This is a genomic window from uncultured Arthrobacter sp. (genome assembly GCF_947495145.1).
Lineage (GTDB): Bacteria > Actinomycetota > Actinomycetes > Actinomycetales > Micrococcaceae > Arthrobacter_D.
Genome location: NZ_CANLXP010000007.1, coordinates 114854 through 170781, shown reverse-complemented (window position 1 = coordinate 170781; position 55928 = coordinate 114854). Strand labels below are relative to the sequence as shown.

The following is a 55928-nucleotide window of genomic DNA, read 5'->3' as shown; positions in this document are numbered from 1 at the left end:
GGAGCATTGGACCCAGGAGAGACGACACTCTCGGCGGTCACTAGGGAAGTCCGCGAAGAGTTAGGCGTCGATTCATTGGGCGGAGGATCCGTGATCGGTGCCACCGTCGATGAACGTGCCGGCGGATGGTCCTATACGACGTTTCTCTGCCACGTCGCAGAGCCGTTCGCCTACCGGATCGACGGCAGCGAGACTGTCAAGGCGTCGTGGGTAACTCGGAAGAAGCTGGAACAGATGGCGCGAGCTGGTGAACTCGTTGGCCCGTTCGCTGCGAAAGTGCCGGAACTCCTGCGCTTGCGGGAAACGTGGACAGAATCACTGCGGGAGTTGCGCGGGCACACTCTAGCGGGATGGCGGTAGCCCGCACGATTGAAGCCCCTCACCTTTCACAGGCGGGGGCTTCAATCGTTATCGGGCCGGGCGCTCGAAGCTCTAGATCATGTCAGTCATTGATAGGAAAGCCCCACCCGTTCCGCCAATTGTCGTCTTTGTCCCTGTATTTCATGTTCTGAGGGTTCAGGGCTGAAAGCTCTTGCGCGATGGAAAGCAGCGCTGCAACTTCCGCGACCTTGAGGCGCTGATCGGTGGTCAGGTGGTCCTGATCGTCAAAGTACCCGGCGCTCTCACCTTTGGCGGCTCCGATGGTCCGGGTGAGTGAATCCCAGGCTCTGCCGTAGTCGTTGTCATCCATGAACGTTCCCCTCTAGCGTGCGTTGGACCGGAGGATACCGGTGCGATTCACGCTATCGGATGCCCGCTCGCTTATCCTGCTACTGCCGTAGTGGGCAGTACGTGCTTGAGTACGTCCTCTATGACGAGTAGGTGAGCGGCGATCTGCTTGCGGTCACTGTAGAGGCTCAGTGCTTGCTCTAGGTCCGCAGGGGTTATCAGTCTCCGCGCCGCTTCCTTGGTGACCTCGTGCTCAACCTCAGGAGGCTGGGACCGTGTATGTCCCCGCTCGATGTGGATTAGCTCATGGGCCAAGACACTCCTAGCCTCGAAGTCGAGCAGGTCGCGGGCCAAGTAGACGATACTCACGCCGTCTGTGCGCCCCCAGATTCCATCCGGCATGTCGTCCACTAGCCGGATGGAGACGCCGCGTTGCATAGCGTCCATCCACGGGCAATAACGGAAGTTTGGTTCATTCCATCGACGGCACTCGAAGTGGGATTGAAGTTGCCAGCCTGCATCGTGATGGTCGGGGCGAGTAATGGTCTCCATGGCGAGTTACTGGCCGACCTTGCGGACTCGTTCCGCTGCGTCGAGCATGTTCAGGTACTCAGAGGGGGTTACGCCCTCCGAGTGGGCCAGGTCGCCGAGTTCGCGCACGGTTGCAGGGGTCTTGAGAGTGGTTTCCATGGTGGTTCTCCTTGTTGTTTCCGTTGTGGTGATTCTTGCGGTTGGTCTAGTTGAGGGTGAGGCGTGCCCAGTGCCCGGCGTTATCGGCCATGTGCCCTTCGGCGGCATCCCTCACGTCGGCTTCGGTGCCTTCCGTGAAGAACGGGCAGCGCTCGCAGATCGCATCTGCTTCGGCGGTGGTGATGATTCCGAATGTCATAGCGCCTTCCGTTTCCTTGGTAGTGCTATGAACTTATGTGCTAGCGCCTTCGTGGTGCCCACTGTCGCCTCCTGCATCGACCTGGTGGTGCACTGCGTCCGAGAGCGGTCCGGCCAGCGGCGCGTGGCGGAGATCGTTGCGCTCGGGCGCAGGGTGGAAAACGGCGTGATTGAGACCTCAACTGTGTTCAAGCAGATTGAGGGAGAGTTGCGCGTCAGCGCTTCCAACATGCCTGCTGAGGAAAAGTTCGCCGCCGCCGGGTATGCCGTCGCTTCACTTCTTAGCCCGTCATGACCGTTGCAGTCAGCGTTGCCCTTGGAACGGGTCTTTTTCTGATCTGGTGGTCTACCTGGGCAGTGCCGCCACGTCCAGCCAAGCCAAAGCGCCGCGCGGGCAAAGTGGAGGAACTCCTCCTGAGGGCCGGAATTGAGAGGGTATCCGCCAGCGGCTTGCTCGTAGCCAGCGGGGTGGCCGCCCTGTTCGTTTTTCTTCTGGCGTTTATCTTCACCGGAACGCCGGCGATAGCGGCATGCTTCGCACTGTTCGGCGGTCTCGCGCCACTCATGCTCGTGCGCTGGCGGGCGCGAAAGCGGACAGCATCACTCCGGGAGCTGTGGCCGGACGTTGTGGACCACCTCCGCTCCGCCATCCGCGCCGGATTGTCACTGCCCGAAGCGCTGATGCAGCTTGGGGTGAAAGGACCGGAAGAATTGAGGCCTGCTTTCCGCGAGTTCGCAGGCGACTACCGCTCCGGCGGGCAGTTCGATCATTCACTCGATCGATTGAAGGACCGACTGGCAGACCCTGTCGCGGACAGAATCGTCGAAGCTTTGCGCCTCACCCGTGAAGTCGGAGGCACCGATCTCGGCAGGCTGCTGGGCACACTCGCGGAGTTCCTGCGGGACAGTGCCCGTACCCGGAGCGAGCTTGAAGCTCGCCAATCATGGACGGTGAATGCCGCCCGGCTCGCGGTGGCAGCACCCTGGATTGTGCTCGCACTGCTCTCAACCCGCCCGGAAGCCGTGGCGGCCTACAACACCGCAAGCGGTGCGGCAGTGCTCATAGGGGGACTGTTGGTTTCGGCGTTCTGTTACTGGGTGATGCTCCGGATCGGTGCCTTGCCCGACGACGAGCGGGTGCTGGGCTAATGGGATTGGCAATCGCTGCCCTGGTTGGTGCGTGTCTGGGATCCGGTCTGTGGCTTGTCTTCGTCCGGCTTCCGGTTATGCGTCAGCCTCGGTTCGTCGAGCGAATCGCTCCACAACTCAAGTCGGTGGACGTAAGTTCGAGGCTTCTGAACGCCCCGACTGCGACTCCATTCGGTCCGCTGGAACGCATCATCCGCCCGGTCGCCCGCGACGCCGTTACCTGGCTCAACAGGTTCAGCCCAACGTCGTCGGTTCTCGCACGACGGCTTGAGCAGGCGGGGCGGACACAGTCCGTACTCGACTTCCGCGCCGAGCAACTCATTTGGGGCAGTGTCGGTCTTGCGGCGTCCACGACGATTATTCTCACCCTTGCTGCTTCCGGTAGCTTCAACCCGATGCTCGCCGCTCTTATCGTGTTCGGAACCGCAGTAGGTTGTTACCTGCTGCGCGATTACTTGTTGGGAGCGGAGATACGAAAACGGGAGAGCCGCATCCTGGCAGAGTTTCCCAGCCTTGCCGAACTGATGGCACTGGCCGTCAGCGCAGGCGAGAGCGCCACCGGCGCACTCGAGCGGATCTGCAGGACTGGACACGGCGAGTTGACAAAGGAATTCGCCCGCGTTCTCGCCGAAACCCGAGCCGGAACACCGTTGATGCAATCCCTGCAAAACTTCTCCAACCGCACTCAGCTGGCGCCGCTGGTGCGATTTGTCGACGGCATCAGCGTCGCGGTCGAGCGCGGCACCCCACTGGCGGATGTCCTCCGCGCGCAGGCACAGGACGTCAGGGATCTTTCCAAGCGGGAACTGATGGAATCCGCCGGACGCAAGGAGATTGCCATGATGGTTCCGCTGGTATTCGGGGTACTGCCGCTGACCGTTCTCTTTGCCGTCTACCCGGGCATCGCCCTGATCAACCTTGGACTCTGACCCCGATCCGCTTTCACCGAATCCATCAACCCAACCACCTGAACGAACACCACCGAAAGAGAGAAAGCAGCATGCGTAACCGCCTCATCGCAATCTTCCTGTTCACTAGCGCCATTCTGCGAACCCGCCTGCAGTCAGGCTCCACGGACCACCCCGAACGCGGCGACGTCCCCGGCTGGGTAATGATCACCCTCATGTCCGCCGTCCTCGTGGCTGCGCTCCTCGCTGTGGCCGCGCCAGCTCTGGAAGGACTGTTCAACGAGGCGATCAACCGCGTCAGCCCGTAGTCAAGTGCGTTTCCTCCCCAGGCGCTTGGACTCCCGGCACAGGCATACAGCTGAACAAGGCGCCGCTACCGTGGACTTCGCGCTCATCGGCGGTTTGCTCACGATCATCTTCATTGCCATCGTGCAGCTCACCCTGGTGCTCCACGTACGGAATACCCTCATCGACGCCGCCTCCTCCGGTGCGCGCTACGGGACCCTTGCCGACCGGACACCCGCCGACGCCGCCGCCCGCACCAGTTCCCTGATCACCGGTGCAATCAACAGCACCTACGCGCAGGACGTGTCGGTGAGCCGAGTCAATCAGGGCGGTTCTGACGTCCTGCAGATCACTGTCCGCGCTCCGATTCCCGTGATAGGGCTCATCGGCCCGTCCGGCACCATGGAGGTGAGCGGACATGCTGCGCTGCCTTCCTGAGCGCTTTCGCACGGCCGCGCAACAGGACGACGACGGCGGCAGCGCCGTTCTCGAATTCACCTTCCTTGGCCTGCTCCTCCTGGTGCCCGTGGTTTACCTCATCCTGACAGTGGGCGCAGTGCAGGGTGCATCCTTCGCCGTCGTCGGTGCTGCAGACCAGGCAGCGAAGGTATTCGTTGACTCGGAGACTTCCGAAGAGGCGCACGCCCGGGCGCAGCAGGCAGTGGACCTCGCGGTCAACGATTTCGGGTTCCCGCCCGACGATGCTGGGGTCACCATTACCTGCGCGGGCACTTGCCTCGAACCTGGGTCAAGCGTCACCGTCGCCGTCAACCTCAGGGTTCCACTGCCGCTCATTCCCACCATGCCGGGTTTGAATCCGTCAGCAGCGACCGTCGATTCAAGCGCCACCCAACTCGTCGAGCGCTTCGGATGATGCCGTTACACGCTGATCGATATAGAGAGAACAACGAGGACGGTCAGATTTCCGTGCTCATCATCGGGTATATCCTGCTATCGCTTCTGGTGGTTGCCGTCGTGACCGCTGTGTCAGCCGTCTACATTGAACACAAGAAGCTCCTCTCGGTCGCGGACGGAGCAGCGCTGAGCGCAGCCGACACGTTCTCGGTGGCGTCCATCGACACCGGCGGTGGCGCACCCGCTCCTACGCTCGACTCCGAATCCGTATCAAGGGCTGCCGCAGCCTACCTTGAGCGATCAGGCGCTCTTCCGCGGTTCAACAGCCTTGACCTTGACCCTGCCACCGGAGCCCCGGATCCACGAACTGCCCGGGTGGTCCTCAGTGCTGAAGTTCACCCACCCATTGTGAACTTCCTGGTTCCAGCGGGAATTCCGATCACCGCCACTGCTGATGCACGGGCGGATCTGACGCGTTGAACGCGTCCGCAACACCATGACGTAGTCTTGAATCACCATGGCAGACATTGATTTTTCCGCAGAGATCCGCGCCCTCCGAGCAAAATACGACTCCATCGAGGCAGTGACGGACGTCGAAGCGATCCGCGCAGAAATCGCCGATCTCAGCGAGCAGGCAGGCGAACCCAACCTGTGGGATGACACGGTCGCGGCCCAGCAGATCACGTCCAGACTGTCCCACAAACAGACCGAGCTCGACCGGCTCTCGAAGCTCGCTGCGCGCATCGACGACCTGGAGGTTCTCGTCGAACTCGCGCAGGACGAGGACGATGAAGACTCCAGGGTCGAAGCCGTCAAGGAACTCACTTCCCTCAGCAAAGCGCTCGATGACCTCGAAGTTGTCACCCTGCTCGCCGGCGAATGGGACGAGCGGGAGGCCGTCGTCACCATCCGGTCCGGAGCCGGCGGAGTAGACGCCGCCGATTTCGCAGAGATGCTCCTGCGGCTGTACCTGCGCTGGGCTGAACGCCGGGGTTACCCAACACAGGTGCTGGACACCTCCTACGCCGAAGAAGCGGGCCTCAAATCGGCGACTTTCGAGGTCAAAGCCCCATACGCGTTCGGCACGCTTTCCGTGGAAGCGGGAACCCACCGCCTGGTGCGGATCAGCCCGTTCGACAACCAGGGCAGGCGCCAGACCTCCTTCGCCGCAGTCGAAGTCATCCCCCTCATCGAGCAGACAGACTCCGTCGAGATCCCGGACAACGAAATCCGAGTCGATGTCTTCCGCTCCTCCGGCCCGGGCGGCCAGTCGGTCAACACAACCGACTCCGCCGTCCGGCTGACCCACATTCCCACAGGCATCGTCGTCTCCATGCAGAACGAGAAGTCGCAGATCCAGAATCGGGCCGCTGCCCTCAGGGTTCTCCAGTCCCGGCTGCTCCTGCTCAAGAAGGAGCAGGAAGACGCCGAGAAGAAGGCTCACGCAGGCGACGTCAAGGCATCCTGGGGAGACCAGATGCGGTCCTACGTGCTCAACCCTTACCAGATGGTGAAGGACCTGCGCACCGAGCACGAGGTGGGCAACACATCTGCAGTGTTCGACGGCGAGATCGACGACTTCATTGACGCTGGCATCCGCTGGCGCGCCAACAACCGCAATAGCAGCGAGGCTTGATCCCGGGCGGCGACGCCTGACGGCCGCGTACCTTACCGGTGTGTGACACACCACGTGCGCACCTTACGGATGTGCGACACACCGCGCGCATGCCCGCCGTGACGCGGAACTGCTGCCTATAGTCAAGGAGCCGGTGGTCTCCCTTTCCCCACCCATGCCCGTGCACCGGCAGCACGACGAGGGCGCAGAATAGTCATGATCAGATTCGAGCAAGTCACCAAGGTCTACGACCAGAAGTCGAAGCCCGCCCTTGACGGGGTCAGCCTTGACGTCGATCGGGGCGAGTTTGTCTTTCTGGTCGGTGCGTCCGGCTCCGGAAAGTCGACTTTCATCCGCCTGGTGCTCAAGGAAGACCGGGCAACACGCGGCGCGGTGTACGTGGCCGGACAGAACGTAGCCAACATTCCCAGCTGGCGCGTTCCCAAGCTGAGGCGCGGTATCGGCGTCGTCTTCCAGGACTTCCGGCTGCTGCCGAACAAGTCAGTCTTCGCCAACGTCGCTTTCGCGATGCAGGTCATCGGCAAGAGCCGCGCGGTTATCCGCGAGACCGTTCCCGAAGTGTTGAAGACGGTCGGCCTTGAAGGCAAGAACAACCGCATGCCGCATGAACTGTCCGGCGGCGAGCAGCAACGTGTGGCGATTGCCCGCGCGATCGTGAACAAGCCCGGCATCCTGCTCGCTGATGAGCCCACCGGAAACCTGGACCCGACAACGTCCATGGGCATCATGAAAGTGCTCGACAAGATCAACCAGAACGGCACCACAGTGGTGATGGCAACCCACGACGACGACATCGTGAACACTATGCGCAAACGCGTAGTGGAACTTCGGGATGGCTGCGTGGTCCGCGACGATGCGCAGGGCATCTACATCGGAGAAACGACGACGACGGCGGCGGCTGCCGGATGAGATTCGCTTTCGTCCTCGGGGAAATCGCTTCAGGCATGCGTCGAAACCTCGTGATGGTGGTTTCGGTGGTGCTCGTCACTTTCATCTCGCTCACCTTCGTCGGCGCGGCAGGTCTGCTGCAGCTGCAGATCAACCAGATGAAGGGGTACTGGTACGACCGGGTACAGGTGGCCGTTTTCCTTTGCGTCGAGAACTCCACGTCCGAGAGCTGCGCATCCGGACCGGTCACCGACGAGCAGCGCAGTGCGATTGAGGCGAAGTTGAACTCGCCCGAGCTGAGCCCGTACGTGGACACCGTCGAGTATGAGTCCCAGGATCAGGCTTTGGTGCATTTCCGTGAGCAGCTCGCGAACTCACCCATCGTCGAAGCTGTCACCGCCGAACAGCTTCCCGAATCCTTCCGCATCGGACTTGTGGATCCCGAAAAGTATGAGGTCATCAGCGAGGCGTTCTCCTCTGAACCCGGAGTGGATATTGTCAGCGACCAGCGCGAATACCTCGAAGAGATCTTCGGCTATATCAATATCGCCTCGCTCGTCGCACTCGGTATTGCCGTCGTCATGAGCGTCGGGGCTATTCTGCTGGTCGCAACCACCATCCGTCTCTCCGCATTCAGCCGTCGGAGGGAAACCGGTATCATGCGGCTGGTCGGTGCAAGCAAGGCAATAATCCAGCTGCCCTTTGTCCTGGAAGGGGTTATCGCCGCCATCCTCGGCGCGGCAATCGCTTCCTGCACCCTGTGGGCAGTTCTGCGCTATGGCGGCGAATGGTTGTCCAGGGAATACCCACAAATGGGCTTCATCTCCACCCAGGAACTGTTGCTGGTGATTCCCGCGCTCTTCCTCCTGGGCGCGCTGCTCGCCGGCGCATCATCCCTGCTAACCCTCAGACGCTACTTGAAGGTTTAGGGTAGATACTTGTGAGAATTGAGACTGAATGCGCCGATTGACCTCCTGCCAGCTCCGTTTGGCACGCCGTCCAGGAGCTGTGAAGACGCTTACCGCCCTGTCGCTGGCGACCGTGGCAACGCTTACGTTGACGTTGAGTGGCCCCGTTTATGCTGATCAGCTTGAGGACCGCAAGTCCGAGCTTGAGCAGCAAATCGCCGAGGTTCAGCAGTCGATTGAGTATCTGGACGAAGACATCACGGAGACGATTGCCCAGCTGAAGGTTTACCAGGGGCAGTTGCCGGGAGCCCAGCAGTCACTCGCCGATGCCCAGGGGCGGGTGGAAGCGGCGACTGCCGAGGTCAACGCCCTTGCCCAGCGCGTTCAGCTGGCACAGGAAACCAAGAACAAAATCACCGAACAGCTGAAGCAGGACGAGGCCGAAATGGCTGAGACCCGAAAGGTGATCGGCCAGATTGCAACGCAGGCCTACAAAAGCGGGGGAGTGCCCACGGGGCTCTCCCTCATGCTCGGAAGTGACGGCTCGGATGGCTTTGCGTCCATGGAACTGGTGGAGCAGGCCCTCCGCAACCAAAATTCAGCCCTCGAGCGGATGGCGCAGCAGAATGCGACCAACGTGAACTCACAGGCGCGTCTGATCGCAGTCGAAGAGGAAATCGTTGACCTGAAAGCCAAGGCAGAGGCAGCGCTCGCGGCCGAGCAGGTCGCCCGCGATGAAGCGGCAGCCGAAAAAGCGAAGGTCGACAAGCTGATCTCGGATACCTCGACGCTCTCCGAGAAGCTGCAAAAGCAGAAGCCCGTCATCGAGGCGAAACTCGCAGAAGTCGAAGAAGCACACGAGCAGGTTGTTGTCGACATCGCCGAACGTCAACGAAAGCTGATCGAAGAGGCACGCAAGCGGGAAGAGGCAAGGCTCAAGGCGGAGGCCGAGGAGCGTGCCCGGATCGAAAATGAGCGCCGCGCAGCCGCCGCCGCAGAAGCTAATCGCCGCGCGGCCGCAGAAGCGGCCGAGGCCAACAGGCGCGCCGCGGAAGCTGCTGCCGCAGCTAACCGTCCGAAGCCGCCGCCCGTCGTCGTGCCGGCCCCGATCGTCCCCGAACCGGTGGCTCCCGTAATTGTTCCGCCGCCGGCATCAAGTCCGTCAGCCTTCGGATTGCGCCCTCCCGTGAGCGGACCGATCAGTTCCGGTTACGGTTGGCGCCCGACGCCGTTGGGAACCATCGACTTCAACGGCACCGGCGGCTACACCCATACCGGGATCGATTATGGGGTGGCCTGCGGAACAGCGCTCTATGCTCCGGCAGCCGGTGAGGTCTGGTACGCAGATTCGAATGTGCTTCCCGGTGCAGGCAACCGGATTGTGCTGAATCACGGCGTTGTCGGCGGCAACGCGCTGGCCACCAACTTCTACCACCTTTCAAGCTTTCTGGTTGGTCCCGGTCAGCGCGTAAGTGCAGGCCAGCTGATTGGTTACACCGGCACCACGGGCAACTCCACCGGCTGCCACCTGCACTTCGAAACCGTGCTGAACGGCAGCTTGGTCGATCCAATGGGGCTCCTCTAGAGCCCGACGGATCTGAACGGTCCAGACCGCTGTGGATAAGAGAACCCTGGACGGCCCGACGCCGTAGACTGGGATGCGTTGTCCGCATTCAGTTTCGAAGCGCACCGCACTAGTGAAGGAGTTGGACCGTGCCCAAGGAAAGTGGCCGTCAGGTAGTGGCCACCAATCGGAAGGCCCGGCATGACTACCAGGTGCTGGACACCTACGAGGCGGGGATCGCACTTCAGGGAACCGAGGTGAAGTCCCTCCGGGCCGGTCGGGCGTCCCTCGTTGATGGATTCGCGATCTTCTACAATGACGAGCTCTGGCTCGAAGGAATTCATATTCCCGAGTACACGCAGGGCAGTTGGACCAACCACGCCGCGCGCCGCCGTCGTAAGCTGCTTCTGCACCGCGAAGAGCTCACCAAGATCTCCCACAAGATTCGCGAGAGCGGTTTCACTATCGTTCCGCTGCAGCTTTATTTCCTCAACGGCCGGGCGAAAGTGGAGATCGGAATTGCGCGCGGTAAGCGTGAATATGACAAGCGCCAGACGCTGCGTGAGCAGCAGGACAGCCGTGAAGCGCACCGTGCCATGCGAGAGCGGAATCTTGGCGCATGAGCGACGTCTTCTGGGATGCGCAGGAACCGGACGACGTCGAGGAAGAGTCCGAGCTCAGGTACAAGCGCCCCTGGTGGGTGACGGTAGGCGCTATCGTCAACCTGCTATTGCTGTTCGCAGTAGTTCCAGCCGGATTCCTGTCGCTGATCCCCTTCTTTTTCCTGATCTATGTGTACTTCGCGCAGATCCTCGTCTGGATCTCTCCGGTTCTGGTTCTCCTCAACGTCGCCATGTTCTGGTGGAGCTTCCGCCGCAAGCAGGCTGCGACGACGGCGCTTGCGGCCCTGGGCCTGGCGTTCGTGGCCGTCTCCTTCGTTGTGCTGATGCTATGGCAGGCCCAGATCGTCATCCTGGGAATGAGGCTCTAGCCAAGCCCAGAAGCTGGGGAAGGAATGATTCCGGCAGTAGGTGCGTTAGAATGGGTAGTCCGGAGCAATCCGGGATGGCAGGGTCGATCAGAACACTTGATTGATAACGCTGATTGATAACTGCATATGGGGATGACAGGTTTCGACGATGTTAGTCGCGACAGGTGAAGCGGGCCGAGGATACAGAGTTATCTCGTAAACGCTCTCTGTAAAACAATAAGTGCCGAACAAAAGCGCACTGACTTCGCTCTCGCTGCCTAAGCAGCAGAGCTAGTCCGTCAGCCCGGGTATGCTCTCGACCCGGTTCCTGGCGTCATTTAGAGGGCCACTGCTCTTGGTTCTCGTTGCAGGAACCAAGGGGACTCTTATGCAACTGAGCTTGGCAGCCACTTGTTTGCATGATGGCTGGAGCTGAGAAAAACCGACGCAAACTGCGCCCGGAGAAGCCCTGACTACACTGCATCGGACGCGGGTTCAATTCCCGCCATCTCCACTGACAAAGCCCCGGTTCGCCGGGGCTTTTTCTGTGTCAACCCCAGGCTCGCCTGTTGCCCGTTCGCCGGCCGTACTGCAGGGATCGGCGAACCGTAGACTGTCCGTGTGAACTCGATCAATGACCGTCCGTCGTGGTTGCCGCCGCTTCCGCCTCCGCATCGTGGCCGTGCCCTGATTGCGATCGGTCTCCTGCTCGTCGTCGCGACCTTCATTTACATTTTTGTCATGAGTTACGTGGGCGGCACACACACGCTATACACGCTGCTTCCACTGGCAATTGGGCTGGTTTGCCTGATCGTCGGGCTGACCAGGCGGAACGAGGGCCGTTAGCTTAGCGGGCTACCCCCAGTATCGAGCGTTGGATAGCCACGGCAGCAGCGCCGCGCGCCCACTGACCGAAGTCGGTTGGTTCACGCGCGAGCCGCACCGGCGCAGCTTCCGGATCCCGGTGTTCAAGTATGGCGGCCGTGATCTCTTCGGAAGCGACGTCCGCCAGTGCCACGCCTTCTCCGGACAGAACCACCAGGTTCACCATGGTGAGATTGGCGACGGCGGCAACGAGGGTGCCGAGGGCAGCGCCAGCGTTCTTCACCACCAGTGAGGCGATCCTGTCCCCGTTGCGCGCCCGATCGAGGACTTCCTCGTAGCTGCATTCCTCTTCGGTCGCCACCCGAAACTGGCCGCGAATGGCCGCCATGGTGAGTACTGCGCCTGCGCAGCCCCGGTGTCCCTCCTGGCACAGCGGCCCTGCCGAATCGACAGGGTAGTGCCCAACCAGGCCCAGCCCCGCATCAACAGGAGCAATGACGCGGTCATTGATCACCAGACCGTAGCCGACGCCGGCCCCCACCGTGAGTACCGCGAAGTTGCTGATTCCCCTGCCTGCCCCAAACCATTGCTCACCCACGGTGAGCGCAACGACGTCGTTTTCCACCGTGACCGGGATACCGGTCCGTTCATGCAGGAGGCGGCCGAGCGGAACATCCCGCCAGTGCAGGAAGGGCGCGCGCAGCACCGTTCCGTCGTCACTGACCTTGCCGCCGATGCTGATGCCGATGCCGTCCACCGCGTTCCCGTCGTCGAGCCGGTCGATCACCGAGACGATAGCCGATACGACGTCTGCAGCTGCTTCACTGACCAGCGGCTCCTGTGCGGTGCCGATCGTTTGGCACCGCAGATCCGTCGTAACACCGGACGCGGCATCGCCGGTCAACTTGATTCCGATGAACCGGTGGGTCCCGCCCGGGACCTCAAGGGGTCTGGTTGGCCGGCCGACACCGCCTTCGAGGATCTCGTTGCCCTCCTGCAGGATTCCTGCTTCGATCAACGGCTTGCTCAGGCGGGTAAGGCTTGCGACAGACAGGCCGAGACGCCGTGACAGCTCACCCCGCGACAAGGGGCCGCCGATGAGAACTTCCCTGGCGAGAAGGCGGGAAGGGCTGTCAGGAGGGAAGGACGCGACCACGTTCATTAGCGTACCTTCCACCCCGGAATAGTTTTCATAGTAGAAATATTAACCAGGATCAGAGCCGTTAGTCATTACGAAAAGGAAGCCGGATGTGACAATTGACACCTACTTAGTTCTACGGTAAAAATTATTGCATGCACATGTCAGGCACCCTCCACATCACGCGCGGCGGTACGAGCGTCGTCGTTGACACCTCGACCGCGGGTCTCCCTACCATTCTGTACTGGGGGCCGGCACTCGGGGACACATCGTCCGCCGATCTGGACGCCCTCGCCGCAGCCTCTATTCCGCAGCGGGTATCCGGCAGTATCGACACTCCGGCTCGGCTGACGCTGGTTCCCCTGGAGTCCCACGGTTGGCAGGGCACTCCTGCGTTCACCGGGCATCGCGGCGGCGGCTCGCGGACGCCCGCTTTCCAGGTGACGGAGCTGAAGACCGATGACGCGCAGTTGACCGTTACAGCCAACGACGACGACGCCGGTCTGGCGCTGACCGCGCAGCTCACGCTCACCGCGGCCGGACTCCTTCGCCAGCGGCTTGCGGTGACGAACACCGGCGCCGATGAGTACGAGGTGCGCTCTCTGCTGGCCTTTTTCCCCCTTCCAGCCGGCGCGCAGGAGATCCTCGACCACACCGGCAGGCACCTGCGGGAGCGCTCGCCGCAACGCCACAACCTCACTGCCGGCTCCTACCACCGTGAAAGCCGGCGGGGCCGCCCCGGCGCTGATGCAACTGTGCTCCTGGCTGCCGGGGAGCCGGCGTTCGGCTTTGAACGCGGCCTGGTGCATGCCGTGCACACTGCCTGGAGCGGGAACCACCAGTACATTGTGGAGCAGACCCCGTCCGGCGAGAAGTTCCTCGCCGCTGGCGAACTGCTGCTGCCCCAGGAAATGACTCTCGCTCCCGGGTCCACCTATACCGCGCCCGATGCCTTCGGATCCTGGGGCGAGGGCCTGAACGAGCTGGCATCCCGTTTCCACAGCGAGTTCCGCGGCCGGCCCGAACACCCGGTGCGGCCGCGGCCGGTTACCCTGAACACCTGGGAAGCCGTCTACTTCGACCACAGCCTGGATACCCTGAAGTCGCTCGCGGACAGGGCCGCCCGGGCCGGCATCGAGCGCTATGTGCTCGATGACGGCTGGTTCAGCGGCCGCCGCGATGACACCGCCGGCCTGGGGGACTGGTTCGTCGACGAGTCGGTCTGGCCGAACGGCCTCACCCCGCTCATCGATCACGTGCGCTCCCTCGGGATGGAGTTCGGCCTCTGGTTCGAACCGGAAATGGTGAACCCGGACTCCAAGCTTGCCCGCAACCATCCCGAGTGGATCATCCAGACGCCTGGCCGCGTGCCCGTCGCCGCCCGGCAGCAGCAGGTGCTCAACCTTGCCATCCCCGATGCATACAACTACATCCTTACCTGCATCGACGACATCCTCACAGCGAATGACATTGCCTACATCAAGTGGGACCACAACCGCGACCTCCTGGAGGCAAGCAACGCAACGAGCGGTGCCGCCGTCGTGCACTCCAACGTCGAAGCGGTCTACCGTCTCATGGCTGAACTGAAGGAGCGCCATCCCGGCCTGGAAATCGAGTCCTGCGCCTCAGGAGGCGCGCGGGTCGACATGGGAATCCTGCGCCATACGGACCGCATCTGGACCAGCGACTGCATCGATCCCATCGAACGGCTGGTCAACCAGAAGCACACCGGGCTGCTGGTCCCGCCGGAGCTGATGGGCATGCACGTGGGCGGTCCGCGCTCCCACTCAACCGGGCGCACGCACGCGCTGTCGTTCCGTGCGGCTACGGCGATCTTTGGCCATTTCGGCGTCGAATGGGATATCTCCGGCCTGTCCGACGAGGAACTCGCGCGGCTTGGGAACTGGATTGAACTGCACAAACAGTGGCGGGACGTTCTTCATGCCGGCACCACCGTGCACGCCGATCTCCCAGACCCATCGATGGACCTGCGCGGTGTCGTCGCACAGGATCGGCGCAGTGCTCTGTACGGCTACTCACTCACCGGATCCAGCGCCTCCTACCCACCAGGCAGGATCACCTTCCCGGGCCTGGACCCTACGACCACCTACACGATCACTCCGGCCTCCTTCGACTACACGGACCAGGGTCAATCCGGCCTGGCCTGGGCGGAAGCTGCACGCAACGGCACACCCCTGGCCATGAGCGGCCGGCTTCTGGGCGCACTGGGCGTCCACGCGCCGGTACTTTTCCCCGAGCAGTCCGTTCTCATCGAGGTCCGGGCGCAATCAACGCAAGGCAACACCACACACAAAGGAGAAAATTCGTGAAGCAATTCGCTGCACGAAGGAAACTGGCGGCGGCCTCGTCTGCCGCGGCGCTGGCGGCGCTGACGCTGTCCGGCTGCACTGCCGCCAGTGGGAACGACGACGTCGTCACCCTTGATTTCTTTCAGTTCAAACCTGAGGCGGTGGGCAACTTCGAGGAAATCATCGCTGATTTCGAAGCTGCCAACCCCGGCATCGACGTGGTTCAGAACCACGTTCCGGACGCCGACACGGCGATCCGCACCCTGCTCGTCAAGAACAAGACCCCCGACGTGCTCACGCTCAACGCGAACGGCAACTACGGATTGCTCGCCGAAGCGTGTGTGTTTGCCGACCTTACGGACCTGCCCTCAACGCAGGCGGTTCTTCCAGCGGTACAGGACATCGTGCAGGAACTCGGAAGCTGCAACGGCTCGGAAATCAACGCGCTGCCCTTTGCCAACAACGCGAGCGGAATCATCTACAACAAGGACATCTTCGAGGAGTATGACGCCGAGGTGCCCGGCACCTGGGATGAGCTGATTGCACTCGCCGACATGTTCGAGGCGAACGGCGTTACTCCGTTCTACACGACATTGAAGGACGGCTGGACCGTCAGCCCCGCCTTCGTCAACCTCGGCGGAGCCCTCCAGCCGGAGGGTTTCTATGACGCTCTGCAGCAGGAGGAAACCTCCTTCTCCGCGGAGTACGACGAGGCTATGGAGAAGGTTGCCGAACTGTTCTCCTACGGGCAGGAAAATTCCGCGAGCCGCGACTACAACGCGGGAAACGCCGCATTCGCCAACGGTGAATCGGCCATGTACCTGCAGGGCAGCTACGCCATACCTCCCATTCGTGCAGCGAACCCGGAGGCCAACATCGGCACGTTCCCCTATCCGGCTACCAATGATCCAGAGGATACCGTCGTGGTCTCAGGAGTCGACGTCGGAATCTCGATTGGACGGGACACCGAGCACGCGGAAGAAGCGCGCCGCTTCGTTGAATTCATGATGTCGCCCGAAATCGTCGAACGGTATTCGGAAGCCCAGAGCACCTTCTCACCGCTCGCCGAAAGTCCTTCCAACACCGACCCGGCACTGGAAGGACTGGCTCCCTACTTTGAGTCGGGCCGCATCATCGGATTCATCGACCACCAGATCCCGCCCAGCCTTCCCCTGCCGGCCTACCTCCAGGAATTCGTCCTCAGTGGGAACACCGAGAACTTCCTCGCGAAGATGGACAACGAATGGGACAAGATCGCCGAGCGCACCATCACCCGTGAGGAGGCGCGCTCATGAGCGTTCCCACCCTGGCCCGACCAGCCAAAAAGCTGCCCCGCGCGTTCTACATCATGGTGCTGCCGGCCTTCGTGCTGTTCCTCGTCTTTCACACCGTTCCGGTGCTGACCGGCATCTACTACAGCTTCACCAACTACGCCGGTTACGGTGAGTGGTCATTCATCGGCCTCAGCAACTACATCAATCTGTTCCGTGACGAACGGATCCTGAACGCCTATGGGTTCACCTTCCTGTTCGCAATCGTCTCCACCATCGCGGTCAACATCATCGCGTTGTCGGTAGCCATGGCCCTGAACAGCCGGATCAAGTTCAAGACCGGCTTCCGCGGAATTTTCTTCATCCCGAACATCCTCTCGATCCTGATTGTCGGGTATGTCTTCAACTACCTTTTCTCCAACTCTGTGCCGGCCATTGCCGAGGCCCTCGGTATCAATGCGCTGACCAGCAGCATCCTCGCGAGCGGCGACACGGCGTGGATCGGCGTGGTCATCCTCTCGGTCTGGCAGGCGGCGGCCTTCAATATCATCATCTACCTGGCCGGTCTGCAGACCATCCCGGGTGAGCTCTACGAGGCGGCGTCGCTGGACGGCGCCTCTGCCTGGAAACAGTTCAGCACCATTACCTTCCCGCTTATCGGAGCGTTCTTCACCATCAACATGGTCCTGTCGCTGAAGAATTTCCTTCAGGTCTTCGACCAGATCATTTCCCTCACCGGAGGCGGCCCCGGCACCTCCACCGAGTCGATTTCGGTACTGATCTACCGCGGTGGTTTCCAGGGTGGCGAATACGGTTACCAGACCGCCAACGCAGTGATCTACCTGTTCGTCATCATTGCAATCTCGTTCATCCAGCTGCGCATCCTGCAGCGCAGGGAGGCCTCGTTCTAATGACTGCTACTGCATACTCCGCCGAGCGAAGCGCCCTCAAGAACGACGGACGCGACCGAAGCGCCCATCGCCCCGACCGGCGCCAGATCAACTGGTGGCTAACCGCCCTGGTGGCCGTGCTGTCACTGACGGTGTTCATACCGCTCTACTTCACCGTGGTGACCGCGCTGAAGACTCCGGATCAGCTGGGCGGATCCGGCTTCGGCCTCCCAACCGACCCGGCATGGGGCAACTTCGCCGAAGCCTGGAACCTGACCGACTTCCCGAGGGCGCTTATGAACAGCGCGCTGATCACCGTGGGAGCTGTGCTGCTGACGCTGCTAACCAACTCCATGGTGGCCTATGCGATCGCCCGCAACATGCACCGCAAGCTGTTCAAGGGCCTGTACTTCTACTTCATCGCAGCGCTTTTTGTGCCATTCCCGATCATCATGCTTCCGGTGGTGAAAGAGACCGCACTCTTTGGCCTGGACAACCAGCTCGGTCTGATCCTGCTCTACACCGTGTATGGGCTCTCCTTCAACATCTTCGTGTACGTCGCGTACATCCGTTCCATCCCGATGGAGCTGGAAGAGGCAGCCATTACCGACGGCGCCAGCACCTGGACAGTGTTCTGGAAGGTCATCTTCCCGCTCCTTGGCCCAATGAACGCCACCGTCGGAATCCTCACGTGCCTGTGGGCCTGGAACGATTTCATGCTGCCGCTGGTCATCCTGTCCGACCCGTCGGCGCAGACCCTCCCGCTGGCACAGTTCATCTTCCAGGGCCAGTTCAACACCAACTATTCCGTGGCCTTTGCGTCCTACCTGATGGCCATGGCGCCCCTGCTCCTGGTGTACCTATTCGCTCAGCGATGGGTCATCTCCGGTGTGATGAGAGGATCGACCAAATGAGCACCACCAACCGTCCTGAAACCGAACCCGCCTGGTGGACCGGCGCCGTCGTCTATCAGGTGTACCCCCGCAGCTTCGCGGACTCCAACGGTGACGGGATCGGGGACCTCGGCGGCATCATCAGCAAACTGGACCACCTCGAGGACCTCGGCGTGGACGTGGTGTGGCTTTCCCCGATCTACTCCTCGCCGCAGCACGACAACGGGTATGACATCTCGGATTACCGCCAAATCGACCCAACCTTCGGCACCCTTGAGCAGTTCGACGAGCTCCTTGAGGGGGTACACCGCCGCGGCATGAAGCTGGTGATGGACCTCGTGGTCAACCACACCTCCAGCGAACATCCATGGTTCGTCGAATCCGCGTCGTCGGCCGATAACCCCAAGCGGGACTGGTACTGGTGGCGGGACGCACGCGAGGGCTTCGAACCCGGCGAGAAGGGCGCCGAGCCAAGCAACTGGGGCTCGGCCTTCAGCGGTCCCAGCTGGACACTGGACCCCAGCACCAACCAGTACTACCTGCACCTCTTCGCGCCCGAGCAGCCGGACCTGAACTGGGAGAACGCCCAGGTGCGCCGGGCCGTTTACGACATGATGAACTGGTGGCTCGACCGTGGAGTTGACGGCTTCCGTATGGACGTCATCAACTTCATCTCCAAGGACCCGGCGCTGCCGGACGGTCCCGTGCAGCCAGGGAAGCTCTGGGGAGACGGCTCGCAATACTACGTATCCGGACCGCGGATCCACGACTACCTGCAGGAAATGCACCGCGAGGTGTTTGAAGGCCGGGAAGCCGAGCTCATCACGGTCGGCGAAATGCCCGGAGTCACCATCTATGAAGCGAAGCTTTTCACCGATCCGACCCGCAGGGAAGTCGACATGGTCTTCCAATTCGAGCATGTCGGTCTCGACCACGGACCGGGCGGCAAATGGGACTACAAGGGACTCGACCTGCGCGACCTCAAGACCTCGTGGAACCGCTGGCAGAAAGGTTTGGCCTCGACGGGGTGGAACAGCCTGTACCTGAACAACCACGATCAGCCGCGCCTCGTTTCCAGGTTCGGCAATGACGGCGCCTTCCGGTACGAGTCCGCCACCTGCTGGGCAGCCCTGCTTCATCTGCACCGCGGAACGCCCTACGTCTATCAGGGTGAGGAGATCGGGATGACCAACGCCCCGTTTGAAAGCGTCGAAGATTTCCGGGACATCGAGTCGATCAATCACTTCTACGAGGCAACAGGGCCGCTGGGCCATGAGTCAGACGAGGTGCTGAAGAACCTGCGCATCATGAGCCGGGACAACGCCCGCACACCGGTGCAGTGGACGGCCGGAGAGCAGGCAGGTTTTACGAGCGGAACACCGTGGATCGGCGTTAATCCGAACTATCCAACGGTCAACGCGGACACGGACCGTGCGGCAGGAAAATCTGTGTTTGGCTTTTACCGGCAGCTCATTGAGCTTCGGCACAAGGATGAAACGGTCCGTCTGGGCGACTTCACGATGCTTGCGGAGGACCACCCCACGCTGTACGCATTCACCCGGGCCTATAACGGCGCGTCACTCCTGGTTGTCGGCAACGTCTCCGGCGACACGCTGACCCTGCCGGATGACCCGCACCTGACGGCGTCCGCACGCACCGACGCGCTGGTCCTGGGAAACTATGACGGCCCGTTGACCGCGGATCTCCGACCCTGGGAAGTGCGTATCCTTCGGACTTCCTGACTTCATTTGGCAGGACACGCCCCGAATGCGATGACATAAGGGGTGTGTCCTGCCAACTCAACGCGCGAAAGGCGGAGGGTCAGCGTTCGGCGATCAGGGTTTCCGTGTAGAGGTCGATCAGCCCGGTTACACCGCTGCTGTCCATAGCGCGGCGTTGACGGTCGGCGCCCGTGCCCCGTTCCCAGACGGTCTTCAGGCCGATATTGATCCAGTGGGTATCGCCCGCGTCATCAAGTGCAGTGCCGACGTACTCCAGCAGTCGGTCCATCTGTTCCCGGGCGGGCACCAGCTTTCCGGACAACGGATTGACGACGACGTCTCCCAGGCCCTGGCGCGCTGCCTGCCACTGCGCCGCATCCAGCAGCTCCGCATCCGGGTCGGCGTACGGCAGGCCATTCTGCGCTTCGTTGACCGCAGTGGTGACAAGGCCACGTACCAGGCCGGCGATCAGCACGGAGTCCTGCGCTTCCAGTTGCGCATCCGCGGTGCGCACTTCAAGGGTGGGGTAGCGGTCTGAGAGCCGCGCAACCCAGGTCAGAACCCCCCGGTCGATGATGACTCCGGTGTCCACCAAGCGCTCGATACGGCGTTCGTATTCCGCAGCGTCCGCGAAAATGGGCGGAATGCCCTGGACCGGCCAGCGGCGGTAATGCACGGTACGCCAGCTTGCGAATCCGCTGTCGCGGTCAAGCCAGAACGGAGAGTTGGCGCTCAGTGCAGTGATGACCGGAAGCCAGGGACGGATCCGGTTGAGCGCCTGCACGCCGGTTTCCTTGTCCGGGATCGAGACGTGCACATGAAGCCCGTTGACGAACTGGTCCGCCACAATACCGGGGGCGCTCGACTTCAGTTCGTGGTACCGCTGCTTGTCGGTGAGCTCCGGATAGCCTTCTTCGATGCGCGGAGCCGTTGCTGATCCGCTTGCCCGGACGCCCGACTTCCGCGCAGCCGCTGATAACTGACGGCGAAAGTTCAGGAGCGATTCCTCGGCCTCCGTGAGCGTCTGGCAGACCGGCGTCGCCGTCTCGATCTGGCAGCTCAACAGTTCGCGCTGGATGTCTTCGTTCTTGACTGTGCCACCGGTTTCCAGCAGTGCCTGGACATCGGCGGCGTTGAAGACGGGCAACCCCGATTCGGGATGGAGCAGAAGGTACTCTTCTTCAATTCCCAGCGTGGTCATAGAGCCTCTTTCGATGCGTCGATGGATTGCCCCCAGTGTAGGCAGAGACTTTGGTGCCCCGGCACCGCGGCGTCACACAGCGCCGGTGGCAAGAAGACCCAGCCAGGCTGCTGCCAGACCGCAGCTCACATTCGCGACGACGTGCACGACGGCGGCAATCTTCCTCCTGCCTGCCCACAGTGAGACAGCGGCGACGGTGAACGTGCTGAAAGTGGTCAGCCCACCTGCCAGCCCGGCGGCCAACACCTCATACCAGTGGGCTTCCAGTGCTGAGTTCAGGAGCAAGCCCCAAAGAACACCGATTGTGCCTGATCCCACGGTGTTGACCATTAGCGTTCCGCTGGGAAAGGGGGCCTTGGGCGGCACTGGATGCCGTCGTCGTGCGCGCAGCGTCTCAAACGCGCTGTCGACGGCGAAGCGCAACAGTGCGCCGACCATGCCACCGATACCTACCAGGGCTGCAGTGATCATGCCGTCCGCCTCTGCCCCAGCGCGGTTCCGGCGGCGGCGGACGCCAGGCCAAGCACGAGGGACAGTGCGAGGTACTGAGCCAGGAGGGCAGGTTCGGTCACCGAAACAAGCGAGACGGCCGAAAAGGTGGTGAATGAGCCTAGGAGGCCCGGTCCCAGTCCGGCCTGCACCCACCGGGGCATGTGCGAGTTCGCTGACCAACGTGCTGCCAGCCAGCCGAGCAGGAAACTTCCGCCGATATTGATTGCCAGCGTAGTGAAGGGGAAGATCCCAGCGGATTCCGGAAACAGCACACCGAGCAGGTAACGCGCCTCCGTTCCTCCAAAACCTCCAATAGCGACGGCGGCCCAGATCCTCCAGTCGCTACGTGCGGACAGGCTGTGCGGCTGAGCAGTCATGGCACCAAGCTACAGCCGGCATGTTCTCCCACCGATTCCACCCAGATGGACCGCGCGAGTTCGTCGCCGAAGCTGAAGTCCCGGGGGCCGGCCCCGGTGTCGATGCGCGTCTGCAGGGGACCTCCGAATGGAATGCGTGCCAGCACAGTCACCACCGAACCAAGACCGATGTCTTCGGCCGCCAGGAACCTCAGCAGCTGCGGATCTTCGTCGCTGATCCGGGTAACCCGTCCTGCATGCCCGTCGTCGAAGCTGTCCAAAGGGCGCGCATCCGGGAGGGTGATCGCACCCTCCGGGGTAGGGATCGGATCTCCGTGCGGGTCGGCCGAGGGGAAACCCAGCCGGGCATCCAGTCGGTCAATGAAGGTGTCGGAGACAGTGTGCTCGAGGACCTCGGCCTCGTCGTGAACCTCATCCCAGCGGTAACCCAGGTCCTGGACCAGGAACGTCTCGAGCAACCGGTGCCGCCTCACCATGGCCAGGGCAAGACGTCGGCCTTCAGCGGTGAGCTCAACCGGCCGATAGGGTTTATGGGCGACCAGCCCGAGCTCGGCCAGCTTCCGGATCATTTCGGAGACCGAGGAGTTGGCAACCGACAGCCGCGCTGCCAACCGCGACGATGTCACGGGCTCGGTGCGCCATTCCGAAAGCGAATAAATTGTTTTCACGTAGTCCTGGACGCTGGAGGAATCGCTGCCAGGAGGGTGTGTTCTTGCAGCCATGTCAGGCAGCCTGCCCAACAGGGGAAGCGCCCCGTCGTCGTCGTTTTCGCAGCTGAGCTACGAGGCCGGTTCGCGGAGCCGCGACGTACGCAACGGCGAAGGCGAGCGCCTGGGCAAGCACCACTGATGCTCCGGTAGAGATGTCGAGGTAGTAACTCGCGTAGATGCCGGAGACAGCAGCGGTCGATGTGATCAGGACAGCGAGCACCAGCATGCGGTCGAAACTGCGGGTCAGCAGGAAAGCGGTTGCGCCTGGTGTGATGAGCATTGCCACCACGAGGATGATGCCGACCGCCTGCAGCCCCACCACCACGCTGAGGGCGAGCAATCCCAACAGAAGCGCACCCAGCGCCCTGGTGTTCAACCCGATGACATGCGCATGCGTGCGGTCGAAGGCGAGCAACGTAAGGTCCCGCCTCTTGATCAGCAGGATCACGAGTGTCAGCGTCCCAAGGATCAAGACCTGCCAGAGTTCACCGTCCGTCACCCCGAGGACGTACCGAAGAGGATGTGCATCAGGTCAACCTGTGATGGCGTTCTTGAGATGATTGCCAGGCCCACCGCGAAGAGTGCTGTGAACACCACGCCGATCACCGTGTCGGACTTCAGCTTGGTTGTCGACTTCACGGCACCGATCAGTGCCACGGCTCCCGCTCCGAAGATGAAAGCGCCGATCGAGAACGGGACACCGACGATGTAGGCGATCGCCACCCCGGGCAGTACTGCGTGTGAGACGGCGTCACCCATCAGCGACCAGCCCATCAGAATGAGCCAGCAGGACAATACCGAAGCCACGACGGCGGCCGCCAGGGTAACCAGCAGCGCTCGGGTCAGGAAACCGTACTGCAGCGGCTCGAGGAGAAATGTGACGGGGTCCACTATGCGCCCGGTTCTGTCGAAGTGGCGGCAGCGGTCCCTGCCGGCCCAAACGCCCGCGCCAGGTTGGCATGGGTCAGCACATCATCGGGCGTTCCTTCGGCAAGGATGCGCTGGTGCAGCAGGATCGCCCGGTCACACAGCTGGGGGAGGCCCGCGAGATCGTGGGTGGACACCAGAATGGTTCGCCCTTCATCTTTCAGATCGTGAAGGAGTTCGACGATTGTGGCCTCGCTGGTCTTGTCCACTCCAGCGAACGGCTCATCAAGTAGAAGGAGCTGGGCGTTCTGGGCAATTCCCCGCGCAACGAAAGCACGTTTTCTCTGGCCGCCGGAAAGTTCCCCTACCTGCCTGTTCCGCAGTTGCGTGAGGCCCACCCGTTCCAGCGCCTCATCCACCGCGGCACGATCCGCACGCGTTGGGTGCCGCAGTGGACCCATATGCGCGTACCGACCCATCATGACGACATCTCCAACAGACACCGGGAAGTTCCAGTCCACGTCTTCGGACTGCGGCACATACGCCACGAGCTTGCCCTTCCGGGCCGCCGTGGACGTCAGGCCGAAGAGCGAGAGGGATCCCTGCTGGGCGGTGACGAGCCCCATCAGGCACTTGAACAGTGTTGATTTACCTGAGCCGTTCACGCCGATCAGACCGCACACCTGCGCACGGTGCAGCCTGAAGCTCACATCGTCGACGGCGGTAACCTCCCCGTAGGAAACGCTTAAACCCTCGACGGCGATTGCCGGTTCAGTAGTGGTGGTCAGGGTCATGAGGCCAGTCCTTCGACGATGATGTTGATGTCATGCCGCAGCAGGTCGAGGAACGTGGGAACCGGTCCGGCCGTTTCCGATAGCGAGTCCACGTAGAGTGGGCCGGCCAACTCGGCGCCTGTGCTGCGTGCAACCTGCTGCTGGGCAGAGGGATTCACTGTGGATTCGCAGAAGACAGTCGGCACATCGTGTTTCTCGACGAACGCGATGACGTCCTTGATCTGCCGCGGGGTGCCTTCGCTGTCTGAGTTGACCGGCCAGATGAACGCCTCTTCCAGACCAGCGTCCCGCGCGAGATAGGAGAACGCTCCTTCACAGGTGACAAGAGCGGGCGTTGCCGAGCTCGCTCCGAACGCAGCCTGCAGCTCGGTCAGGAGAATCTGGAGTTCCTGCTTCAACGCGGCGCCGTTCGCTGCGTACTCACGGGAGTTGGCCGGATCCAAATCCGAGAGCGCTGCGCTGATGTTGTCGACATAGATTTGCGCGGCCTTGGGGGACATCCATGCATGGGGGTTGGGCAGGCCCTGGTAATCGCCGGAGCGGATGTCAACCGGCTCAACGCCCTCGGAAAGAACCACGTGCGGCGCGTCGACGGACAGCACGAAACGCTCAAACCAGCGCTCCAGGCCGAGACCGTTGTCGAGGATCAGGTCAGCATCCTGCGCCCTGACAAGATCGGAGGGCGTCGGCTCATAGCCGTGAATTTCGGTTCCCACCTTGGTGATAGATTCGACCCGGATATGGTCACCGGCGACTGTCCTGGTGAGGTCCGCGAGGACCGAGAATGTTGTCAGCACGACGGGGCGGGGATCCGCGTGAGCTGCGGTGCGTGCAGTCGATGGTATGCCGCATCCGGAGATCACTGTCAGGCAAAGAATGAGGCACGCCGCAATCCAGAATTTCGGCATACCTAAATTTACCGCAGCAGCGATGGGACCGCCAGCAATGCGCTCGGAGCCTGCCCGTCACCCTCGACAGCGACGCGCCCCACGGTGCATGGTGGCAACATGGCTTACTACGTTGAATACACCGTGCCGGCTACTGATGATGAACGGATCGAGATTCCGGTCAGCGACCAGGAATCCGGCTATACGGTTCCGCTCAGTGAAACTGATGCACCCGTGGTGCATGCGAAGGACCTTCCGATCCGAAGCGGCGTTTTCGGCTCCTCCTTTGATGAGGCCCGAAGAGCGGCCGAGGAAATCATCGGGCACAGCAAAGCCTCCCGGGCGAAGCTGTATGAAGATGGCGACAACTCCAATCGGGTCGGTGCCGGCAAACTCATCGCGGAATACACGGAAGGCGATGGCTGGAGCGGGCATTAAGCCGCAAGAGGCATGCAGGATCAGCAATCGGAAAGGTGCCGGAGATGACCGAAGAATCACAGTACGAGGAAGAGCCGCGGGAGCATACCGAGCAACCGGCGGAAGGGGACCGGTCCAGGAACCCTGCGGACACCGGAATCCACTCCCAGGACCCGGCGGAGGGCGCCGATTCCGGGCCTGACACGTCCGGGAACTCCGGGCAGGACTAAGAGCGGGCAGAACTAAAGGCGGGTGGCCCGCCAGCAGTAGGTCAGGTACGGCAATTGGATCACGGCGCCTGATTCGTGCCCGAGGTAGTCGTGGAGGTACCAGAGCAGGTTCGCCTCGACTTTGGCGCGGACGCTTGCGGATGCGTTCTGATAGTAGCTGCGGGACCGGGCGAGTTCCACGATGTCCGCAACCGGAAGGGACTGCGTCCAGGCGACTACCTTCGGCTCCGGCTTCGAGAACCACGATCCGAGCGAGGGCCGATAGTCCGGCCGGAAAACGTCACCCGCATGCATGATGCGTGAGAGCCGGTGTACCCACGGCGAACTTACGTCCAGCTGGTTCCAGACAAGGCCTAAAACCCCTCCGGAAACGAGGATGCGCGCTGCTTCCGCGCTCGTCTCGGCAGGATCACACCAGTGCCATGCCTGGGCAAGAGTGACGAGGTCAAAGCTGGCAGTTGGGAGTCCGGAGGCTTCCGCTGTACCAAGGACACAGTCAACTCCCGGAAGGTGCTCCGTGAGCACCGAGAGCATGTCCTGGGACGGGTCCACCGCCGTGACCTGCGGGCAGCGCTGGACGAGCTCACGGGTGAACTTCCCGGTGCCGGCGCCGACGTCGGCTGCCCGCCGTGCCCGGGGCGGGATCAGCCACTCCACGCACTCGAGCGGGTACCCCGGACGGACGCGCTCATAGCGCTCGCCGTCCTGCAGGTAGCCTCGCGCCAATTCACGACGGCGATGCTCCGCGAGGCGTGGACCTCCAGTGCCCATGGCGGCAGCTCCTGATGAGTTGGGTAGGGGACCCATCAATTAGATCATCCCGGCTGGTGGCATCCCGGTCAGGAGCCGCTCTCGGCATGCTCAGGGAGCATGCATTGTCAGTCGGTTGTGCAGGGAGCTGCGCCGGCCGTTCCAGGAGTGTGCGGAGCCCAGTCAGGGAAGGCACGGGTTTCGACGGCGGGTACCCAGCGCCCGGTATCAACCACATAGTCGGCGCCCAGGCCATCGCGAAGGAGCGAGGTGAGGCCGGTCAGCAGCCGGTCGACGTCATCCTGCCTCGAACCGAGCCCGAAACTTGCCCTCAGCGATCCCGAAGGCAAGCCAAGGCGCTTCAGCAGCGGATGGGCGCAGAACTTCCCATCACGTAAGCCCACGCCGTGCTCGGCGGACAGGTAGGCGGCGACAAGACCGGCGTCGTAACCGTGAACTGAGAAATTCACTACGCCGATTGCGTCGGCGCTGTCCGAGAAGATGCGGTGAACGGTGATGCCGGGAAGATGCGAAAGTCCCGCCACAAGCGCCTGCCGCAGATCGGACTCGTGCCTCAGCCAGTCCTCCCCGTCCAGGCCTGCGATGACCTCCGTTGCGTGCGCCAACGCCGCTGCACCAAGGACATTCGGGGAACCGCCCTCGTGACGGGCAGGTCCGGTTGTCCACACGACCGAATCCACCTTCACCGCTTTCACCGCGCCGCCGCCGGCAAGGTGCGGAACTCCCGCGTCGAGCCAGTCGGTCCTGCCCACAAGGGCACCTGCTCCGAATGGCGCATACAGCTTGTGGCCGGAGAACGCTACGTAGTCAATGCCGTCACGCACCAGGTTGATCCGTCGGTGGGGTGCGAGCTGCGCTGCATCAACGGCAATTCGCGCGCCGTGGGCGTGCGCGGCAGCCGCTAACCGGGCAACCGGCAGCACCTCTCCGGTCACGTTCGAGGCACCGGTGACAGCGAGAAGGCTGATCGTGCCGGAGGACAGTTCCTCCTCCACAGCAGCGAGCGTTGCCTCAATCGTGTCACAGGCGACGATTCCGCGATGCGGGCGCCGCAGCCAGGGCAGGAGGTTGGCGTGGTGTTCAAGATCGAGGTACAGGACCTCGCCGTCCTCCGGTAGGCAGCCGGCCAGCAGGTTCAGCGCATCGGTGGTGTTGCGGGTGAAAATAACTGCATCATCTTCCCGCCCCCCGACGAACGTCCGCACCGTTGTGCGCGCATTCTCGTAGAGGGACGTCGAAATCTGTGACGCGTACCCTGCGCCCCGATGCACGCTGGCGTAGTAGGGCAACACGCCTTGCACGTAGTCATTGACCTGCTGCAGCGCCGGCGTTGATGCCGCGTAGTCCAGGTTCACGTAACGGGCCGTGGTGCCATCAATCAGCGGTGCCTGCAGTTCAGCGCCAAGTACGGCAGCCAGCGGCGCAGCGGACAGTTCCAGGTGATCAAGAATCGCATTGCTCAAGGGAAACCCCACAGTGGTCTTTTGGGACCCGCCGAGGGAGGTCCCGCGCTTGCCGAACCACATCCGGTCCGGCCTGGTCGTCACCCGGGGCACCCCACCGCGGAAGGAGGGTTGCCGGCCAGCAAACCGGGGTTTAGCGCTGGCACTCGTGACCTAGGAGTCCAGAATAGGACAGCCCGGACTTATCCGCCTGCTTTGTTACGCAACAGTCCTCAGGTTCCCGTTCCTTCCTGCAGCAAGTCGTCAAGTGACGGGTTGAGCATCTTCAGAACGTCGTTGTGCAGTGTGCTGTTGGTTGCCAGGGCGTTGCCGCCGAACGGCCCATCTGCCCCTTCGAGAGAGGTGAACCGGCCTCCGGCCTCCGTGACTATCGGTACCAGCGCTGCCATGTCGTACAGATTGAGCTCCGGTTCGCAAGCGATGTCCACGGCACCCTCAGCAACAAGGCAGTAGGACCAGAAATCGCCGTAGGCTCGTGTGCGCCAAACGGAGTCGGTGAGGGACACGAACTCATCGAGGTTGCCGCGTTCCTTCCACCCGGACAGGCTGGAGTAGGAGAGGGATGCATCTTCGAGGCGGGACACGCTCGAAACGCGCAGCCGGGTTGCGGCGGCCAGTGATTTGCCGGTGAACGCACCCGTTCCGGTAGCGGCCCACCAGCGTTTCCCCAGGGCGGGTGCGCTGACGACCCCGACGACGGGGCGCCCCTCATCCACGAGCGCAATGAGCGTGGCCCACACGGGTACGCCGCGCACGAAGTTCTTCGTGCCGTCGATCGGGTCGATGATCCACCGCCGGGAGCCGGCGCCGCTGCTTCCGAATTCTTCACCGAGCACGGCATCGCGCGGACGAGCGCGCGAGAGCTGCCCGCGGATTGCCTCTTCAGCTGACTTGTCGGCATCGGTCACGGGTGTGAAGTCAGGCTTGGTTTCAACCGCCAGATCCAGCGCCTTGAACCTGGACATGGTCTGGTCGTCCACGGAGTCGGCCATTACATGGGCAAGGCGGAGGTCATCGTTGTAGCTCTGGAGGTTCATACCCTTCAACCTATCTCGTCAGGACGGGCAGATGCGGGAGGCCTGGGAGGGGACGCGCTCGGCGTCAAATGAGACCGATCGGCGCAAGCTGGATCCTTAAACACAAGAAGGGACATCGGCGTTGAGCCGATGTCCCTTCTCTGTAAGCGCTAAGGCTTAAAGACTTGAGACTTAGAGAACGGAGATGTTCTCAGCCTGGGGGCCCTTGGGGCCCTGGGTGGTCTCGAAGCTGACCTTCTGGTTCTCCTCGAGCGAGCGGAAGCCGCCGGAGTTGATTGCGGAGAAGTGAGCGAAGACGTCAGCGCCACCGTCGTCAGGAGCGATGAATCCAAAGCCCTTTTCAGCGTTGAACCACTTGACTGTACCTGTTGCCATTTTTTTATTCCTTGAGTGTGAGGATCCCCCCGTACTTCGGGGTTCCCGTCGCGGTGTTCATTTCGCCTGCAAAAAAAGCTTTCGAACTCCGGAGAGAAATCAAGGCTTAACATTCGTGCGCAACACAACAACTACGTCCACTCTAGCAGGCAATCGGCGGTAAGTCGCATCCGCTATTGCAGACCCAGTTCCTTCCCGCTCTGCGCCGGCTCGATTCCCGCATCCAGAAGCCGGCGAAGGGACGCAAGACGCACGGGCCCTGACTCGCCGGCGGCTCCGGCCGCAACCCAGCCGTCCAGCCCGCAGTTGACGGCCGCGCCGTCGTGCCGGCACCCGCGTGCGCATTCGTCGGTTCCGGGTGCGAGGTCCGGGAAGGCAGCGAGGATGCGGTCGGCGTCGACATGGGCAAGGCCAAAGGAACGGATGCCGGGCGTGTCGATAATCCAGGTACCCGGTGCTGAGTCTGCAGCTTTCAGCGCATAGGCGGACGACGACGTATGCCGTCCGCGTCCAGTCACGGCGTTCACGCCGCCCGTGGCGCGATTGGCACCAGTGAGTGCGTTCACCAGCGTCGACTTGCCCACTCCGGAGTGACCGAGCAGAACGCTTACCTGACCATCCAAAAGAGCTTTCAGCTGAGCGACCGCACCGGGGGCAAGGAGGGCGGATGCTCCGCTGTCGGAGGTCGTTTCCACCGCGTCCGGCGTGGATGCGGTCTGGCTCGTGATGATGTGCAGGTCGAGGTGCTCATAGTTGGCCAACAGCTCTGACGGGCTTTTCAGGTCAGCCTTGGTGACGCAGAGCAGCGGCTGGATGCCGGCGTCGTACGCGGCCACCAGTGCGCGGTCAATGAATCCGGTACGGGGCTCCGGGTTCGCCGCCGCCACGACGATTACCAGCTGGTCCGCGTTGGCGACCACCGCACGCTCCACCGGATCAGTGTCATCAGCGCTCCGGCGCAGGAGGGTATGCCGTTCCTGGATGCGGACCAGCCGCGCTAGCGTATCCGGTTCCCCGCTCACGTCGCCCACCAGGGCCACGAGGTCTCCGGCCACGACGGGGGAGCGACGCAGCTCACGTGCGCGGGCGGCAATGACAACGCGTTCGGCGTCGGTGTCCTCATCCACCACGGCGGTATACCGTCCGCGGTCGACCGTGATGATACGGCCGGTCACGGCGTCTTCGTGGGCCGGGCGGTCCTTCGTACGGGGACGGGAACCCTTCTTGTTCGGTCGGATCCGGACGTCCGACTCGTCCCAGGAGGAGGTTCCACGCCGTGATCCGGCCGGCGTCACCGCGAACCGCTTGGCTTAGCGGTGGCTGCCATCGCCTCCCACAACTGGGGAAACTGGGGCATGGTCTTGCCGGTTGTCGCGATGTTCTCAACGTCCACGCCGTCAACTGCCAGGCCGAGAATCGCCCCCGCTGTGGCCATGCGGTGGTCCTCGTACGTATGGAACGGGCCGCCGTGCAACGCGGCAGGGCGGATGATTATTCCGTCGTCGGTCTCTTCGGCATCCCCGCCCAGGCGCGTGATCTCTGCGACGAGTGCAGCGAGCCGGTCCGTTTCGTGTCCGCGCAGATGTCCGATTCCTGTCAGCACGGACGCCGTCCGTGCCAGAGCGCACAGCGCAGCAACGGTCGGGGCGAGCTCGCTGGTGTCCGCCAGTTCTGCGCCCGTGATTGTTCCGGTTCCGCGCACAACCAGCGTGGAATCCTCTGTGAGTGCAACGTCGGCGCCCAACTGGGGCAGGATGGTGCGCCACTTCTGACCCACCTGGGTGGTTTCCGCGGGCCAGTGCGGTATGCGGACCGTACCGCCGGTCGCCAGTGCCGCTGCCAGGAAAGGCCCGGCGTTGGACAAATCCGGCTCGATGCGCACGTCGAAAGCGCTGATTCTTCCGGGTGCCACCCGCCAGTGGTTCGGCACCGAATCGTCAACCTCGACGCCCACGTCCCGTAGTACGCGAACCGTCATGGCGATGTGGTCCAGGCTCGGAACCGGCTTGCCGACATGTTCCAGGTGCAGCCCGTCGGTGAACCGCGCACCCACGAGCAGCAGCGCGGACACGAACTGGGACGAAGCGCTTGCGTCAATGACAAGCCGGCCGCCCCTGACTACGCTGCCACCGGCGACTGTGAAAGGCAGGGCACCTTGGCCGCTGTCGTCACTGTCATCCTGGACTTTCACGCCGAGGCCCCGCAGTGCACGGATGACAGCACCCATCGGACGCCGGCGGGCGTGCGGATCGCCATCGAAGGAGGTTCGCCCTGACCGGAGCGCGGCCAGAGGCGGAACGAAGCGCATGACCGTGCCCGCCAGTCCGCAGTCCACGCTCGCATCACCCGACGCGCCCGCCGGAATGGGAGTAACGAGGAGATCGGGCCCGAACGTGCCGTCGCCGTCGACCTCCTCCACCCGCGCGCCGAGAGATTCCAGCGCGTCCACCATGAGCTGCGCGTCCCTTGAATGCAACGGACCGCGAAGCCTGCTCGGCCCGTCGGCGAGGGCAGCCAGGATGAGGTACCGGTTGGTCAGCGACTTCGACGCAGGCACTTCGACCGTTGCATCCACGGGTCCCTGTGGATGTGGTGCGCGCCAGAAGGACGTTGAGGAGGGTGCGGGGGACAGCGCGCTCATGCTCCTTAGCTACCCGTGACTTCCGACGCCGTCTTGCGGACAGCCTTTTCCGCCTTCTTGATGCTCTTGCGGGTGTCATGGCTCAGGGCCAGTGCATTACGGCGCGCGTCCTCGGCGAAGTGCTCTGCCCGCCAGGCCCAGCTCGGGCGTCCGTTGGTGTCCACGGCCGCAAGCAGTACGGCGCCGATCAGGGAGAGGTTCTTCAAAAGCTGATTACGCCGGTCCTTTCGTGCCTTGGACGTGGACGAGTCCGCGTTGTTGAACTCGACGACGGCGTTCAAGGTCGATGTGCCGACCAGAACGGCCGCGGAAAGCCGCGAGAAGCGGCCGATTCCCAGCAGGACGGCAGCACAGAGATGCGCGGCGCCAAGAACCCTCGCAACACGCTGTTCGTTGCTGGTCGCCGATGCTGCTGCCGGCACTGCCTTGCTGATGCGGTCAAGGGTAGGACGAAGGGCGGTAGCAGCGGCGTCGGTGTTCCGAAGCCGGTCAACGCCCGTAAGGACGAAGCTGCTGGCAAGCAATGGGCGGGCGAGTACGCGAACAAGGGTCACAATGCCTCCTGGCTTCCAGCACCGTTGGGGCACCGGATCTACTTATGCGAACAAAGTCAGTTACAACCGTGGATGGATGTGTCTAGTTTTGCACCTTTGACGCACCTAGGCGATCCGGCCTCGGCCCTGGCGCCGGAATATCCGCTTCTTCCCGATGGTTGTGGATAGTTGACATGCACTAAACGGATACGAGGAGCAGATGGGTACAGCAACATCGGTACGAAGCCGCACGCCGAGCATTCGCCTCGACCCACCGGTCGGTCCCAAGCAGCGCCGCCAGACCCGCGGACGCGTAGACTTTGCAGCAATGAATACCACAGCCGCGGCGGGGTCCACCCCGGCCGAAGATGAGGAACTGGACCTGTCCACCGAGTCCGTTGCAGAGCGGACGGCGCGGTTCGAACGGGACGCCATGCAGTATGTGGACCAGCTGTATTCGGCCGCGATGCGAATGGCGCGTAATCCTGCCGACGCGGAAGACCTCGTGCAGGAGGCTTACACCAAAGCATTCTCCGCCTTCCACCAGTACAAGCCGGGAACCAATCTGAAGGCCTGGCTGTACCGGATCCTCACCAACACCTACATCAACCTGTACCGAAAGCGGCAGCGGGAGCCCCTGCAGTCACACTCGGACACCATCGAGGACTGGCAGCTCGCCAAGGCAGCGGAACATACCTCCCTGGGTTTGCGGTCAGCTGAGGTTGAAGCGCTCGATCACCTGCCCGACTCCGATGTGAAGCAGGCGTTGCAAGCCATTCCGGAGGAGTTCCGGCTGGCGGTCTACTTCTCGGACGTCGAGGGCTTCGCATACAAGGAAATCTCGGAAATCATGAACACCCCCATCGGCACCGTGATGTCGCGGCTGCACCGCGGACGCAAGCTGCTGCGCGAGCTGCTGTCCGAGTACGCGCATGAGCGCGGCATGGGTAGTTCGGCACGCGCCTCCGCCGTTGACGGTGGAACTACACAGGAGAACGGAAAATGAGCGACTGCCATAGCCTTGGCAACTGCGACGACACGCGCATCGAGCGGCTGTATGAGTACCTCGACGGCGCCCTTTCGCATGCCGATCTGGTCGAGATCAAGGATCACCTTGAGGATTGCCCGGAATGCGCCCAGGAGCATGACCTGGAGTGCCTGATCCGTTCGGTGGTGAAGCGCTCATGCACAGAGGTCGCACCGGCGAAGCTGAAGGCGAACATCCTCGATCGCATCAGCCAGATAAAGACAGTGGATCATTAGGCTCGTTCACCGGATCCAGTGATGAAAACAGGAGAACCCCCGTACATGTACGGGGGTTCTCCTGTTTGCTTTGACCGAGATGTCAGGTGTTGGGGCGCTTACCGTGGTTAGCGCCGCCGCGCTTGCGATCACGGCGCTTGCGTGCACGCTTGCTCATGGCTGCCTCCTTACGTTGCCTGTTGTGGCTCTTGCCGATTGACCACATGGGTCCGGACTGCCCTCCAGTCTCCCATACGCAAGGGGCGCCAGCCTAACGGGCGGCAGGCCGGGTACGCCATGCCCTTGACGAACCCGTGCCTAGGATGGAGCGAAAGCACCCACACTTACCATCGAGCGAAGGAGCGCGGTATGCGCGCAGTGTACGCGGAGTCGATGTCCCCTCAATCAGCGCTGGACGGTTTGCGGGTGGGCGACCTTCCCGAGCCCGATGCTCCGGCGGGTTTTCGCCGGGTCCGGGTACGCGCTTCAGCCCTGAACCACCACGATCTGTGGTCGCTGCGCGGGGTTGGCCTGAGCCGAGACAAACTGCCCATGATCCTCGGTTGTGACGGCGCCGGTGTGGACGACGACGGCAACGAGGTCCTCGTGCACAGTGTGGTTTCCTCGCCGCGCTGGGAGGGGGATGAAACCCTGGATCCCCGCCGCTCACTGCTTTCGGAACACTATCCGGGCACGATGGCTGACTACGTATGGGTGCCGGAGCGGAATCTCGTGCCCAAGCCGGCAGGCCTCAGTTTCGAGGAAGCAGCCTGCCTGCCGACCTCCTGGCTGACTGCTTACCGGATGCTTTTCACCACCTCGCCTGCGGCTCCGGGCTCCACCGTCCTTGTCCAGGGAGCCGGGGGAGGCGTCTCCACCGCACTCATCCGGCTTGCCAGCGCGGCCGGATACCGGGTATGGGTGACGAGCCGCAGCGAGGAAAAGCGCCAGCAGGCTAGAGAATTAGGAGCGCAGGAAGCGTTCGACGCCGGTGCCCGGCTTACGGAGCGGGTGGACGTCGTTTTCGATTCAGTTGGCGAAGCGACCTGGGCGCACTCGCTGAAGGCGCTCAAGCCGGGGGGAGCTGTTGTGACCTGCGGCGCGACCAGCGGCCCCGCTCCGTCAGCCGACTTGAACCGTGTCTTTTTCCTGCAGTTGAAGGTGCTCGGTTCCACCATGGGGACCCGGGACGAGTTGCAGCGTCTGGCGCAGTTCCTGTCCGTCACCGGCGTGCGCCCGAAGATCGACTCGGTGCATCGGCTCGAGAATGCGAGGACCGGGTTCGAACGAATGGCCGATGGGGCGGTGTTCGGCAAGGTGGTCTTCGATCACGGCCACTGATTCGATCAGGAGGTACATGACCGGACGCGCCGCCTGTATCAGGTGCGGGCGGCGCGTCCAACCGGTTCGGCTGGGTTCGGGATACCGCTAGCCGGCGGCGCCGGCTCCGAGAAGCGCAAGGCGCTGGTTCCGCCGGATTGCTTGTTCGTCCGGATCCGGCACCGGTGCAGCAGCGAGCAGCTTGCGCGTGTAGGCCGCCTGGGGGTGCAGGAGAACCTGCTCGGTCGATCCCTGTTCAACCATATGGCCCTCGCGGAGGACGGCGATATGGCTTGCCAACAGTTCCACAACGGCAAGGTCATGGCTGACGAACAGGCAGGCGAAGCCCTGCTCCCGCTGCAGCTCCTGCAGCAGGGCAAGAACCTTTGACTGAACCGATACGTCCAGAGCCGACGTCGGCTCATCCGCCACCAGCAGTGATGGCCGCAGGGAAAGCGCTCTTGCGATGCCGACTCTTTGCCTTTGGCCTCCGCTCAACTCATGGGGATACCGGTTGCGGAAATGCACCGGAAGGTGAACGTCCTCGAGTAGCGCTTCAACCCGCTTGTTCAGAGCAGTCCGTGAAAGTTTTTCGTGCAGGTAGAGGGGCTCGCCGATGCTGTCTCCGATGGATAGCCGCGGGTTCAACGAGGCCGCTGGATCCTGGAAGACGATAGCGAATTTCTTGCGGAGGGGGAGCAGCTGCCGCGTTGTGAGGCGCGTGATGTCAGTGCCCGCAATACTGACCCGGCCGGCGCTTGTCTTCAGCAGGCCGGTCACCGCGCGCGCAATGGTCGATTTGCCGGAACCGGATTCACCGACCAGTCCCATCACCTCGCCCGGGTTGATGGTGAAGGAGACGTCGTGCACCACCTTCGTCGGCGGATGCCGGAAACGGCCGGGGTAAGCGATGTCCACGTTGGCAAGCTCCAGGGCAGGAACGGTGCCGGCATCATGGTGCTCCTGCCTGCGCAGGCGGTCTGTCTCGGCGTAGCGTTCGTGGATCTGCAGTGCACCGTCCACAACTTCCACGTCGACCAGGACCCCGCCTACCCTGGAGCCAAGGTGCGGCACCGCGTCCAACAATCTCCGCGTGTACGGCTCGCGAGGTGAGGCGAACAGCGCCTTGGCGGGCGCTGTTTCGACGATCTTCCCCTGCTCCATCACCACAACCCTGTCCGCAAGGTCCGCCACCACTCCCATGTCGTGGGTGATCAGCAGGACTGCGCTATTGAGTCGCCTGTTCAGTTTGCGCAGCAGCTCGAGAACCTCCGCCTGGACGGTCACGTCCAGGGCTGTGGTTGGCTCGTCGGCGATCAACAGGATCGGATCATTGGCGAGGGCGATGGCTATCATCGCGCGCTGGCGTTGTCCGCCCGAGAACTGGTGCGGGAAGGATTCGTAACGTTGTTCCGGATCCGGGATTTCCACCATGCGCAGCAGTTCGACGGCACGTTCTTTTGCCCGCGCGGGGGATGCCTCTGTGTGCTGCTCGATCACTTCCTTGATCTGTTCACCGACCGTCAGCACCGGATTCAACGCCGTCATCGGCTCCTGGAAAATCATCGCGATGTCGTTGCCCCGGATTTTCCGAAGCTTCGACTGGGAGGCACCGATCAGTTCCTGTCCGAGAAGCCTGGCGCTACCCGTGGAACGTCCGTTCCGGGGGAGCAGGCCGAGCAGGGCCATGGAAGACATGGACTTACCCGAGCCCGACTCGCCCACAATCGCGAGAATTTCTCCGGGGTGGATGTCATAGGAAACGCCCTCGGCAGCCATCATCCATGTGTTCTCGACATTGAAATCAACGCCGAGGTCCTTCACCGTGAGGATCGGTTCGTCAGCCAGGCGGGTTTCGTCGGTGAACGTCTGGGGGTACTTGTTCATAGTCATTGCTTCACCCTTGTCTGTTTGGGATCGAAGGCATCGCGCAGCCCGTCGCCGATGAAGTTCACGGCGAGGGCGATGGCCACGATGAAGACTCCCGGCCACAGGAAAAGCCAGGGCCTGGTGGTCAACGCAGACCGGTTGTCATTGATGGCCTTGCCCAGGGAGGTGTCCGGAGCCTTCACTCCCAGACCAAGGAAGCTCAGGGCCGTCTCGAGGAGAATGGCACCGGAGATGGCCAGGGTCGCGGAAACGATGATGACTCCGACAGTGTTCGGCAGAATGTGCCGCACAATGATCCTCGCGGATTTCGCTCCCACGGATTTGGCCGATTCCACGAATTCCTTCTCCCGGAGGGAGAGGAACTCACCGCGTACGATGCGCGCAAGTCCGGTCCAACTGATTAGTCCGAGGAACACGGCGAAAGGGATGATCCCGCTTCTTGCGACGATCCCTGCCATGACCGCTGCGATCACGAGAGTGGGGATGGTAATGACGACGTCGGTGAAACGCATCAGGACAGCTTCGGTCCAGCCCCGGAAGTATCCGGCCACTGCGCCGATCAGGGTACCGATGGCGGTGCCGACCATTCCCACGATGAAAGCGATGATCAGCGAGGTTTGGATGCCGCGCATGGTCAGCGCGAAGTAATCCCGCCCGAGGACGTCCTGCCCGAAGGGGTGCTCGCCCAGGCTGAACGGCCAGAGGGACAGGGTGGGTTTGCCCTCGTTGAACCGGTCGGCGAGGACGTCGTACTCCTTGTCCCACCAGCCAGGTATGCCGGCGAACCCAATCGATGAGAACGCGAGGATGATGATCAGCGCAAGCAACGCCATCCCGGCGAGAGCGCCGCGATGATGGAAGAAGCGCTCACGGATCAGCCGTCCCTGGCTTTTGGCCTCGGTGTTTCTGGGGGCACTGCCGGCACCCGAATTTCTGGCTTGATCGACTTGGTCCAGGGTGGGACCGGAGGTGGAGATCTCCGTGTCCTGGGTCTGCAGGTTGCGTTCCGCCAGTTCGAGCCTGGCCCGCGAGTCAGAGTTTGTGTGCTTGTCCATGAAGTGTCCTAGCTCAGCGTGATGCGTGGGTCGAGGAAGGCATACGCGATATCTGCCAGCATGTTGAACAGCACCGCGGCGGATCCCACAACAATGAAGAAGGCCATGACGGGTGCAGGGTCCACGTTGCCGATCGCATCGACGAACATCTTCCCCATCCCGTTCCACCCGAACACCGTTTCCGTAATGACCGCGCCGCCCAGCACACCCGCGAAGTCAAAGGCCATCAGAGTGGTGATGGGGATCATGGCGTTTCGGAATGCGTGCTTGACCAGCACGGTGCGCTCGCTCAAGCCCTTCGCCCGGGCCGTGCGGATGTAGTCCTGATTCATCACATCCAACTGGCTTGCCCGTGTGTACCGGGTGTAGGTCGCGAAGGAGATCAGCGTCAGTGCCATGGTGGGCAGCAGCAGGTGCAGTGCGTAGTCCAGGTTGATGACCCAGAAATTGCCCGCCAGATTGACCGACTCGGATCCGGTGGTGGGAATCGGTCTGCCCCCTGCCTTGGCGGACAGGGTTGGATAAGCCTGCAGCATCCGGTCTGCGACAACCAGCAATCCGATGCTCACGCCCACGACGACGGAGATTCGGCGCGCCTGCCCGGCATACGGGCCGCCTACTATCGTGCCCACAGCAAGCGACACCAGGATGGTGGTGACCAGCAAGGCTAAAACGATTAGCCAGTTCGGGTCTGTCATCAGCGGTGCAGTGGCAAGGTAGCCGACGTACCCGGCTGCCGCCGTCGCAAGCGCGGCATAGGTGATCCGCCGTCGTCGGAAACCGGCAAGAAGAGCCACCCAGCCCAGCGCTACCGCCGCTGAGGCGACCAGGATACCGATGGGTCCAAGGGCGGGATTGATGAACCAGTCGGTGACGAGCAGCACGAACAGGGTCACCGACGTAGCGATCGCGGCAGTGCCGAAGACCGTCAGCCGGCGACGGCGGTCGCCGCCGATGACCACCGACCAGATCAACCCCGCTACCAGCCCAAAGCCGGCGATGGCCAGATAGGACAACTGCGGATTCGCCAACCAGGTGTTCAGGTCAATCGCGACGTATTGTTTCAGCAGCGTGGAAAGCCAGAACAGTGGCAGTGAGAACAGCACAAAGGCGATGAAGGTGACGGAGTAGTCGAACGTGCTGTACTGGCGCAACGCTGTGACGATGCCGACAAGCACTCCGAGGAACAGCGCCACCACGGTGGCAACGATCACCAGACGGAACGTTGAACCGATCGCATTCTCCAGTTGCGGAAGAACGGCATTGCCGACGCGGTCCGTGCCGAGGGTGCACTGCACTCCTCCCGGCACAATGCAGTAACCAACCTCCTGCAGCCAGAGCAGGTAGCGCATCAACGGCGGCTGGTCGAGGTTCAGTGCGGCCGTGCGGGCGGCAACAATAGCGGCCTTCTCCGGTCCGCTGGTCTCTCCAAGGTCTTCAAAGGGATCCCCGGAGGAAATAGTGAGGAAGTACATCAGCGTGGTCGCTGCAAACATGATGAAGAACGAGATCACCGTTCTTTTGGCAATGAAGTAGAACACCTGGGCTCCTAGAAAGCGAGACTGTACGAACGCCACAGTTCAGCGGAGGGACGGGCGGCGCCACACGGTTCCGCACGTCCCTCCGCCGAGTATCGCGATCAGTACTTATGGACCTGTCAGAGTTGCTTGGTCCACTCGTAGGCGTTCCAGGAGATGCCCGTCTGCGTCGGGTTGATTACTACCCCTTCCACCTTCGAGCTGTGTGCAATCAGCCCCGGGTTGGCGTAGAGCACCTGGTTGTAGACAGTTGCTGCGAGACGCTCCTCAAGCTGCGTCTTGAGCTCGACAACCTTTTCCGGGTCGGTGTTGGTGACGATCTGCTTCCACAGGGAATCGACTTCCTCGTCGGAGTAACCGCCGAAGTTCTGCTCTCCGCCGGTAACGTAGATTGATTCGCCGGAAGCTACCAGTCCGGATCCAGCCCAACCGAAGATGACGGCATCCCAGGCGCCGGGCTCGGACAGCTTGGCGCTCCACTCAGGATCAGACAGTGCAGTAATTTCGAAGCCTGCTTGATCACAGGAGTTCTTGATCAGCGCTACCTGGTCGGCCCTCAGCTGGCTGGTGGAAGCGTGCATGAGGCGAACGGCTACCGGCTCGGTCTTGCCGGCTTCCTCGAGCAGTGCCTTGGCGCCCTCGATGTCGACTTCATCGTTCATGCTGGCGGACGGAGCGCCATCGAGAACCGTTTGGTATTCCTCCTGGGACGGCTGGTATTCGCGCAGGTTCAGCACCTGGCCGTCAGGTTCGATCGGTGTCACGAACTTGTCGACCATTTCGGCGCGGGGCATGCACTTCGCAAAGGCCTGCCGCACCTTGATGTCCTCGAAGACAGCGCCTTCGCGCTGGTCAAGATCTACGTGGGAGAAGGTCATCGTGGTTCCGGTTTCGATCGTGACATCGTCACCGATCTGTTCCAGGGATGCCTTCGTGTCAACCGTCGGGCTCGACGGATCAACGACATCGACGTCCCCGTTCTGGAGGGCCTGCACCACTTCGGTATCCTCGACCGTCTTGTAGACGATCGTCTCGGTCTTTCCTGCGCGTTCCTCACCCCAGTACTGTTCATTTTTGGTGAGTGTCAGCGTGCCGTTGGAAGCGTTATCCAGCTTGTAGGGACCCGACGACGGGATGATTGCTGTGTCGGGGAGGCTGGGAAGATCAGTCTCGTAGTTCCACCCGGTGTTCCAGAATTCAGCCACAGGCGTCAGTGCATCGACGTCTTCTGACTGGATGGCTTCAACCAGTTCAGCACCTTCGCCGTCGGGGGAGAGGCCACCCTGCTCGGCTGCCACGTGAGCCGGCATGAACCCGCCCACCAGCGCCTCCCAGTCCGCGTACGGTTCGGTGTAAACCAGTTCGAACTCTTTGGCACCCGGATCGCCGACGGGCATCTCGATCTGGCTCCAGCCGTTCGTTGACGAAGGCTGGAAGATGTTTTCATCCTCGCCTGCCGTGACCTGCCCGGAGAATGCGGCCCACGTCAGCAGCACATCATCGAAGTCGATTGCGGTTCCGTCGGACCATACTGCATCTTCGTTGATGGTGTACTTGACGGTCAGAGGATCATCGCTCGTCTTCTCGTAGCTGCCGAACTCTTCATTGCGTTCCCAGCCTTCCGGGCTGAAGGCGCCGAAGCCGCTATGGATCAGGTTGTCGACGTACGTGTTGTAGACACTGTTGGCGTTGGCAGTATTGCCGTTGTAGGAATCGGGGGTCTGACTGATTGCGAGCGTGATGCTTGGCGCGATTTCGCCGGTTGCTTCCGACTCGTTATCCGCCGTTCCGCCGGCGGAGCCGCAGGCACTGAGCATGAGCGTTCCGACGGAAAGTGCCGCGAGCGCGGCGGTGCGCTTGTTACGCATAGATTTTCCTTACTGCTGATTCGGAGACCTATGGGGATCGAAGACCATCTCCCCATAAGGTGATCGGTCCAGAAGGTGATCCCGATCACACGCAGATCAGTATGCCACATCGTTCGCTTATGCAACGTTCAGCCGTGCGGACAACTTCGGGGGCGCATCTGTATGGCTCCGAATGGCTTTAGTAGCCAGACAGGGATGCCCGGATAGACGCCTGCGCCTGGCGAAGAACGGTGAGCACCGTCTCCGCTGCGGTGTCGCTGATTCCTCCCTGCATTCCGGCGGCGTGACGCCGGAGATCCATACGCACCTCGTCGCGGAATCTGTTGATGACGACTTCAAGCTCCTTCACTGAACGGCGGCTGTCAGCTGGACTGGTACCCGGGTGTGATTGCCGGGCCGAGCCGCGGGCTGCCTCGGCGGACGCGGCGAGATCCGCCCGGAGCCCGCGCATGTTCGCACGCAGCTCCTCCCGGACCCCGTCGGCTAGTTTGCGCACCGAAGCCGAGATGTCCACTTCGATGTCCGATAGTTCACCACCCCGCTCCCCAACCTCGGCCGATCCGTTTGCGGTGATGGAGTAGGTGGTGCGCCTGCCATGGGTTTCCGTAGATACAAGCCCTTCCGCCTCCAGTTTCGCCAAACGGGGGTAAATGGTTCCGGCGCTGGGGGAGTATGTTCCCCCGAAGCGGTCCTCCAGGGCCCGGATTATCTCGTATCCGTGTTTGGGTCCGTCCTCAAGTAGCGCCAGCAGGTAGAGACGCAGCGCTCCGTGCGCGAAAACAGCCGGCACTAGTGCCCTCCGTCCTTCGCTCCAGCGGATGCGGGCTCAGCAGATGTCTCAGGGTGACGGTGAAACAGTGCGACGTCACCGGACACTGAACTTGCGCGCACCGTCAGTGTGGAGGCGGTGGAGCCGCGTTCGAAATATTCATTCTTCCCATGCCCGGTGAACTTGCGATCGTTGACGGTCAGGGATCCCGAAACGGACGATGCAGACACATCGATGCCGACCATGGCGGGCAGTCTCACGGTGAGGTCTCCGGACACCGTCCTGGCTTCCAGCTCGCGCGGTTCACCCAGAAGATCGAGCGTGATTTCCCCGCTGACGCTATTGGTGCGGATATCGTCACAGAAGCCCGACGCTGTGATCTCTCCCGAGACGGTCTTGACCACCAGTCGGCCGAAATGGTGGCGCACGATAGCCTCTCCACTGACCGTGTTGACTTTCAGGGTTCCCGACGTGTCGTCCGCCAGGATGGATCCGGACACGGTTTCCAGCGAGGTGTCATGCGTACCGCACGCGAGCGCGTCTCCGTTCACCGTTCGGAGAGACGCGGAGGTTTCTTCGGGAACCGAGACGGTGATTACGGCACTTTCTCTCGGTTTGGCGCCGATCAGCTGCCCGGCGAATCCCGCCCAACCGTGGCTGATACCACTCGCGTGGGTGATCTCCAACTGTCCATCGTTCAGACGGATGTTCATCGGTCTTCCCTCAAGCTCGGATACTTCAAGTCGGGTGATCGGTTCCTCATGAACCAGTACATCCACCCGCCCGCCGATGATGCTGGCCCTGATGGACTGGACCTCATCGAATTCGAGCGTTTGCGGTGATTCGACCTGCCATTCATTCTGCATCGTGATGCTGCCTTTCGGTGGCTCCGCGAATACACGATATATCGCGTGTATGGACACGATATATCGTGTTTTTGGGAACGACAAGAGGCAATCAGCCCTCCGTCACGATCAGACGGGAGCGGGGATCTCCAACCACTGGAACCACCCTCGGTGAAGCACCAGCCAGGCCATCAGACCGTATCCGGCCTGGCCCGGACGGCCACCGTTGGCTGCGAGGTCGGAGCGCCACTGCTCGTGAGCGTGCAGGGGAGTGAAAGTGTCCACGTAGACATGCTTCCGTCGCGTTGTCACATCGGCGAAGGCTGCGGAGAGGTCCGCCAGCCTGCGGTTGCGCTCCGCATCCAACCCGGGCGGAGGCCCAACCACGAGCACCTTGATGCTCATCTGTGCCGCCCCGTCGAGGATGTTCGCAAGATTGAGACGGCTGCGCGCCGTGGAGAGATCGAGGTCGAGGTCCCGATCTGAGAGCGCGATGAGCAGTCTGTTCTCGGTGGTGTCCGCAAATCTGCGGCCGGCCTCCTCCAGCCAGCGTGCTGCCAGTGCTTCCGTGCCCTCTCCGGGAACAGCCAAACTGAATGCTTCGAGAGTTGCATTATCCGGTGTGGTCCGTGCCAGGACCCTGCCCAGCCAACCGAGCGCCCGGGGATCGCCCAGCCCTGCGAGCAGTTCGTCTCCCACTGCGGCAAGCCTTATTCTGCGCTGTTCCACTTTTCCCCTCTGGTTGGTTGTCGGGTCTGATGCTGGGGTACCGGCACAATGACGCCGGATCCTGGCGGGAAACGCCAATGGGCAGGGCCCCAACAGACCCTGCCCATTGTATGTTCGGGCAACAGCTCGCTAGTTACGGTCGAAAGCCTTCTTGACAAGGATTTCCTGCTCCACCGCATGGTGCTTGGCCGATCCGGTTGCCGTCGAGGCTGAGGCAGGACGCGAAGCTAGGCGAAGCTCGCGGTCCAGATGCTGCGGCAGGTTCAACCCGATGAAGGGCCATGGCCCCTGGTTGGCAGGCTCATCCTGAGCCCACACCAGGTCCGCATTCGGGTATGCGGCAATCGCGGACTTGATCTCCTCGACCGGAAGGGGCGCAAGCTGCTCAACCCGAAGGATGGCGGTTGAGGTGTCGTCAGTCTTCTGACGGGCAGCTGCCAGATCATAGTAGAGCCGCCCCGAAACCAGCAGGACCCGCGTCACGTCGGCCGGGTTGAGCCCGGCGCTGTCTTCGATGACCGGCTCGAAGCTGCCCTGGGTGAAGTCCTCGACGCTGCTGGCTGCTGCCTTCAGGCGCAGCAACTGCTTCGGGGTGAAGATCACGAGCGGCTTGCGGGGGCGGCTGTAGGCCTGACGCCGCAGCAGGTGGAAGTGCGATGCGGCAGTAGTCGGGTTGGCGACGACCATGTTGTCTTCAGCGCACATCTGCAGGAAACGTTCGATACGCGCCGACGAGTGGTCAGGACCCTGTCCTTCGTAACCGTGCGGAAGCATGAGCACCAGCGAAGAACGCTGGCCCCACTTCTGTTCGGCGGAGGAGATGAATTCGTCGATGATGGTCTGGGCACCGTTCACGAAGTCGCCGAACTGCGCTTCCCAGAGCACCAGTGCGTCCGGACGTTCCACCGAGTAGCCGTACTCGAAACCCATGGCCGCATACTCCGAGAGCAGGGAGTCATAGATCCAGAACTTGGCCTGCCCCTCACTGAGCTCACCGAGCGGAAGCCACTCGTTGCCGTTGGCGCGGTCATGGAAGACGGCGTGCCGCTGCACGAAGGTGCCGCGGCGGGAGTCCTGTCCCGCCAAACGCACAGGCACACCCTCCATCAGCAGTGAGCCGAAGGCAGCGATCTCGCCGAAGCCCCAGTCGATGCCGCCTTCGCGCGACATCTGCTCCCGCTTTTCGAGCAGGGCCTTGAGCTTCGGGTGGACAGTAAAGCCGTCCGGGAAGGCAAGGTGCGCCTTGCCGATGTGCGCGAGGGTTTCCGCGGTGATGGCCGTGCTTGCCGGGACTCCCACGCCGTTGTCACCACGCTGGGCGAGGGGGCGTTCAATGTCGGAGACGGCTGCGGCGTCCTTGGTGACCACCGGGATGGGGGAGGTCTGAGCTGCATGGGTCTCCGCAAAGACACGCTCAAGCCGCTCCTGGTAGTCACGCAGGGCCTGCTCGGCTTCCTCCTGGCTGATGTCGCCTCGACCGATCAGAGCTTCGGTGTACAGCTTGCGCACTGAGCGCTTCGCCTCAATCAGGTTGTACATCATCGGCTGGGTCATCGAGGGGTCGTCGCCCTCGTTGTGGCCGCGCCTGCGGTAGCACACCATGTCGATGACGACGTCCTTGTTGAACCGCTGGCGGAACTGGTATGCGAGCTCGGCTACGCGGACCACGGCCTCAGGATCATCACCGTTCACATGGAAGATCGGAGCCTGGACCATCTTTGCCACGTCGGTGGAGTACACCGAGGACCGGGATGCAGTCGGCGAAGTAGTGAAGCCGACCTGGTTGTTCACGATGATGTGGATGGTTCCACCTGTGCGGTACCCGCGCAGCTGGGAAAGGTTCAGCGTCTCCGCCACCACACCCTGGCCGGCGAACGCAGCGTCACCGTGAACCAGGATCGGCAGGACAGGGAAGGTGTCTCCCTGGTCCAGGCGGTCCTGCTTGGCACGGACAATTCCCTCGAGCACGGAGTCGACGGCTTCGAGGTGCGATGGGTTGGCAGCCAGATACACCTTGGTTTCATTGCCGCTGTCCGAGGTGTAGGTGCCCTCCGTGCCCAGGTGGTACTTCACGTCTCCGGAACCCTGGACGGAGCGTGGGTCCTGGGTGCCCTCGAACTCGCGGAAAACCTGGGCATAGGTCTTGCCTGCGATATTGGTGAGCACATTCAGGCGACCCCGGTGTGCCATGCCGATGGCAACCTCATCTAGGCCGTCGTCGGCTGCGTCCGAAAGGATGGCGTCAAGCAGCGGAATGAGCGATTCGCCGCCTTCGAGTGAGAACCGCTTCTGGCCCACGAACTTGGTCTGCAGGAAAGTCTCGAAGGCCTCGGCAGCATTGAGGCGGTGCAGGATCCGCAGCTGCTCCTCGCGGCTCGGCTTCGAATACGGGTGCTCAAGCTCGTCCTGGAACCATTGGCGTTCCTCGGGATCCTGGATGTGCATGTACTCGATGCCGGTGGTCCTGCAGTAGGCGTCCCGAAGCACACCGAGGATGGTGCGGAATTTCAGGGCGGGCTTCCCGCCGAAACCCCCGGTAGGCCATTCACGGTCAAGATCCCACAGCGTCAGCCCATGTGTGCGTACGTCGAGGTCTGCGTGCTTGCGCTGCACGTACTCCAGCGGGTTGGTGTCCGCCATGAGATGGCCGCGCACGCGGTAGGCATGGATCAGCTGCTGGATCCGTGCGACTTTGTTGATCTCATCCATTGGATCAACCTGGATGTCCGCGCTCCAGCGCACGGGCTCGTACGGGATCCGCAGCGCTTCGAAGATTTCGTCGTAGAAGTTCTGCTCGCCCAAAAGGAGCTGGTGCACGATCCGGAGGAACTCACCGCTGCCTGCGCCCTGAATGACCCGGTGATCGTAGGTGGAGGTCAGGGTGATGGTCTTGCTGATGGCGTGTTGCGCTAGGGTCTTCTCGCTGGCGCCCTGAAAGGCCGCCGGGTACTCCAGCGCGCCGGCTCCGATGATGCAGGCCTGACCCTTGGAGAGCCTCGGAACAGAGTGGACGGTGCCGATGCCGCCCGGGTTGGTGAGGGAGACGGTGGTGCCGGCGTAGTCATCGGCTCCGAGCTTGCCGGCGCGTGCGCGCTTGACGAGGTCTTCGTAGGAATGCCAGAACTCGGAGAAGTTGAGGGTCTCCGCCTTCTTGATGTTCGGTACGACCAGCAGGCGGGAGCCGTCCGGCCGGGGCATGTCGATGGCGAGGCCGAAATTCACATGCGCAGGCTGCACCGCCGCGGGCTTGCCGTCGACGATGTCGTAGTACACGTTCTGCGACGGGAACTGGGAGAGCGCCCGGATGATGGCGTAACCGATGATGTGCGTGAACGAGACCTTGCCGCCCCGTGCACGCTCCAGGTGGTTGTTGATGACGACGCGGTTGTCGATGAGCAGTTTGGCCGGAATGGCGCGGACACTGGTGGCGGTGGGAACCGTCAGGCTGGCGTCCATGTTGGTCGCGATGGCCTTTGCCGGCCCACGAAGCACGGTAACGGAGTCCTCGTCCATGTCGGGGTTCAGGTCCGACTTCGGGAGCTGCGCGGGGATGGGAGCCTTTTCTGCCTTTGCCTCTGCTTTCGGCTCGGCCTTGGCTGCAGGCTTTGCATCCGGAGCCGGCTTCGACGCTGCAGCCGGCTTGTCTGCACTTGGTTTCTTCGGTTCTTCCTTGCGGACCGGTGGTGTTCCGGACTCCTGGCTGGCAGCGGGTGACTCGCCCGATGCCTTCGGGGCGTTCTGCTCCGTCCGGACGACGGGCAGTTCGCGGGTGGGAGGGTTGGGGTCTGAGCCGGCTGACCGCTCAGCCGCATGGCGCCCGTTGTCCGAACCGCTGTTCTCGGCCTCGAAGGATTCGAAAAGGCTCCACCACTTCTTGTCTACCGAATTCCGGTCTTGTTGGAATCGCTCATAGAGCTCATCCACAAGCCATTCGTTTCCGCCGAACTCTTCCGGTAGACGATGGTTGGGTTGTTGTGGCACTTGTTATACGCCCTCTTCCATGAGTTGCCCTTGGCCCAAAAAGATCCGCAAAGGGTGAATCGGCGCTCGCCTGACCCTGTTGACCTGCCCTTCAGTCTAATGACAGTTTCAGGTAACAAGCCAATCTCGGCGGCTCGCCCGCGCGGAGGTATTCCGATTGCGCCATGCATACCCGAACGGGCCCCGAATTGGACATACACTCGCTTGTGTAACCGACCGCAGGAGCACCCCGTGCGTTTCATCAACACGCCCTCAACTGACCTCACCTACTCGGACGTTTTCCTCGTACCGTCGTCTTCCGAAGTGATCTCACGGTTTGACGTCGACCTCGCGAGTGACGACGGAACCGGTACGACGATCCCGCTCGTCGTCGCCAATATGACGGCAGTCACCGGGCGCCGGATGGTGGAAACCGTAGCTCGCCGGGGCGGACTGGCAGTATTGCCGCAGGACGTCCCCACGAAGGTGATCAGCGAGGTCACCGGTTGGGTCAAGCAGCGCGACCTCATCTTTGAAACACCCCTGAAGCTGCAGCCCGGCAACACCGTGATCGATGCACTGCATCTGATCAACAAGCGCGCCCATGGCGCCGTGATGATTGTCGACGACGACAACCGCTGTGTCGGCGTGGTCCGCGCAGCAGACTGCGAGGGTGTGGACCGTTTCGCCTCTCTCGAGTCGGTGATGCGGGCCGCACTCACGCTTGATGCCGCGCGCTTCTCCCAGGACCGGGACGAAGCCCTCCAGCAGGCCTTCGAGGAACTCGATGCGGCCGGTGCATCCCTCGCTGCGATCGCGCAGGACGGGCAGCTCGCGGGTGTCATCACGAGGAAGGGCGCACTGCGCTCGACCATCTATCAGCCCGCAACGGACGGCAAGGGCCGGCTGCGGGTGGCAGCCGCCGTCGGAATCAATGGGGACGTCGCATCCAAGGCGGCTGAACTGCTCGAAGCCGGCGTAGACGTCCTCGTGGTCGACACCGCCCACGGCCACCAGCGCAAGATGCTCGACGCTCTGAAAGCCGTCACTTCCCTCGATCCCTCGGTACCCATCGTTGCCGGAAACGTCGTCAGCGCCGACGGCGTGCGCGACCTGGTGGAGGCAGGCGCTTCAATCATCAAGGTGGGTGTGGGCCCGGGAGCCATGTGCACCACCCGCATGATGACGGCGGTCGGCCGTCCGCAGTTCTCCGCCGTTCACGAATGTGCGCAGGCTGCGGCAGAGCTTGGCGCCCATGTGTGGGCCGACGGCGGTGTCCGGTATCCGCGCGACGTCGCCCTTGCGCTCGCGGCAGGTGCCAGCCAGGTCATGATCGGGTCCTGGTTCGCCGGCACCTACGAAAGCCCCGGGGACCTGCAGACCGACAGCCAGGGCCGCCAGTACAAGGAGAGCTTCGGGATGGCATCGGCCCGCGCTGTCCAGAACCGGACCCAGCGAGAGGACGTATTTGCCCGGGCGCGCAAGGGATTGTTCGAGGAAGGCATTTCCACCTCGACGATGTACCTCGATCCGGCCCGCCCGGGCGTCGAGGACCTGCTCGACATGATCACTGCGGGTGTGCGGAGTTCGATGACCTACGCTGGGGCGCGCTCGCTCGCGGAGTTTCGTGAACGCGCCATCGTGGGCGTGCAGTCGGCGGCAGGCTATGAGGAAGGCCGTCCGCTTCAGCAGAGCTGGTAGGGGCACGACGCCGGTGCTGAAGGTTCGTGCGAGAGCCAGAGCCGGAGCCAGTGCCAGTCACTGTGCTGTTGCTGTAAACTAAAAACCTTATGGACAGTTCCTCTAGGGGCCGGCCCATGGCGCGCACGCAGCGACAGGCAGCATCGATCCGATGTGCAGCGCAGCCATCCAGAGCCGGCAACCCCCGTTCACATGCCCATCATTCACTCTCTTCGGCGCGGCCCGCTTCAGCCGGACCATCCGCGTTGGGAATTCTCTGCGCGGATGCCGCCGGGTCCGGGGACGTCGTTTCCGGCAGCGCTGCCTCCGGGGAGCACTCCCAGCCGGACGAGCCCTCTCAACCGACGGAGCCTGAGAAACCCGGTGCGCCGGGTGAAACCGGCGCACGGCCGTCAGTACCGGCGGTGATCAGGTAATGGAGTGGTTCTACCTGCTCGCCGGCCTGCTGCTGATCCTTGGCACCGGCTTCTTCGTCGCCGTTGAGTTTGCCCTGGTTGCTCTTGACCAGACCTACGTCCAGCGGGCGGTGGATGACGGTGACAAACGAGCCGAGCCGCTGCTCCGCTGCCTCAAGTCGCTTTCTACCCAGCTCTCCAGCTGTCAGCTCGGCATCACGCTGACCACGCTGTTAACCGGTTACGTCATGGAACCGTCGGTGGGCCGTCTGCTCGAGACACCGCTGGGCGCCCTCGGTATCCCGGATACCGCCCGGGCATCAATCTCGCTCATTCTCGCCATGGTCCTGGCGACGCTGCTCTCGATGCTGATCGGCGAGTTGGTGCCCAAGAACATGGCCATAGCCCTGCCCTTCAAAGTCGGCAAGACCCTCGCACGCCCGCAACTCATTTTTACGGCAATCTTCAAACCGGCGATCGTTGTCCTCAACGGTTTCTCCAACCGAATCCTGCACCTTTTCGGCCTGGAGGCAAAAGAGGAAATTTCGGGAGCGCGGACGCCGTCTGAGTTGTCCTCACTGGTACGCCGGTCCGCTGAACTGGGAACTTTGAACCAGGGAACCGCGAACTTCCTCGCCCGCACCTTCAGCTTTTCGGAGCGCACGGCAGCCGACGTCATGACTCCGCGTATCCGGATGGCAACCATCGAATCCGACGAGACTGTGGCTGACGTCGTGGACCTGGCACGGAGGACGGGTTACTCGAGGTTTCCGCTCATCGGGGACTCACCCGACGACATCCGCGGCGTGGTCCACGTCAAGAAGGCAGTCGCCGTGCCGCGTTCCAGGCGTGCCGAGCTTCCGGCCGGCACCATTATGACTGACGTGCTCCGGATTCCCGAGACGGTGCACCTTGACTCCCTGCTCAGCGAGCTCCGGGAGGCCAACCTGCAGCTCGCTGTGGTTCTCGACGAATACGGCGGAACCGCCGGAGTTGTCACGCTTGAAGACCTGGTCGAGGAAATTGTGGGTGAGGTGGCTGACGAACACGACAAGCTCAAACCCGGTGTTCTGCAAAGTGCAGCCGGAAACTGGTTCTTCCCGGGCATCATGCGTCCGGACGAGGTCAGCGACCAGATCCCGCACCTGTCAGTGCCCGATGAAGCGGGTTATGAGACAGTCGGCGGGTTCATGATGTCCGTCCTGGGCCGGATTGCCGAGGTCGGCGATCGCGTGCAAGTGCCCGACGGAACCCTTGAGGTGGAACGCATGGATGGACGCCGGATCGATCGCATCAGTTTCATCCCGATGGAGTCCGAAGAGACCGGGCAGCCGGGCCCGGGAACCTCGGCCGTAGGAGGTTCCCGATGAACGACTGGGCAGGAATTCTCTGGCTGGTCGTTCTGCTGATCGGCAATGCGTTCTTCGTCGGTGCGGAGTTCGCGATCATGAGCGCACGGCGAAGCCAGATCGAACCGCTCGCGGAGGAAGGCTCCAAGCGAGCGCGCACTACCCTCTGGGCGATGGAACACGTCTCTCTCATGCTCGCCTGTGCGCAGCTGGGCATCACGGTATGCTCGCTGCTGATCCTTCAGGTGGCTGAGCCCGCTATCCATCACCTGATGGTGGTCCCGCTTGAGGCGATCGGTCTGCCGGAAGGGCTGGCGGACGGCATTGCCTTCGGTATCGCGCTTGCGCTCGTGACCTTCCTGCACGTGACGTTCGGTGAGATGGTCCCGAAGAATATCTCTGTATCGGTGGCCGACAAAGCCGCACTGCTCCTCGCGCCGCCGCTTGTGATGGTCGCGAAGATCGTGCACCCAGTGATTTCCACCCTGAACTGGACCGCGAACCACATCCTGCGCGCCATGCGCATCGAGCCGAAGGATGAGGTGACCTCGTCCTTCACGCTGGAAGAGGTGCAGTCCATTGTGCAGGAGTCGACGCGCCACGGACTGGTGGACGACGACGCCGGGCTGATCAGCAGTGCGCTGGAGTTTTCGGGCCAGACCGCGGGGACCGTCATGGTCCCGCTGGATGAACTCGTCACCCTCGGCACCGACTCAACACCCGAGGAGTTCGAGAGAGCGGTCGGCCGCACCGGGTTTTCCCGTTTCGTGCTGGTCGATGAGCTGGGCAACCTCACCGGCTATCTGCACCTGAAGGACGTTATGTCCATGCCGGAACAGGCGTACGCGCGGCCCATCACAGAAAACAAGGTCCGCGCCCTGGCCAACCTGAGCGCGGACGACGAGATCGAGGAAGCGCTTGCCACCATGCAGCGCACCGGATCCCATCTGGCCCGCGTGATGACGCGGGATGGACAGGCCAGGGGCGTGCTCTTCCTCGAGGACGTCATCGAGCAGCTGATCGGCGAAATCCGTGATGCCACGCAGAACCAGGGGCTTCGGAGAACCGGGGAATCACTGCAGGAAGGTCAACAGATGGGCGTCTCAGACGTACGGACGAGCCGAACCTCCTGATTGACCACCACGGCGGGCCGCTCCACCCGGAGGGCCTCGCCGTGGTGAGAGGTCGAATCAGTCCCAGCCCTCCTGTGGCGTGGCACAGCTGTTCCGGAACACGTACTGGGAAGGCCGCTTCCGCTGCCTGCTTGACCAGTCGATGGCTGGGCGGCGTTGCTTCTCCGGCAGGTAGCCGAGCCGGTAAACCGCCATCAGCTCCAGCTCGTCCGGAACCCGGAGAATCGACTCCACACGCTTCCAGTTCGCGGGCACTTCCATCGGGAAGGAAACGAACTGGATTCCCATGCCCAACTCAACGGTTGTCAGCCAGAGGTTTTCCATCGCGGCCCCCATGCTGAACACCGAATAGAAGCCGGACAGTTCACCGGGCCGGTACTCGGTCCTGTCCAGCATCACGCCCAGCAGCAGGGGCGAGCCGGCGACGAGCTTCCGGTTCTCCTCGCCTAGTGTCTGCGGAACGCGAAGCTTGTTCATCAGAGTTTGTCCGGATGGGGTGAATACCCTTTTTGTGAAAGGGCGAAGCAGCGCGGGAAGCTGGTCGAAGAGCATGCCGTCCCGCCGTTGCTCCATTTCGGCCTCGCTGAACCGGAAGTAGCGCTTGTAGCGCTCGAAGAACGTTCCCTCGGCCATCACCTGGGTCATGCTCTCGCCGCTGATTGCCGCAATCTGACCGATGGTCTTCCGGTCCTCAACAACAACGAAGCGCCAGGGCTGGCTATTCAACTGTGACGGCGCGGCGCCCGCGACCTGCATCAGGAGCTGCTGATGGTCCTGGCTGACAGGGTCGGGCAGGAAGGGCCCGTTGGTGGTCTTGCGGTTGAAAACGACGTCGAGGAATTCCACGGGTGTCCTAGGGTCAACGGTTCAGGAAGTGAGTGCCACTATGAGGCTCAGGATATAGAACGGCAGCGGAACCAGCGCGGCGTAAACGTGCCGGCGCGGGTGGCGGCGCGCAGAACCGACGTAGGGCAGCGCTGCCAGGGCAAGCACCGCGGGTATCAGGTACCAGCCCGCCTGGTTTGGACTCCACCACATCGAGCTTGCGGCAAGGAGAGCCAGCACGAAGGTTGCTAGATACAGGCCGTGATGTAGCCACCGGAACCCGCTCGAATCGACGATCCCGGCTCGTACAGAGACACCGAAGAACGCGTTGAGGATGTAGGTTCCGCTCGCCAGCACGAACAGGAGTTCAATCCCCGTCACGGGAAGGCGGGCTTCGGTTCAAGGTGGCTCGACACACGACCATTTTCGCATTCAACTCGTGCGCGGTCAGAATGCGAATGATTCGCGTTTAGGTTAGAGTTGAGCGAGCCTCCCAAGGCGTCCACAGCCCTTTCCGACACAGATCGAGGACATTCATGCGCAGCTTTCCCGCGCGAACGACGGCGGTGCTCACCTCCCTGGCGCTTCTTCCGCTGGCACTGGCCGGTTGCGGCCAGGACGCCGGGGGTTCCGGCCAGGCAGCAGAAAGTGCTGCATTGCAGGTCGTAACCTCTACGAATGTCTATGGGAACATCGTCGAATCCGTCGGTGGAGACCATGTCGAGGTGACCGCCATCGTCAACAGTCTCAGTCAGGACCCGCACTCCTATGAGGCAACGGTGCAGGACAAGCTCGCGGTATCAAAAGCGGACCTTCTGGTTGAAAACGGCGGCGGCTATGATCCCTTCCTGCACACGCTTGCCGATTCAGTGGAGATGGATCACGAGTACGTACTCAGCGCCGTCGACATCGCTGAAGTAGCACCTCAGGGGAACGCGCACGCCGAAGCAGAGGACCATTCGGAAGACGGACATGATCATGGCTCCTTCAACGAACACGTCTGGTACAAGCTCGACGCGATGGCTGACCTCGCAGATGCAGTAGGGGAGAAACTGGCGGCGCTCGACCCCGGGAATGCCGACACCTATGAGAGCAACGCCGCCTCCCTCGCGGACGAACTTGCTGATCTGCAGGACCAGGCGGAGGCACTTGCTCCTGACGCCGCAGGAAAGGAAGTAGCCGCCACTGAACCGGTGCCCGCGTACCTGCTGGAGGCGGCCGGGCTGGAGGATGCCACGCCCGCCGACTACACCGAGGCCATTGAGGAGGGCGCAGATGTGCCCGTCGCTGCGCTGAACGAGATGCAGGAACTCGTGAAGAGTCGCTCAGTTGCCTTCCTGGCCTACAACGAGCAGACGGAGGGGCCACAGACGCAGGCAGTACGCGGCACGGCCGAGGCCGCCTCGGTACCGGTGGTCAACTTCACCGAGACCCTTCCGGAGCGTACGGATTACCTCTCCTGGATGGCCACCAATGTCGAGAACATCGCTGAAGCACTGAAGTCCTGACAGAATTGGCCGAGACACTCCCATCCCTGCTTCAAGGAAACTCCATGGTCACTGAGGACGACGGCGGTGCTGCCGCCCACCCCGCAGTGAGCCTGCGCTCCGCCTCCCTCTCTTTCGGTCAGCGGACGCTCTGGCGGGAGCTGGATCTCGACATCCGGCCGGGCGAGTTCCTTGCGGTTCTCGGTCCGAACGGGTCGGGCAAGACCAGCCTGTTGAGAGTGCTTCTCGGCCTGCAGGAGCTGGACTCGGGTACCGCGACGGTCAACGGCCACGCACTGCATCGCGGAAGCCGCGCCTTCGGTTACATCCCGCAGCAGAAGTCTTTCGCCGCCGAGACCCCGCTGCGGGCTCGGGACCTGGTGGGACTCGGTGTGGACGGGCACCGTTGGGGTTTCCGTCGCGGCGGCGCGAACTACCGGCGCACCGTGGACGCGCTCCTTGAAAAGGTGGGTGCGTCGTCGTACGCGGATGCTCCCGTCGGCCGGTTGTCCGGAGGGGAGCAGCAGCGGCTGCGCGCCGCCCAGGCACTGGCCGCAGATCCGCAGGTGCTGCTGTGTGATGAGCCGCTGCTCTCGCTGGATCTTCACCACCAGCAGGCGGTGAGTAAGCTCATCAACGACCAGTGCCGCGAGCACGACACGGCAGTGGTCTTCGTCACGCACGAGATCAATCCGATCATCGACTATGTTGACCGCGTTCTGTATCTGGCCGGCGGACGGTTCCGGGTAGGCCGGCCGCAGGATGTCATGACGAGCGAAGTGTTGTCCGATCTCTACGACAGCAGGGTCGATGTCATCCATAACAACGGCCGCATCGTCGTTGTGGGCCTTCCGGATGCCACCACGCATCACCACGCAGAGGTGGCACAGCCGTGACGTTCGACGAGATGCTCCAGGCTATTTTCACGTTCGACAATTACAGCGAGCTGCTTCCGCTTGTTCAGAACTCGATCTGGGCGGGAGCGGTGCTGGGGTTACTGGGCGGCCTGATCGGCACCTTCGTGATGATGCGTGATCTCGCCTTCGCTGTGCACGGGATCGCCGAACTCTCCTTCGCCGGTGCCGCATTTGCCCTGCTGATCGGCGCCAATGTGGTGTTCGGCTCGCTGATCGGCTCAGTCATAGCCGCCCTCCTGCTCGGCATGATGGGTATCCGGGCACGCGACCGCAACTCGATCATCGGCGTCATCATGCCTTTCGGGCTGGGCCTGGGAATCCTGTTCCTGGCTCTTTACGAGGG

The 55928-nt window shown here is 62.5% G+C and carries 58 protein-coding genes, 1 other RNA gene, 2 pseudogenes and 1 riboswitch (2 of these 62 running past the window's edge); of the genes and pseudogenes, 32 read left to right on the top strand and 29 right to left on the bottom strand.

What is annotated here, in order from left to right; translation table 11 throughout:
* Positions 1–360, top strand: partial view of an NUDIX domain-containing protein gene (locus Q0877_RS07590; protein WP_299166784.1) — the 3' end only. Its footprint begins 459 nt before the window's first position; 360 of the gene's 819 nt are visible here — the last part of the coding sequence; the start codon falls outside the window, past its left edge; it ends in the stop codon at positions 358–360.
* Positions 361–442: 82 nt separating this feature from the next.
* Here Q0877_RS07590 and Q0877_RS07585 read toward each other — a convergent pair whose 3' ends face one another.
* The 4 genes from Q0877_RS07585 to Q0877_RS07570 all read right to left on the bottom strand — a co-directional run bounded on the left by Q0877_RS07585 (position 443) and on the right by Q0877_RS07570 (position 1558).
* A complete protein-coding gene (locus Q0877_RS07585; RefSeq protein ID WP_299166783.1) occupies positions 443–691 on the bottom strand; it encodes a hypothetical protein in 249 nt (82 codons plus the stop codon).
* A 71-nt stretch (positions 692–762) separates the two neighbouring features.
* Complete coding sequence (locus Q0877_RS07580; protein WP_299166782.1) at positions 763–1107, bottom strand: ImmA/IrrE family metallo-endopeptidase; 345 nt, start codon at positions 1105–1107, stop codon at positions 763–765.
* 120 nt (positions 1108–1227) lie between these two features.
* Positions 1228–1359: a hypothetical protein gene (locus tag Q0877_RS07575; RefSeq protein ID WP_299166781.1), complete on the bottom strand. Its 132-nt coding sequence runs from the start codon at positions 1357–1359 to the stop codon at positions 1228–1230.
* Positions 1360–1405: 46 nt separating this feature from the next.
* A complete protein-coding gene (locus tag Q0877_RS07570) occupies positions 1406–1558 on the bottom strand; it encodes a hypothetical protein (protein WP_299166780.1) in 153 nt (50 codons plus the stop codon).
* 39 nt (positions 1559–1597) lie between these two features.
* Between Q0877_RS07570 and Q0877_RS07565 the strand changes: the two are divergent.
* From Q0877_RS07565 to Q0877_RS07495, 15 genes and pseudogenes are all read left to right on the top strand, one after another.
* Positions 1598–1852, top strand: a pseudogene (locus Q0877_RS07565) (CpaF family protein); the annotation flags it as partial.
* Positions 1849–2706: a type II secretion system F family protein gene (locus Q0877_RS07560; RefSeq protein ID WP_299166779.1), complete on the top strand. Its 858-nt coding sequence runs from the start codon at positions 1849–1851 to the stop codon at positions 2704–2706. The pseudogene Q0877_RS07565 and the gene Q0877_RS07560, both read left to right, overlap by 4 nt.
* Positions 2706–3635, top strand: coding sequence for a type II secretion system F family protein (locus Q0877_RS07555; protein ID WP_299166778.1), 930 nt, complete (start codon positions 2706–2708; stop codon positions 3633–3635). Before Q0877_RS07560 ends, Q0877_RS07555 begins: the two co-directional genes overlap by 1 nt.
* Before the next feature lie 71 nt (positions 3636–3706).
* Positions 3707–3922: a hypothetical protein gene (locus Q0877_RS07550; protein WP_299166777.1), complete on the top strand. Its 216-nt coding sequence runs from the start codon at positions 3707–3709 to the stop codon at positions 3920–3922.
* Between the two features lie 70 nt (positions 3923–3992).
* On the top strand, positions 3993–4337 hold the full coding sequence (locus tag Q0877_RS07545) for a TadE/TadG family type IV pilus assembly protein (RefSeq protein ID WP_367182147.1): 345 nt from the start codon (positions 3993–3995) through the stop codon (positions 4335–4337).
* Positions 4318–4773 carry a hypothetical protein gene (locus tag Q0877_RS07540; protein WP_299166775.1) on the top strand — a complete coding sequence of 152 codons (456 nt, stop codon included), beginning with the start codon at positions 4318–4320 and terminating at the stop codon, positions 4771–4773. The genes Q0877_RS07545 and Q0877_RS07540 overlap by 20 nt, the downstream gene beginning before the upstream one ends.
* Positions 4770–5234, top strand: a complete 465-nt coding sequence (locus tag Q0877_RS07535) for a pilus assembly protein TadG-related protein (protein WP_299166774.1) — start codon at positions 4770–4772, stop codon at positions 5232–5234. Before Q0877_RS07540 ends, Q0877_RS07535 begins: the two co-directional genes overlap by 4 nt.
* A 37-nt stretch (positions 5235–5271) precedes the next feature.
* Positions 5272–6390: a peptide chain release factor 2 gene (prfB, locus tag Q0877_RS07530; RefSeq protein ID WP_299166773.1), complete on the top strand. Its 1119-nt coding sequence runs from the start codon at positions 5272–5274 to the stop codon at positions 6388–6390.
* Between the two features lie 195 nt (positions 6391–6585).
* Positions 6586–7299, top strand: coding sequence for a cell division ATP-binding protein FtsE (ftsE, locus tag Q0877_RS07525; protein WP_299166772.1), 714 nt, complete (start codon positions 6586–6588; stop codon positions 7297–7299).
* On the top strand, positions 7296–8207 hold the full coding sequence (ftsX, locus tag Q0877_RS07520) for a permease-like cell division protein FtsX (RefSeq protein ID WP_299166771.1): 912 nt from the start codon (positions 7296–7298) through the stop codon (positions 8205–8207). Before ftsE ends, ftsX begins: the two co-directional genes overlap by 4 nt.
* A gap of 28 nt (positions 8208–8235) precedes the next feature.
* Positions 8236–9771, top strand: a complete 1536-nt coding sequence (locus Q0877_RS07515; protein WP_299166770.1) for a M23 family metallopeptidase — start codon at positions 8236–8238, stop codon at positions 9769–9771.
* Between the two features lie 128 nt (positions 9772–9899).
* Positions 9900–10373, top strand: a complete 474-nt coding sequence (smpB, locus tag Q0877_RS07510; protein ID WP_299166769.1) for an SsrA-binding protein SmpB — start codon at positions 9900–9902, stop codon at positions 10371–10373.
* Positions 10370–10741, top strand: coding sequence for a hypothetical protein (locus Q0877_RS07505; protein ID WP_299166768.1), 372 nt, complete (start codon positions 10370–10372; stop codon positions 10739–10741). Before smpB ends, Q0877_RS07505 begins: the two co-directional genes overlap by 4 nt.
* A gap of 128 nt (positions 10742–10869) precedes the next feature.
* Positions 10870–11237, top strand: a transfer-messenger RNA (tmRNA) gene (gene ssrA / locus Q0877_RS07500).
* Between the two features lie 104 nt (positions 11238–11341).
* A complete protein-coding gene (locus Q0877_RS07495; protein WP_299166767.1) occupies positions 11342–11566 on the top strand; it encodes a cysteine-rich outer membrane protein in 225 nt (74 codons plus the stop codon).
* Between the two features lies 1 nt (position 11567).
* On the opposite strand, the gene Q0877_RS07490 is transcribed toward Q0877_RS07495, so the two are convergent.
* Positions 11568–12707 carry an ROK family transcriptional regulator gene (locus Q0877_RS07490; protein WP_299166766.1) on the bottom strand — a complete coding sequence of 380 codons (1140 nt, stop codon included), beginning with the start codon at positions 12705–12707 and terminating at the stop codon, positions 11568–11570.
* Positions 12708–12844: 137 nt separating this feature from the next.
* On the opposite strand from Q0877_RS07490, the gene Q0877_RS07485 reads away from it, so the two are divergent.
* Genes Q0877_RS07485 through Q0877_RS07465 form a run of 5 tightly spaced genes read left to right on the top strand, consistent with a single transcriptional unit; the run spans position 12845 to position 19788 of the window.
* Complete coding sequence (locus Q0877_RS07485) at positions 12845–15013, top strand: alpha-galactosidase (protein WP_299166765.1); 2169 nt, start codon at positions 12845–12847, stop codon at positions 15011–15013.
* Positions 15010–16287: an ABC transporter substrate-binding protein gene (locus tag Q0877_RS07480; RefSeq protein WP_299166764.1), complete on the top strand. Its 1278-nt coding sequence runs from the start codon at positions 15010–15012 to the stop codon at positions 16285–16287. The genes Q0877_RS07485 and Q0877_RS07480 overlap by 4 nt, the downstream gene beginning before the upstream one ends.
* On the top strand, positions 16284–17174 hold the full coding sequence (locus Q0877_RS07475) for a carbohydrate ABC transporter permease (RefSeq protein ID WP_299166763.1): 891 nt from the start codon (positions 16284–16286) through the stop codon (positions 17172–17174). The genes Q0877_RS07480 and Q0877_RS07475 overlap by 4 nt, the downstream gene beginning before the upstream one ends.
* Positions 17174–18067, top strand: coding sequence for a carbohydrate ABC transporter permease (locus Q0877_RS07470; protein ID WP_299166762.1), 894 nt, complete (start codon positions 17174–17176; stop codon positions 18065–18067). The genes Q0877_RS07475 and Q0877_RS07470 overlap by 1 nt, the downstream gene beginning before the upstream one ends.
* Positions 18064–19788: an alpha-glucosidase gene (locus Q0877_RS07465; RefSeq protein WP_299166761.1), complete on the top strand. Its 1725-nt coding sequence runs from the start codon at positions 18064–18066 to the stop codon at positions 19786–19788. Before Q0877_RS07470 ends, Q0877_RS07465 begins: the two co-directional genes overlap by 4 nt.
* 79 nt (positions 19789–19867) lie before the next feature.
* Here Q0877_RS07465 and Q0877_RS07460 read toward each other — a convergent pair whose 3' ends face one another.
* The 7 genes and pseudogenes from Q0877_RS07460 to Q0877_RS07430 all read right to left on the bottom strand — a co-directional run bounded on the left by Q0877_RS07460 (position 19868) and on the right by Q0877_RS07430 (position 25116).
* Entirely contained in the window at positions 19868–20968 is a 1101-nt protein-coding gene (locus Q0877_RS07460; protein ID WP_299166760.1) for a glutamate--cysteine ligase, read from the bottom strand.
* A 72-nt stretch (positions 20969–21040) separates the two neighbouring features.
* Entirely contained in the window at positions 21041–21439 is a 399-nt protein-coding gene (locus tag Q0877_RS07455) for a CrcB family protein (protein ID WP_299166759.1), read from the bottom strand.
* A complete protein-coding gene (locus Q0877_RS07450) occupies positions 21436–21837 on the bottom strand; it encodes a CrcB family protein (protein ID WP_299166757.1) in 402 nt (133 codons plus the stop codon). The genes Q0877_RS07455 and Q0877_RS07450 overlap by 4 nt, the downstream gene beginning before the upstream one ends.
* Positions 21834–22559 (bottom strand): metal-dependent transcriptional regulator, encoded by a 726-nt coding sequence (locus tag Q0877_RS07445; protein ID WP_299166755.1) that lies wholly within the window; start codon positions 22557–22559, stop codon positions 21834–21836. The genes Q0877_RS07450 and Q0877_RS07445 overlap by 4 nt, the downstream gene beginning before the upstream one ends.
* A gap of 1 nt (position 22560) precedes the next feature.
* Positions 22561–23438, bottom strand: a pseudogene (locus tag Q0877_RS07440) (metal ABC transporter permease).
* Positions 23438–24208, bottom strand: coding sequence for a metal ABC transporter ATP-binding protein (locus tag Q0877_RS07435; RefSeq protein WP_299166754.1), 771 nt, complete (start codon positions 24206–24208; stop codon positions 23438–23440). The pseudogene Q0877_RS07440 and the gene Q0877_RS07435 overlap by 1 nt, the downstream one beginning before the upstream one ends.
* Positions 24205–25116: a metal ABC transporter substrate-binding protein gene (locus tag Q0877_RS07430; protein ID WP_299166753.1), complete on the bottom strand. Its 912-nt coding sequence runs from the start codon at positions 25114–25116 to the stop codon at positions 24205–24207. The genes Q0877_RS07435 and Q0877_RS07430 overlap by 4 nt, the downstream gene beginning before the upstream one ends.
* Positions 25117–25215: 99 nt before the next feature.
* On the opposite strand from Q0877_RS07430, the gene Q0877_RS07425 reads away from it, so the two are divergent.
* Both Q0877_RS07425 and Q0877_RS07420 read left to right on the top strand, forming a co-directional pair.
* Positions 25216–25533, top strand: coding sequence for a hypothetical protein (locus tag Q0877_RS07425; protein ID WP_299166752.1), 318 nt, complete (start codon positions 25216–25218; stop codon positions 25531–25533).
* A 44-nt stretch (positions 25534–25577) separates the two neighbouring features.
* Entirely contained in the window at positions 25578–25742 is a 165-nt protein-coding gene (locus Q0877_RS07420; protein WP_299166751.1) for a hypothetical protein, read from the top strand.
* 12 nt (positions 25743–25754) lie between these two features.
* On the opposite strand, the gene Q0877_RS07415 is transcribed toward Q0877_RS07420, so the two are convergent.
* The 7 genes from Q0877_RS07415 to Q0877_RS07385 form a co-directional block, all read right to left on the bottom strand.
* Complete coding sequence (locus Q0877_RS07415) at positions 25755–26513, bottom strand: class I SAM-dependent methyltransferase (protein WP_299166750.1); 759 nt, start codon at positions 26511–26513, stop codon at positions 25755–25757.
* Positions 26514–26620: 107 nt separating this feature from the next.
* A complete protein-coding gene (locus Q0877_RS07410) occupies positions 26621–28060 on the bottom strand; it encodes an aminotransferase class V-fold PLP-dependent enzyme (protein WP_299166749.1) in 1440 nt (479 codons plus the stop codon).
* A riboswitch (SAM riboswitch) is annotated at positions 28017–28130 on the bottom strand. (Overlaps the previous gene by 44 nt.)
* A gap of 58 nt (positions 28131–28188) precedes the next feature.
* Positions 28189–29013: a histidinol-phosphatase gene (gene hisN, locus Q0877_RS07405; RefSeq protein WP_299166748.1), complete on the bottom strand. Its 825-nt coding sequence runs from the start codon at positions 29011–29013 to the stop codon at positions 28189–28191.
* A gap of 171 nt (positions 29014–29184) precedes the next feature.
* Complete coding sequence (locus Q0877_RS07400; RefSeq protein WP_026545912.1) at positions 29185–29388, bottom strand: cold-shock protein; 204 nt, start codon at positions 29386–29388, stop codon at positions 29185–29187.
* A gap of 173 nt (positions 29389–29561) precedes the next feature.
* The gene (gene rsgA, locus Q0877_RS07395) at positions 29562–30683 is read right to left on the bottom strand and encodes a ribosome small subunit-dependent GTPase A (RefSeq protein WP_299166747.1); all 1122 of its coding nucleotides are present in this window, start codon (positions 30681–30683) and stop codon (positions 29562–29564) included.
* Positions 30680–32029 (bottom strand): 3-phosphoshikimate 1-carboxyvinyltransferase, encoded by a 1350-nt coding sequence (aroA, locus tag Q0877_RS07390; RefSeq protein WP_299166746.1) that lies wholly within the window; start codon positions 32027–32029, stop codon positions 30680–30682. The genes rsgA and aroA overlap by 4 nt, the downstream gene beginning before the upstream one ends.
* 5 nt (positions 32030–32034) lie before the next feature.
* Positions 32035–32583, bottom strand: coding sequence for a DoxX family protein (locus Q0877_RS07385; protein WP_299166745.1), 549 nt, complete (start codon positions 32581–32583; stop codon positions 32035–32037).
* Between the two features lie 307 nt (positions 32584–32890).
* Between Q0877_RS07385 and Q0877_RS07380 the strand changes: the two genes are divergently transcribed.
* From Q0877_RS07380 to Q0877_RS07370, 3 genes are all read left to right on the top strand, one after another.
* Complete coding sequence (locus tag Q0877_RS07380; protein ID WP_299166792.1) at positions 32891–33568, top strand: sigma-70 family RNA polymerase sigma factor; 678 nt, start codon at positions 32891–32893, stop codon at positions 33566–33568.
* Positions 33565–33825, top strand: coding sequence for a mycothiol system anti-sigma-R factor (gene rsrA / locus Q0877_RS07375; RefSeq protein WP_299166744.1), 261 nt, complete (start codon positions 33565–33567; stop codon positions 33823–33825). Before Q0877_RS07380 ends, rsrA begins: the two co-directional genes overlap by 4 nt.
* Positions 33826–34173: 348 nt before the next feature.
* Positions 34174–35145: a zinc-binding dehydrogenase gene (locus tag Q0877_RS07370; RefSeq protein ID WP_299166743.1), complete on the top strand. Its 972-nt coding sequence runs from the start codon at positions 34174–34176 to the stop codon at positions 35143–35145.
* Positions 35146–35232: 87 nt separating this feature from the next.
* Here the strand turns inward: Q0877_RS07370 and Q0877_RS07365 are convergent, their stop codons facing one another.
* The 8 genes from Q0877_RS07365 to Q0877_RS07330 form a co-directional block, all read right to left on the bottom strand.
* Positions 35233–37017, bottom strand: coding sequence for an ABC transporter ATP-binding protein (locus tag Q0877_RS07365; RefSeq protein WP_299166742.1), 1785 nt, complete (start codon positions 37015–37017; stop codon positions 35233–35235).
* Positions 37014–38069 carry an ABC transporter permease gene (locus Q0877_RS07360; protein ID WP_299166741.1) on the bottom strand — a complete coding sequence of 352 codons (1056 nt, stop codon included), beginning with the start codon at positions 38067–38069 and terminating at the stop codon, positions 37014–37016. The genes Q0877_RS07365 and Q0877_RS07360 overlap by 4 nt, the downstream gene beginning before the upstream one ends.
* Before the next feature lie 8 nt (positions 38070–38077).
* Entirely contained in the window at positions 38078–39610 is a 1533-nt protein-coding gene (locus tag Q0877_RS07355) for an ABC transporter permease (protein ID WP_299166740.1), read from the bottom strand.
* 116 nt (positions 39611–39726) lie between these two features.
* A complete protein-coding gene (locus tag Q0877_RS07350; protein WP_299166739.1) occupies positions 39727–41475 on the bottom strand; it encodes an ABC transporter family substrate-binding protein in 1749 nt (582 codons plus the stop codon).
* A gap of 178 nt (positions 41476–41653) precedes the next feature.
* Complete coding sequence (locus Q0877_RS07345) at positions 41654–42265, bottom strand: PadR family transcriptional regulator (RefSeq protein ID WP_299166738.1); 612 nt, start codon at positions 42263–42265, stop codon at positions 41654–41656.
* Positions 42265–43110 (bottom strand): DUF4097 family beta strand repeat-containing protein, encoded by an 846-nt coding sequence (locus Q0877_RS07340; protein WP_299166737.1) that lies wholly within the window; start codon positions 43108–43110, stop codon positions 42265–42267. The genes Q0877_RS07345 and Q0877_RS07340 overlap by 1 nt, the downstream gene beginning before the upstream one ends.
* Before the next feature lie 108 nt (positions 43111–43218).
* The gene (locus tag Q0877_RS07335) at positions 43219–43818 is read right to left on the bottom strand and encodes a GDSL-type esterase/lipase family protein (protein ID WP_299166736.1); all 600 of its coding nucleotides are present in this window, start codon (positions 43816–43818) and stop codon (positions 43219–43221) included.
* Positions 43819–43947: 129 nt separating this feature from the next.
* Entirely contained in the window at positions 43948–47799 is a 3852-nt protein-coding gene (locus Q0877_RS07330) for a multifunctional oxoglutarate decarboxylase/oxoglutarate dehydrogenase thiamine pyrophosphate-binding subunit/dihydrolipoyllysine-residue succinyltransferase subunit (RefSeq protein WP_299166735.1), read from the bottom strand.
* 231 nt (positions 47800–48030) lie between these two features.
* Between Q0877_RS07330 and Q0877_RS07325 the strand changes: the two genes are divergently transcribed.
* From Q0877_RS07325 to Q0877_RS07315, 3 genes are all read left to right on the top strand, one after another.
* Positions 48031–49479, top strand: a complete 1449-nt coding sequence (locus Q0877_RS07325; RefSeq protein WP_299166734.1) for a GuaB1 family IMP dehydrogenase-related protein — start codon at positions 48031–48033, stop codon at positions 49477–49479.
* Between the two features lie 415 nt (positions 49480–49894).
* Entirely contained in the window at positions 49895–51244 is a 1350-nt protein-coding gene (locus tag Q0877_RS07320; protein WP_299166733.1) for a hemolysin family protein, read from the top strand.
* Entirely contained in the window at positions 51241–52356 is a 1116-nt protein-coding gene (locus Q0877_RS07315; protein WP_299166732.1) for a hemolysin family protein, read from the top strand. Before Q0877_RS07320 ends, Q0877_RS07315 begins: the two co-directional genes overlap by 4 nt.
* Positions 52357–52413: 57 nt before the next feature.
* On the opposite strand, the gene Q0877_RS07310 is transcribed toward Q0877_RS07315, so the two are convergent.
* The gene (locus tag Q0877_RS07310; protein ID WP_299166731.1) at positions 52414–53202 is read right to left on the bottom strand and encodes a nitroreductase family protein; all 789 of its coding nucleotides are present in this window, start codon (positions 53200–53202) and stop codon (positions 52414–52416) included.
* 21 nt (positions 53203–53223) lie between these two features.
* On the bottom strand, positions 53224–53562 hold the full coding sequence (locus Q0877_RS07305) for a hypothetical protein (protein ID WP_299166730.1): 339 nt from the start codon (positions 53560–53562) through the stop codon (positions 53224–53226).
* A gap of 155 nt (positions 53563–53717) precedes the next feature.
* On the opposite strand from Q0877_RS07305, the gene Q0877_RS07300 reads away from it, so the two are divergent.
* The 3 genes in view from Q0877_RS07300 to Q0877_RS07290 are tightly spaced (at most 44 nt apart) and all read left to right on the top strand, a layout consistent with a single transcriptional unit that may run on beyond the window.
* Positions 53718–54689: a metal ABC transporter solute-binding protein, Zn/Mn family gene (locus Q0877_RS07300; protein WP_299166729.1), complete on the top strand. Its 972-nt coding sequence runs from the start codon at positions 53718–53720 to the stop codon at positions 54687–54689.
* 44 nt (positions 54690–54733) lie between these two features.
* Positions 54734–55564: a metal ABC transporter ATP-binding protein gene (locus Q0877_RS07295; RefSeq protein ID WP_299166728.1), complete on the top strand. Its 831-nt coding sequence runs from the start codon at positions 54734–54736 to the stop codon at positions 55562–55564.
* Positions 55561–55928, top strand: the 5' portion of a protein-coding gene (locus Q0877_RS07290; protein WP_299166727.1) for a metal ABC transporter permease. It continues 514 nt past the right edge of the window; the window shows 368 of its 882 coding nt (coding positions 1–368); its start codon is at positions 55561–55563; the stop codon falls past the right edge of the window. Before Q0877_RS07295 ends, Q0877_RS07290 begins: the two co-directional genes overlap by 4 nt.

Excerpts from the sequence above, each read along its gene's own strand:
- Q0877_RS07585 (WP_299166783.1), bottom strand. The coding sequence starts at position 691 with ATGGATGACAACGACTACGGCAGAGCCTGGGATTCACTCACCCGGACC.
- Q0877_RS07580 (WP_299166782.1), bottom strand. The coding sequence starts at position 1,107 with ATGCAACGCGGCGTCTCCATCCGGCTAGTGGACGACATGCCGGATGGA.
- Q0877_RS07575 (WP_299166781.1), bottom strand. The coding sequence starts at position 1,359 with ATGGAAACCACTCTCAAGACCCCTGCAACCGTGCGCGAACTCGGCGAC.
- Q0877_RS07570 (WP_299166780.1), bottom strand. The coding sequence starts at position 1,558 with ATGACATTCGGAATCATCACCACCGCCGAAGCAGATGCGATCTGCGAG.
- Q0877_RS07560 (WP_299166779.1), top strand. The coding sequence starts at position 1,849 with ATGACCGTTGCAGTCAGCGTTGCCCTTGGAACGGGTCTTTTTCTGATC.
- Q0877_RS07555 (WP_299166778.1), top strand. The coding sequence starts at position 2,706 with ATGGGATTGGCAATCGCTGCCCTGGTTGGTGCGTGTCTGGGATCCGGT.
- Q0877_RS07550 (WP_299166777.1), top strand. The coding sequence starts at position 3,707 with ATGCGTAACCGCCTCATCGCAATCTTCCTGTTCACTAGCGCCATTCTG.
- Q0877_RS07540 (WP_299166775.1), top strand. The coding sequence starts at position 4,318 with ATGCTGCGCTGCCTTCCTGAGCGCTTTCGCACGGCCGCGCAACAGGAC.
- Q0877_RS07535 (WP_299166774.1), top strand. The coding sequence starts at position 4,770 with ATGATGCCGTTACACGCTGATCGATATAGAGAGAACAACGAGGACGGT.
- prfB (WP_299166773.1), top strand. The coding sequence starts at position 5,272 with ATGGCAGACATTGATTTTTCCGCAGAGATCCGCGCCCTCCGAGCAAAA.
- ftsE (WP_299166772.1), top strand. The coding sequence starts at position 6,586 with ATGATCAGATTCGAGCAAGTCACCAAGGTCTACGACCAGAAGTCGAAG.
- ftsX (WP_299166771.1), top strand. The coding sequence starts at position 7,296 with ATGAGATTCGCTTTCGTCCTCGGGGAAATCGCTTCAGGCATGCGTCGA.
- Q0877_RS07515 (WP_299166770.1), top strand. The coding sequence starts at position 8,236 with ATGCGCCGATTGACCTCCTGCCAGCTCCGTTTGGCACGCCGTCCAGGA.
- Q0877_RS07505 (WP_299166768.1), top strand. The coding sequence starts at position 10,370 with ATGAGCGACGTCTTCTGGGATGCGCAGGAACCGGACGACGTCGAGGAA.
- Q0877_RS07490 (WP_299166766.1), bottom strand. The coding sequence starts at position 12,707 with ATGAACGTGGTCGCGTCCTTCCCTCCTGACAGCCCTTCCCGCCTTCTC.
- Q0877_RS07485 (WP_299166765.1), top strand. The coding sequence starts at position 12,845 with ATGTCAGGCACCCTCCACATCACGCGCGGCGGTACGAGCGTCGTCGTT.
- Q0877_RS07475 (WP_299166763.1), top strand. The coding sequence starts at position 16,284 with ATGAGCGTTCCCACCCTGGCCCGACCAGCCAAAAAGCTGCCCCGCGCG.
- Q0877_RS07470 (WP_299166762.1), top strand. The coding sequence starts at position 17,174 with ATGACTGCTACTGCATACTCCGCCGAGCGAAGCGCCCTCAAGAACGAC.
- Q0877_RS07465 (WP_299166761.1), top strand. The coding sequence starts at position 18,064 with ATGAGCACCACCAACCGTCCTGAAACCGAACCCGCCTGGTGGACCGGC.
- Q0877_RS07460 (WP_299166760.1), bottom strand. The coding sequence starts at position 20,968 with ATGACCACGCTGGGAATTGAAGAAGAGTACCTTCTGCTCCATCCCGAA.
- Q0877_RS07455 (WP_299166759.1), bottom strand. The coding sequence starts at position 21,439 with ATGATCACTGCAGCCCTGGTAGGTATCGGTGGCATGGTCGGCGCACTG.
- Q0877_RS07450 (WP_299166757.1), bottom strand. The coding sequence starts at position 21,837 with ATGACTGCTCAGCCGCACAGCCTGTCCGCACGTAGCGACTGGAGGATC.
- Q0877_RS07445 (WP_299166755.1), bottom strand. The coding sequence starts at position 22,559 with ATGGCTGCAAGAACACACCCTCCTGGCAGCGATTCCTCCAGCGTCCAG.
- Q0877_RS07435 (WP_299166754.1), bottom strand. The coding sequence starts at position 24,208 with ATGACCCTGACCACCACTACTGAACCGGCAATCGCCGTCGAGGGTTTA.
- Q0877_RS07430 (WP_299166753.1), bottom strand. The coding sequence starts at position 25,116 with ATGCCGAAATTCTGGATTGCGGCGTGCCTCATTCTTTGCCTGACAGTG.
- Q0877_RS07425 (WP_299166752.1), top strand. The coding sequence starts at position 25,216 with ATGGCTTACTACGTTGAATACACCGTGCCGGCTACTGATGATGAACGG.
- Q0877_RS07420 (WP_299166751.1), top strand. The coding sequence starts at position 25,578 with ATGACCGAAGAATCACAGTACGAGGAAGAGCCGCGGGAGCATACCGAG.
- Q0877_RS07415 (WP_299166750.1), bottom strand. The coding sequence starts at position 26,513 with ATGGGCACTGGAGGTCCACGCCTCGCGGAGCATCGCCGTCGTGAATTG.
- hisN (WP_299166748.1), bottom strand. The coding sequence starts at position 29,013 with ATGAACCTCCAGAGCTACAACGATGACCTCCGCCTTGCCCATGTAATG.
- Q0877_RS07400 (WP_026545912.1), bottom strand. The coding sequence starts at position 29,388 with ATGGCAACAGGTACAGTCAAGTGGTTCAACGCTGAAAAGGGCTTTGGA.
- aroA (WP_299166746.1), bottom strand. The coding sequence starts at position 32,029 with ATGAGCGCGCTGTCCCCCGCACCCTCCTCAACGTCCTTCTGGCGCGCA.
- Q0877_RS07380 (WP_299166792.1), top strand. The coding sequence starts at position 32,891 with ATGAATACCACAGCCGCGGCGGGGTCCACCCCGGCCGAAGATGAGGAA.
- rsrA (WP_299166744.1), top strand. The coding sequence starts at position 33,565 with ATGAGCGACTGCCATAGCCTTGGCAACTGCGACGACACGCGCATCGAG.
- Q0877_RS07370 (WP_299166743.1), top strand. The coding sequence starts at position 34,174 with ATGCGCGCAGTGTACGCGGAGTCGATGTCCCCTCAATCAGCGCTGGAC.
- Q0877_RS07365 (WP_299166742.1), bottom strand. The coding sequence starts at position 37,017 with ATGACTATGAACAAGTACCCCCAGACGTTCACCGACGAAACCCGCCTG.
- Q0877_RS07360 (WP_299166741.1), bottom strand. The coding sequence starts at position 38,069 with ATGGACAAGCACACAAACTCTGACTCGCGGGCCAGGCTCGAACTGGCG.
- Q0877_RS07350 (WP_299166739.1), bottom strand. The coding sequence starts at position 41,475 with ATGCGTAACAAGCGCACCGCCGCGCTCGCGGCACTTTCCGTCGGAACG.
- Q0877_RS07340 (WP_299166737.1), bottom strand. The coding sequence starts at position 43,110 with ATGCAGAATGAATGGCAGGTCGAATCACCGCAAACGCTCGAATTCGAT.
- Q0877_RS07320 (WP_299166733.1), top strand. The coding sequence starts at position 49,895 with ATGGAGTGGTTCTACCTGCTCGCCGGCCTGCTGCTGATCCTTGGCACC.
- Q0877_RS07315 (WP_299166732.1), top strand. The coding sequence starts at position 51,241 with ATGAACGACTGGGCAGGAATTCTCTGGCTGGTCGTTCTGCTGATCGGC.
- Q0877_RS07300 (WP_299166729.1), top strand. The coding sequence starts at position 53,718 with ATGCGCAGCTTTCCCGCGCGAACGACGGCGGTGCTCACCTCCCTGGCG.
- Q0877_RS07295 (WP_299166728.1), top strand. The coding sequence starts at position 54,734 with ATGGTCACTGAGGACGACGGCGGTGCTGCCGCCCACCCCGCAGTGAGC.